Here is a 55,348-nt window from a genome sequence, read left to right on the forward strand (position 1 = left end):
ATTCTACGGATTTACTTCCCTATGTCAAGCATTTACTTCAAAAAAACCTTTTTCCTTCAAACGTTTAGCGCTTGCCCATGACCCGCAGCTTAGGCGCGGCGGGGCTTTCAGGCCGATTATCGTGGTGGGCTGTGAGCCATGGGGCTGCATGCGCTACTATCTGTATGAATTTACAGTACTGACGGTCGTCCATGTCTTTGCGAAAGATCATTCATATCGACTGCGATTGCTTCTACGCCGCCATCGAGATGCGTGACGACCCGCGTCTGGCGGGGCGGCCCATGGCTGTCGGCGGTTCGCCCGACCACCGTGGGGTGATCGCCACGTGCAACTATGAGGCCCGCGCCTACGGTGTGCGCTCGGCAATGTCATCGCGCCATGCGCTCAAGCTCTGCCCTGATCTGCTCATCGTCAAGCCGCGCTTCGAGGCCTACCGCGAAGCCTCGCGTGAGATCCACGCGATTTTCCGTGACTACACCGAGCTGATCGAACCTTTGTCGCTGGACGAAGCGTACCTGGATGTCAGTGACAGCCAGTGGTTCGCCGGCAGCGCTACGCGCATCGCCGAAGACATTCGTCGGCGCGTTGCCCGCACTTTGCATATCACGGTGTCGGCCGGCGTAGCGCCCAACAAGTTCCTGGCCAAGGTCGCCAGCGACTGGCGCAAGCCCAATGGGCTTTTCGTGATAACGCCGGACCAGGTCGAGGCGTTTGTCGCAGCCTTGCCCGTCGCCAGGCTGCACGGCGTGGGCAAGGTGACGGCAGACAAGCTCACGCGGCTGGGGATCGACACCTGCCTGGACCTGCGGGCATGGTCTCGGCTGGCGCTGGTGCGCGAGTTCGGCAGTTTTGGCGAGCGGCTATGGGGGCTGGCGCGGGGCATCGACGATCGGGCTGTGCACAATGACAGCCGGCGGCAGTCGGTCAGCGTGGAAAACACCTACGACACGGATCTGCCGGACCTGGCCAGTTGCCTGGAGCGTTTGCCGGAGCTTCTCGACAGCCTCAACCAGCGGATTGCGCGCATGGACGACAGCTACCGCCCGGAAAAACCCTTCGTCAAGGTGAAGTTCCATGATTTCAGCCAGACCACGTTGGAGCAGGCGGGGGCAGGGCGGGACTTGGAGAGTTATCGGCAGCTGATGCGCCAGGCCTTCGCCCGGGGTGGCAAACCGGTACGATTGTTGGGGGTAGGGGTGAGGCTGCGGGATTTGCGCGGTGCGCACGAGCAGCTGGAGTTGTTCTCGGATAAATGAAAAGGGCTGCCTGAGGCAGCCCTTTCATTCATTGCACGCCCGGATCGGCCACCAACCGACCCGTGGCCTTGGTCAGTGTCTGCAAAAACTCCTGTTGCAGCTCGGGGTCGTTGCGGGTCAGCTCGACCAGGCTCTGCTCCATCTCGCTGGCTTCCTCTTCCAGGCCCAGCTCCGACAGGCGCTTGACACGGTGCACCCACTGGCCGACATCGTCGTCTTCGAGATCGTCGAAGATCAGCTCGTGGGCTTCTTGCAGCTTGTTGCGCAAGGTGGCGCTTACCAGCAGGCTGGCATCGCCGCGCACCGCGTTGTCCTCATCGACCACCTGCAAGTGCAGGGTGCCGACGTGGTTGAGGTGCTGCTCCGAGAACGGGCTGTCCAACAGGTTCAGGCGCAGGATGCCGTTCCTGTCGGTGGTCAGTTCGTGGGACAGCTTGCCGGCCTTCACTTCGACCAGGCGTTCGCTCCACGGCAGGCTGGTGTATTCCTCGCGCTTGTCCTTCTGCACTTCGCTGATGCCGGCCAGGTTCTGCTGGGCGCGACCATTGGACTGCACGTTCATGAACGGGTTGAGCCCGGCCACGCCATAGCTGAACCAGTCGTGAGTCACGCTCTCGGGCAGGTTACCCAAGGCGAAGACATTGACCACGTTAGCGCCGACGCCGGCCACCACGGCAACTGCACCCAGCGGAATCTCGTAGATCTCCCGCCAGGGCTGGTATGGCGTATAGCGATCGTAGCGACGGGTGACTTCGAACTCGGTGACTTCGAAGCGCTTCTGTTCATGGATGCGCACACGTCGTTGCGGAAGCTCCATCACCTTCGGCTCGCCGACATCGATCTGCAGGGTGTGTTCGAGCAGTTTGCGCTCGACGCGCTCTTCATGCTCGCTGCGCTGGGACATCTGGTTGGCGCAGCCGCTGACGAGCAGGGTGCCGCACAGTGCGGCACCCCCCAGGGTAAAGGTACTTCGCTTGGACATGATCACTCGTGCTTTGGTTATCAGCGGCGAACGCGGGCCTGCAGGAAGCTCAGCACTTCATTGAGCGGCAGCGGTTGGGCGTCCTGCTCGGTGCGGTGCTTGTATTCAAGGTTGCCATCGGCCAGACCGCGGTCGCTGACGACGATACGGTGCGGGATGCCGATCAGCTCCATGTCGGCAAACTTGATGCCTGGGCTGGTTTTCTTGTCGCGGTCGTCCAGCAGGACTTCGAAGCCGGCGGCAGTCAGTTCGGCATACAGCTTGTCGGTTGCTTCGCGCACGATTTCGGTTTCGTAACGCAGCGGCACCAGGGCGATCTGGAACGGTGCCAGGGCGTCGTTCCAGATGATGCCTTTGTCGTCATAGCTCTGCTCGATGGCAGCGGCGACCACGCGGGACACGCCGATACCGTAGCAGCCCATGGCCAGGGTCACCGGCTTGCCGTTCTCGCCCAGTACCTGGCACTTGAGCGCCTCGCTGTACTTGGTGCCGAGCTGGAAGATGTGGCCGACCTCGATGCCGCGCTTGATCACCAGGGTGCCCTGGCCGTCCGGGCTCGGGTCGCCTTCGACGACGTTACGCAGGTCGGCGACCTGAGGTACTGGCAGGTCACGCTCCCAGTTGACGCCGAAATAGTGCTTGTCGTCGATGTTGGCGCCAATGCCGAAGTCGCTCATCAGGGCGACCGAACGGTCGATCACGCATTCCAGCGGCAGGTTCAGCGGGCCGAGCGAACCTGCGCCGGCACCGATGGCTTCGCGCAATTCGGCGTCGGTGGCCATGACCACTGGGTCGGCGACCTGTTCCAGCTTGGCTGCCTTGATTTCATTGAGCTCGTGGTCGCCACGGACCACCAGGGCTACCAGCTTGCCTTCCTCGGCGCCGCGCACGATCAGGGTCTTGACGGTCTTTTCGATCGGCAGGCCGAAGTTCTCGACCAATTGGGCGATGGTCTTGGCATCCGGGGTGTCGACCAGGCGCAGCTCTTCGGTAGGCGCCGAGCGCACGGTTTCGCGCGGGATGGCTTCGGCCTTCTCGATGTTTGCAGCGTAGTCGGAGCTGTCGCTGAAGATCACGTCGTCTTCGCCCGAATCGGCCAGTACGTGGAATTCATGCGAGTAGCTGCCACCGATGGAGCCGGTGTCGGCCTGCACTGGGCGGAAATCCAGGCCCAGGCGGGTGAAGACGTTGGAGTACGCCTGGTGCATGCGGTCGTAGGTTTCCTGCAGGGAAGCCTGGTCGGCATGGAAGGAGTAGGCGTCCTTCATGATGAATTCGCGACCACGCATCAGGCCGAAGCGCGGACGGATCTCGTCACGGAATTTGGTCTGGATCTGGTACATGTTGAGCGGCAGCTGTTTATAGCTGGACAGCTCGTTGCGGGCCAGGTCAGTGATGACTTCTTCGTGGGTCGGGCCGACGCAGAAATCACGGTTGTGGCGGTCTTTCAGGCGCAGCAGCTCGGGGCCGTACTGCTCCCAGCGGCCGGATTCCTGCCACAGTTCGGCAGGCTGAATGCTCGGCATCAGCACTTCCAGGGCGCCGGCGGCGTTCATTTCCTCGCGCACCACGGCTTCGACCTTGCGCATGACTCGCAGGCCCATCGGCAGCCAGGTGTACAGGCCGGAGGCCAGTTTGCGGATCATGCCGGCACGCAGCATGAGCTGATGGCTGATGACCACTGCGTCGGCAGGGGTTTCTTTCTGGGTGGCGAGCAGATATTGACTGGTGCGCATGGTTAGCCGTGTCGATTGCCTAAGACATTGAAATGACCCCGCATTGTACGGGGGCGAAACGAAGGCGTACAGAATGCCCCAGGCGGGGGCAGTTGTCAGCCAAGAAAAAGCCCGGCGGGTTCGCCGGGCTTTTTCAGGTGCGGGGCACGCTATAAGCCAGGCTTACAGGATGCTCAGCGGGTACTCGACGATCAGGCGCAGTTCGTCCAGCGATGGGGAGCCGTAGTAGACGCCATCGGAAGAACGGTAGGTGGCTTGACGTACGCGGAAGCTCAGGTCCTTGGCAGGGCCTTCTTGCAGCACGTACTTGACGTCGATGTCGCGTTCCCATTCCTTGCCGTTGCTGGTGCCAGTGACGTTGGCATCGGTACCGCGCACGTAACGGGTCATGAAGGTCAGGCCTGGTACGCCGAACTCGGCGAAGTTCAGGTCGTAGCGTGCTTGCCAGGATTTTTCGTCTTCGGCGTTGAAGTCGGAGCGAGCAACGGAGTTGGCCAGGAAAATGGTGCCGCCGCCGTCCACGCCGTAACCGTAGTCGCCGTCGCCGGAGACTTTCTGGTACGCCAGGGTGAAGGTGTGGGCGCCGATGTTGTAGGCGCCCGAGAAGCTGACGGCGGTGTTGTCGAGCTTGTCGCCATCGAACGCGGTGTACAGCGCGGCGCCATCGCTCTTGGTGTCATAGATGTTGAAGTCGAACACCAGGCCTTGCTTGTCGGAAATCGGCAGTGCCCAGTTGATGTTGCCGTAGTACTTGCGCCAGTAGTCTTCGACCTTGGAGTAGTAAAGGCTGGTGCTGAGGTTGTCGGTGAAGGCGTAGGTGCCACCGACAACATCGGCTTGGGTCAGGTGCAGACTGTCGTGGTCGGTTTCAGACTGGGCGTTCAGGGCGGTGAAATGACCAGCGTGCAGGGTCAGGCCCTTGATTTCGTTGCTGGTGATCAGGGCGCCTTCGACGGTTTCCGGCAGCAGTCGGCTGTCGTCGGTGGCCAGGACTGGCAGGGCAGTGAACTGGGTACCATACTTCAGCACGGTATCGGAGAAGCGCAGTTTTACCGCGCCGCCGCCTTCGGAGAACTCATCTTGAGCACTGCCGTCGGAGTCTGTCGGGAACTGGCCGGTGGAGTGGCGGCCTTTGCCGCTGTCCAGTTTGATGCCGAGCATGCCGATGGCATCTACACCGACGCCGACTACGCCTTGGGTGAAGCCCGACTCATAAGTACCCAGGAAGCCCAGGCCGGTTTCCTCGACGCGGCTCTGGCTGCCGGCCGGGTTGTTACGGAAGTCGCGGCTGAAGTACAGCATGCGAGTCTTGACGCTCAGCTGGCTGTCTTCGATGAATCCCTTGGACTCGTCCTGGGAAGAGGCCAGGGCCAATTGCGAGGTCCCTGCCGAAACGGCCAGGGCGATCATGCTCCACTTCATCACGCGCATCGTGACTTGCTCCTTTGGTTTTTAGGAAGAGTACTGCTGCGCCCAAGTCTTTTAGTTATATGGGGCAGCTCTTTCTTGTTATGTCGGCGGAAATGTATAGCACGCAGACTGTTGTTGGCGATATGGGCATTTAGATCCTTTCGGGAACTTTATGGTCATGTCGCTTTTAGGTATCTCCATGTCGCAAATCACGCTCCGGTTTCTCGGGCGTGCAACCCCAGCGCTGTTCCTGTCGCCGTTGTGCAATCGCTAAGTGTCGATTGCGGCTAGGGAAACTCTCTGGTGTGTCCAATGCAGCTGTTGTTATTTGTCGCGTACACCGCTTCATGCAGGTGTCGTGCCGACTTGGCGTGAAGAGAATGCAACAACTGTGCTCAAAATTAACAACGCTTCATGAAATTTTCACAAGCGTCACGGCGGTAGCGCGGAAAACGCCGTAAACACGGGTTATCTCTTGTCTGATGGTGTGCCAAAACAAATAGGACAGGAAAACTGAAAAGCTGTCATAAAAGTCAATGTGTTACCGGGAACTGTTGAAGTTCTGTGGGGGGAGTGAGTAGAAGCGTATTAGCGAGCACGTTTGCGGCCTCATTTTGGTGCGAAAAGTAGCGCTGTGTTACCGCCGATGGGCAGCCGTCAGTCTTTGATGAACTGAAAGCGTGCAGCCATGTATCCTTGCGCCCAAGTTCCCGCGGTCGCGGGCTGTTTCGCTTGATGGAGGTTTACCGTGTTTGTGATGGATTCGCGTCTGCAGCAAGATTCCTACGTGCTTGGCGATTTTCCGCTGTGCCGTCTGCTGGTTAGCAAAGATGCCAACTACCCCTGGTTCATTCTGGTGCCCAAGCGTGCGGGCGTGAGTGAGCTGTTCGACTTGAGCCAGGAAGATCAGGCGCAGCTCTGGAAAGAAACCACTTACCTGGCCGAGGTGCTGAAAAGCGAGTTTGCAGCAGACAAGATGAATGTTGCCACGCTAGGAAATGTGGTCAGCCAGATGCACATGCATGTGATCGTTCGCCACAAGCATGACGCTGCATGGCCGGCGCCGGTCTGGGGCAAGGTGCCCGCTGTCGAGTATGGGCCGGGGCAGGTCGAGGCTATCCGGCTGCGCTTGCGCGATTTGCTCAAATCCGGTTACGAGGAGGCCTGACATGCCGTTGGAATCGCGCGTCATCGAGCTGGAAACCCGGCTGGCGTTCCAGGATGACACCATTCAGGCACTGAATGATGTGGTGGTCGCACAGGGGCAGGTGATCGAGCGCCTGCAACTGCAAATGGCCGAGCTGATCAAGCGCTACGAAGAAATGGTCGGTCATTACGGCAATGAAGGCGAAGAGGCGCCGCCGCCGCACTACTAGATAGAAGGGATCCAGCCCTGGGAGCCCCCAGGGCTGGCAGTGGTCAGCGGCGATGTACCGCAACCACGTCCTCGGCCTGCAGGCCTTTGTCACGGTGCATCACCGAAAACTCCACACGCTGGCCTTCGACCAGAATGCGATGGCCTTCGCCGCGAATGGCGCGAAAGTGAACGAAGATATCGTCCCCTGAATCGCGCGAGATGAAACCAAAGCCCTTGGAAGTGTTGAACCACTTCACGGTGCCGGTATCGCGCTTGCCGGCGTCCACTGGGGTGGCTTGGCTGGTGCGCGATTTACGGCCGCTACGGGCGAAGCCGACCGCCAGGTGCAGGGCGACCGCCAGGGTTGCGCAGACCAGCGCGGCCAGGTTGCCCATTTCCGGGCGCGCAAGCAGGGTCAAGGTTTGCAGAACCACCGCCACGACCAGCAGGGCGCAGGCCAGGTGTTGCAGTTGTTGACGTGCGCCACGGTAATAAAGTGGCACGACCGGGGCCAGCAGCAGGTTGAGCAGGCCGAGCAGGCCCAGGTAGACCGCATCGGGTTGCTGCAGGAAGGGTGTTGCATCGGTTTTCAGGCTGGGCATGAGCGAGAGCAGCAAAGCCGCAACGCCCGTCACCAGGTGGACGATCTTGAACATGGGTTGGCTCACAGTTGATAAGGCCGATCACAGGAAGAGCTGGCGGCACGGTGCGCATGAGGTGTAGAGCGCGAACACGCAGCACGCCAGCCTATGCACCCGGCAATAACAGTCCGCACGGGTGGCACCTTGCCTATTTAACAGCAAAGGCTGGGCCTTCTCAAACGCACGAGGCGGATGGCGGTGGTTTGCCCTGGGTCATGGGCGGGTTGGTCAAAGTGTTGATACAGTGTTTCAGGCCCGCTTGATCATCAAGCCAAATGGAAAGGGGAACTTCATGGCAATCGATATCGGTATCAGTGAAGAAGATCGCAAGTCCATCGTCGAAGGGCTTTCCCGCCTGTTGTCGGATACCTACGTGCTGTATCTGAAAACCCACAACTTCCACTGGAACGTCACGGGTCCGTCGTTCCGTACCCTGCACCTGATGTTCGAGGAGCAATACAACGAGCTGGCGCTGGCGGTCGACTCGATCGCCGAGCGGATTCGTGCGTTGGGCTTTCCGGCACCTGGGTCTTATGCCTTCTATGCCCGTCATTCCTCGATCAAGGAGGAGGAGGGGGTGCCGGCTGCGAACGAGATGATTCGCCAGCTGGTACAGGGACAGGAAGCCGTGGTGCGCACCGCGCGCAGTATTTTCCCCGTGGTGGACAAGGTCAGTGACGAACCTACTGCCGACCTGCTGACCCAGCGCATGCAAGTGCACGAGAAGACGGCCTGGATGCTGCGGGTGCTGCTCGACGGCGAATAATCGAAAATTGTTGCAGGCGCTGTCCTAAAGTCCGGTCGATTACTCCTCGGCCGGGCTTTTTCGTTTGTGCAGGAAGGCTTTGCCGCTGCTTTGTGTTCGTTCGTGCGCGCTTGATTTAGCCCCAGGGCCCTGCGCGGGTTGCGCAGGGATTTCGGTGGTAGCCAGTTAGTGGGGCGCGTGATGCAAGCGAATAAGCGGCGGGAAAGCCAGGGGCGATGGCCAGGCAAGCAGTGCATCGATCCGTTCAAGGCGGATTTCGACATGTTGCAGGTTCAGCCAGTATCACGTTCGGTCCGGCTCAACGGTTTTTCTACGTGTTTGCGCCTGGAATCGATCTATTGGATGATTCTCCACCGTATCGCCGAGGCCAATGACTGCTCGGTCAGCGCCGTATTGTCGTACGTGGACCGCGAGGTGCACCTGCGCCAGGGCGGAGTGCGTAACTTCAGCGGGCTCATCCGGGTGATCTGCGTCGCCTGGTTGCTCGACCCGCCGAGTGTACGCTGATCGCCGGGCGGGCTGCGCAGTGCTTGTTAACCATATATAATCTCGCTTTTTGCTGCCCAGGCAGCCCGCGTAGTGGTTGACGAGAGACGTCCATGCCCCTTTATGACTATCAATGTGCTTCCTGCAATCACCAGATGGAGGTGCTGCAGAAGATCAGCGCCGCGCCGCTGACCGATTGCCCGGCCTGTGAAGCGCCGGCATTGAAGAAGCTGCTGTCGGTCCCTGGCTTTCGCCTGAGCGGTAGCGGCTGGTACGAAACCGACTTCAAGACCGGGGCAAAAAAGAATCTGGCAGGCGGCGACAAGGCCGACTGAGTTGAATGCAGTAGCTGGGTCTTGCAGTATTAACCCTCTGGGCAAGGCCTCCACCGAATACACGAATCACGAGAAGCGAAACCACCATCATGATGCGCAGCCATTATTGCGGCCAACTGAACGAGAGCCTGGACGGCCAGGAAGTCACCCTTTGCGGCTGGGTCCATCGTCGCCGCGACCACGGCGGGGTGATCTTCCTCGACATCCGTGACCGCGAAGGCATGGCCCAGGTCGTGTTCGACCCGGACCGCGCCGACACCTTCGCCGCCGCCGACCGCGTGCGCAGCGAATACGTCGTGCAGATCACCGGCAAGGTGCGCAAGCGCCCTGAAGGTGCGGTGAATGCCAACATGGCCTCCGGTGCCATCGAGATCCTCGGCTATCAGCTGACCGTGCTCAACGAAGCTGAAACCCCGCCGTTCCCGCTGAACGAATACTCCGACGTCGGCGAGGAAACCCGCCTGCGCTACCGCTTCATCGACCTGCGTCGTCCGGAAATGGCCGACAAGCTGCGCCTGCGTTCGCGCATCACCAGCAGCATCCGTCGCTACCTGGACGAAAACGGCTTCCTTGACGTCGAAACGCCGATCCTGACCCGTGCTACTCCGGAAGGCGCGCGCGACTACCTGGTACCGAGCCGTACCCACGCGGGCAGCTTCTTCGCCCTGCCGCAGTCGCCGCAGCTGTTCAAACAGCTGCTGATGGTCGCTGGCTTCGATCGCTACTACCAGATCGCCAAGTGCTTCCGTGACGAAGACCTGCGTGCCGATCGCCAGCCGGAATTCACCCAGATCGACATCGAGACCAGCTTCCTCGATGAGTCCGAGATCATGGGCCTGACCGAAAACATGATCCGCAAGCTGTTCAAGGAAGTGCTGGACCTGGAGTTCGGCGAATTCCCGCACATGACCTTCGAAGAAGCCATGCGCCGCTACGGTTCCGACAAGCCTGACCTGCGTATCCCGCTGGAACTGGTCGACGTCGCCGACCAGCTGAAGGATGTCGACTTCAAGGTATTCGCAGGTCCCGCCAACGATCCGAAGTGCCGCGTGACCGCCCTGCGCCTGCCAGGCGGCGCCAGCATGCCGCGCAGCAAGATCGACGAGTACACCAAGTTCGTCGGCATCTACGGTGCCAAGGGCCTGGCCTACATCAAGGTCAACGAGCGCGCCAAGGGTGTCGAAGGCCTGCAGTCGCCGATCGTCAAGAACATCCCTGAGGCCAACCTCAACAACATCCTCGACCGCGTTGGCGCTGTAGACGGCGACATCGTGTTCTTCGGTGCCGACAAGTTCAAAGTGGTCAGCGAAGCCCTGGGCGCCCTGCGTATCCGCCTGGGCCACGACTTCGAGCTGCTGACCTGCGAGTGGGCACCGATGTGGGTCGTCGACTTCCCGATGTTCGAAGAGAACGAAGACGGCAGCTTCACTGCATTGCACCACCCGTTCACCGCGCCGAAGTGCACCCCGGAAGAGCTCGAGGCCAACCCGGCCACGGCCCTGTCCCGTGCCTACGACATGGTCCTGAACGGCACCGAGCTGGGTGGCGGTTCGATCCGTATCCACCGTAAAGAGATGCAACAGGCGGTGTTCCGTCTGCTGGGTATCGAAGCGGCAGAACAGGAAGAGAAGTTCGGCTTCCTGCTCGATGCCCTGAAGTTCGGTGCACCACCTCACGGTGGCCTGGCCTTCGGTCTGGACCGCCTGGTGATGCTGATGACCGGCGCCCAGTCGATCCGTGAAGTGATCGCCTTCCCGAAAACCCAGAGCGCCGCGTGCGTCATGACCCAGGCCCCTGGCATGGTCGACGCCAAGGCCCTGCGCGAGCTGCACATCCGTCTGCGCGAACAGACCAAGGTCGAGTAAGCGGACCCCGGGCGCATCCACATGGATGCGCCTTTGCGTTACGGCGCAGGAATTTGTCGTTGCGCCCCGTTCGGGGCGTAATTGTTTGTGTTTCAAGGATTTGGAGTTGTTATGGCTGGTCATTCCAAGTGGGCGAACATCAAGCACCGCAAAGAGCGCCAGGATGCCAAGAGAGGCAAGATCTTCACCAAGTGGATCCGTGAGCTGACGGTCGCGGCCAAGCAGGGTGGCGCCGATCCGGCCTCCAACCCGCGCCTGCGCCTGGCGCTGGACAAGGCCCTGGGTGCCAACATGAGCCGCGATATCATCGATCGCGCCGTGGCCCGTGGTGCCGGCACCAATGAGAGCGACAACGTCGAAGAGCTCAGCTACGAGGGTTACGGTCCGGGCGGCGTGGCGATCATGGTCGAGGCCATGACCGACAACCGCAACCGGACTGCGGCTGCCGTGCGCCATGCCTTCACCAAGTGTGGCGGCAACCTCGGTACCGATGGCTCGGTGGCTTACCTGTTCGAGCGCAAGGGGCAGATCAGCTTCGCGCCGGGTATCGACGAAGATGCGTTGATGGAAGCGGCGATGGAAGCCGATGCCGACGACGTGGTGGTTAATGATGACGGTTCGTTCGAGGTGTTCACTTCGTTCAACAGCTTCTATGCCGTGCGCAATGCGCTGGAGGAAGCGGGCTTCAAGGCGGCTGACGCGGAAATCGTCATGCAGCCGACCACCAGCGCGGAGCTGGATCAGGAGGGTGCCGAGAAGGTGCTCAAGCTGATCGACATGCTCGAAGACCTGGATGACGTACAGAACGTCTACTCCAATGCGCAGATTTCCGACGAGATCATGGAAAAACTCGGCTAAGGTGTCGCCTGTAAGGCCGTAATTGGGGCTGCTGTGCAGCCCATCGCTGGCAAGCCAGCTCCCACAGAGACCGCGCAGTTTTCAATAGCTGCGCACTACTTGTGGGAGCCGGCTTGCCGGCGATGGGTCGCGCAGCGGCCCCAATGGCCTTGAGTCGAGCTCAGGCTTTAAAGCATCTCTCTACACGACAGGCGTTATGACTCTGATTCTTGGTATCGACCCCGGCTCGCGCATCACCGGTTATGGCGTAGTGCGCCAGAATGCCCGCGGTTGCGAGTACGTGGCGTCGGGTTGTATCCGCACCGGTAGCGGCGAACTGCACGAGCGTTTGCTGATCGTCTTTCGCGGTGTCAGCGAAATTATCCGCACCCATGAGCCCGTGACCATGGGCATCGAGCGCGTGTTCATGGCGCGCAACGCCGATTCCGCGCTCAAGCTCGGCCAGGCACGTGGCGCAGCGATCGTCGCAGCCGCCGAAGCGGGGCTGGAAATCGCCGAATACAGTGCCAGCCAGGTCAAGCAGGCTGTCGCCGGCACCGGCGGCGCCAACAAGGAACAGGTGATGCTGATGGTCATGCACCTGCTCAAGCTCACCCAGAAGCCGCAGATCGACGCCTCCGATGCCCTGGCCATCGCCCTGTGCCATGCCCATACCCGCTCCAGCCTGGTGCCCCACGGTCTGGCCACGGCACGCCGGCGTGGCGGGCGCTTGCGTCTGTAGCGCGCTTCATGCGCTGATACATTTTTTGTCCGGGTGAAACGTTCACCCGTTGCATTTGCTGATAGGGTTGACCGGTCTTTGACCGGCCCCGAGAGGAAGGATCGGAACGTGATTGGACGTTTGCGCGGCACCCTGGCGGAAAAGCAGCCACCGCACCTGGTTATCGATGTCAACGGTGTGGGCTATGAGCTCGAAGTGCCCATGACCACCCTTTATCGCTTGCCCAAGGTGGGCGAAAGCGTGACCGTGCATACCCACTTGGTGGTGCGCGAAGATGCCCACCTGTTGTACGGCTTCCATGAAAAGCGCGAGCGTGAGCTGTTCCGTGAGCTCATTCGGCTCAACGGGGTGGGCCCGAAGCTGGCGCTGGCGCTGATGTCGGGCCTTGAGGCAGACGAGTTGGTGCGCTGCGTGCAAGCCCAGGACACCTCGGCGCTGGTGCGCGTACCCGGTGTCGGCAAGAAGACTGCCGAGCGCTTGCTGGTCGAGCTCAAGGACCGCTTCAAGGCCTGGGAAACGTCCCCGGCCATGTTCACCCTGGTGTCCGACGGCCCGGTGCCGGTCAGCAGTGCCTCCACGGCCGAGGCTGACGCTGTCAGTGCCCTGGTTTCCCTGGGCTACAAGCCACAGGAAGCGAGCAAGGCGGTGTCCGCCATCAAGGACAAGGCCGGCCTGAGCAGCGAAGACCTGATCCGCCGCAGCCTTAAAGGGATGATTACCAAGTGATCGAAGCCGACCGCCTGATCGCCGCCAGTGGCCGCGACCGTGAAGAAGTCCAGGACCGTGCGATCCGCCCGTTGCGCCTGGACGAGTACATCGGCCAGCCGGTGGTGCGCGAGCAGATGGCACTGTTCATCCAGGCCGCGCGCGGTCGCAACGAGTCGCTCGACCACACCCTGATCTTCGGCCCGCCCGGGTTGGGCAAGACCACCCTGGCCAACATCATCGCCCAGGAAATGGGCGTGTCGGTCAAGAGTACGTCCGGGCCGATCCTGGAGCGCCCGGGCGACCTGGCGGCCATGCTGACCAACCTCGAACCCCACGATGTGCTGTTCATCGACGAGATCCACCGGCTCTCGCCGGTGGTGGAGGAGGTGCTGTACCCGGCCATGGAGGACTTCCAGCTCGACATCATGATCGGCGAGGGCCCGGCGGCGCGCTCGATCAAGCTGGACCTGCCACCTTTCACCCTGGTCGGCGCCACCACCCGTGCCGGCATGCTCACCAACCCGTTGCGCGACCGCTTCGGTATCGTCCAGCGCCTGGAGTTCTACAGCGACAAGGACCTGGCGACCATCGTCAGCCGCTCGGCCGGCATTCTCGGCCTGACCATCGAGGACCAGGGCGCCTACGAGATCGCTCGCCGCGCCCGTGGCACACCGCGTATCGCCAACCGCCTGCTGCGCCGTGTGCGTGACTACGCCGAGGTGCGCGGCAAAGGGCAGATCACCAAGGCCGTGGCCGACCTGGCGCTGAACCTGCTGGATGTCGACGAGCGCGGTTTCGATCATTCCGACCGGCGCCTGCTGCTGACCATGATCGAGAAGTTCGACGGTGGCCCGGTGGGGGTGGACAACCTGGCGGCGGCGATCAGCGAGGAACGTCACACCATCGAGGACGTGCTCGAACCCTACCTGATCCAGCAAGGCTATATCATGCGCACGCCACGTGGCCGTGTGGTCACCCGGCATGCCTACCTGCACTTTGGTCTGAATGTTCCCGGGCGCCTGGGCGAGGGGGGAGATTTTTCCGAAGCAGGCGATGAATGACAGATCGAAACCGGCTTTTCGTGGTCCTACCGCTGGCATGCCCTGGGTGCGCTGGCAATTCGACATTAATGAGCAAAAAACAGTTGCCGCAGCGGATTGGCAAGCTGAGGAGTAAGCACTAGAGTATGCGCGCGCAAAATGGCCTGGAACCTTTCGCACACCGCTGTCGCGTCTATTACGAAGATACCGATGCCGGTGGCGTGGTGTATTACGTCAACTACCTGAAATTCATGGAGCGCGCGCGTACCGAGCGGCTGCGACACCTGGGCTTTTCCCAGCAGCAACTGGCCGGGGACAACCTGTTGTTCGTGGTTCATTCCAGCGAAGCGCGCTATCACGCGCCGGCGCGCCTGGACGATGAGCTCCGGGTGACCGCGCAAGTACTTGAACTCAATCGCGCCAGCCTGCGTTTCGTACAGCAGGTCTGGCGAGAAAAGGATGAAACGCTGCTCTGCGAAGGGCAGTTCCTGGTGGCCGCCGTACGCGCCGACACTTTCAAACCCCGAGCCCTACCCCCGGAGCTGCGCGACGCCTTTATGGCGGACGGCTCGGGTAATCAATCGAATGCAGGAGAATAAGCGTGGAAGCTAACGTCGTCGACCATACCTCCATGTGGAGTCTGGTCAGCAATGCCAGCGTGGTGGTACAGCTGGTAATGCTGATCCTGGTGGCCGCCTCGGTCACCTCATGGATCATGATCTTCCAGCGCAGCACCATGCTGCGCGCCGGTCGTCGTGCGCTGGATGCCTTCGAGGAGCGCTTCTGGTCGGGTATCGACCTGTCCAAGCTGTACCGTCAGGCAGGCAGCAACCCAGACCCGGATTCGGGTGTGGAGCAGGTCTTCCGCGCCGGCTTCAAGGAATTCTCGCGCCTGCGCCAGCAGCCGGGCGTCGACCCTGATGCCGTGATGGAAGGTGTAGGCCGTGCCATGCGCGTGGCCATTTCGCGCGAAGAAGAAAAGCTCGAGCAAAGCCTGCCGTTCCTCGCCACCGTCGGTTCCACCAGCCCGTACATCGGCCTGTTCGGTACCGTCTGGGGCATCATGAACTCCTTCCGCGGCCTGGCCAGCGCACAGCAGGCCACCCTGGCCACTGTTGCTCCGGGTATCGCCGAAGCGCTGATCGCCACCGCCATCGGCCTGTTCGCGGCAATCCCTGCGGTAATCGCCTACAACCGTTTCGCTGCCCGCAGCGAAGTGCTGATCGGCCGTTACTACACCTTCGCCGACGAGTTCCAGGCGATCCTGCACCGCAAAGTGCACACCAGCGAAGAGTAATCAGGTAGAAACCCATGGCCCGAGTTCGCCACAAACGCAAGCCGGTCGCCGAGATGAACGTGGTGCCTTACATCGACGTGATGCTGGTGCTGCTGGTCATCTTCATGGTGACGGCCCCCATGCTCAACCAGGGGGTGAAGGTCGACCTGCCCAAGGTTTCCAGTGAAGCCTTGCCGCAGGACAACAACGTCCAGATCCTCACCATCTCCATCAAAGCCGACAAGACCTACTACTGGAACCTCGGCAGTGAAGTCGATACCGACAAACAGATGGACAAGGCCATGACCTTGCCCGACATGACCAGCGCGGTGACCAAGATCATTGCCGCCGGTCGCGACCAGGGCAAGCAGACCCAGGTCTTCATTCGTGGCGACAAGGCTGTCGACTACGGCGCGGTCATGGGTGCCATGGGCGGGTTGCAGAAGGCCGGTGTCGGTAACGTTGGCCTGATTACCGAGGCGCCCTGATGCAACAGCGAGAGCCATCCGCCTCGGAAAGCTACTTCTGGCCCAGCGTCTGGGCCATCGGCCTGCATGTGCTGGTGTTCGCGATGCTGTTCGTCAGCTTTGCCATGACGCCAGAGCTGCCGCCTTCCAAGCCGATCGTTCAGGCTACCCTGTATCAGCTCAAGTCCAAGAGCCAGGCGACTACCCAGACCAATCAGAAGATTGCCGGGGAAGCGAAGAAAACCGCCTCGCGCCAGACCGAAGTCGAGCAGTTGGAGCAGAAGAAGGTCGAGCAGGAGGCCATCAAGGCTGCGGAACAAAAGAAAGCTGACGCTGCTCAAAAGGCCGAAGAAGCTCGCGAAGCTGCCGAGGCGAAGAAAGCCGAGGCCGCCGAAGCCAAAAAAGCCGAGGCCGCGGAAGCCAAGAAAGCCGCCGAAGCCAAGAAGGCCGAGGAGGCGAAGAAGGCCGCCGAGAAGCAGCAGGCCGACATCGCCAAGAAGAAAGCTGAAGAAGAGGCCAAGAAGCAGGCCGAAGAAGAAGCCAAGAAACAAGCCGCCGAGGAGGCCAAGAAAAAGGCCGCCGAGGAAGCGAAGAAGAAAGCAGCCGAGGACGCCAAGAAGAAGACGGCGGCCGAGGACGCGAAGAAGAAGGCAGCTGAAGAGGCCAAGAAAAAGGCCGCTGCAGACGCCCAGAAGAAAAAGGCACAGGAAGCGGCCCGCAAGGCGGCGGAAGACAAGAAAGCCCAGGCCCTGGCCGAGCTGTTGTCCGACACCACCGAGCGGCAGCAGGCGCTGGCCGACGAGCAGGGTGACCAGGTGGCCGGCGACTTCGACGACCTGATCCGCTTGCGCGCGGCCGAGGGCTGGGCGCGACCACCTTCCGCGCGTAAGGGCATGACGGTGACCCTGCAGGTCAACATGTTGCCGGACGGCACTATCACCGGTGTTACCGTGATCCGCTCCAGTGGGGACGGTCCGTTTGACAGTTCGGCGGTGGCTGCGGTCAAGAACATTGGTCGTTTGACCGAGATGCAGGGTATGAAACCGAGCGATTTCAATCGTTATCGTTCGTTCAAGATGACATTTACACCTGAGGATCTAGCGTTGTGATTAAACTCCTTCGAGGAATGTTGGTCATGCTCTGCTGCGTGGCTGGCATGGCCATGGCAGAGGAAAAGAACATCCTGGTCACCAGCGGCAGCGATCGGGCCACGCCCATCGCGGTAGTGCCGTTCGGTCTGCAGGGTGGCAGCGTACTGCCGGAAGACATGGCCGACATCATCGGCAACGACCTGCGCAACTCCGGCTACTACTCGCCGATTCCGCGGCAGAACATGATCAGCCAGCCGACCCAGGCCAGCGAAGTCATCTTCCGCGACTGGAAAGCCCTGGGCGCCCAGTACGTGATGGTCGGCAGCATCGTGCCGTCGGGCGGCCGCCTGCAGGTGCAGTACGCGCTGTTCAACGTCGCCACCGAGCAGCAAGTGCTGACCGGTAGCGTCGCGGGCACCACCGACCAGCTGCGCGACATGTCGCACTACATCGCCGACCAGTCGTTCGAGAAGCTCACCGGCATCAAGGGTGCGTTCTCTACCCGCATGCTGTACGTGACTGCCGAGCGCTTCTCGACCAACAATACCCGCTACACCCTGCAGCGTTCGGACTACGACGGTGCACGTGCAGTGACGCTGCTGCAGTCGCGCGAGCCGATCCTGTCGCCGCGCTTCGCCCCGGATGGCAAGCGGATCGCCTATGTCTCGTTCGAGCAGAAGCGCCCACGCATCTTCGTCCAGCACATCGATACCGGTCGCCGCGAGCAGGTCACCAACTTCGAGGGCCTGAACGGTGCGCCGGCCTGGTCGCCTGATGGTTCGCGCCTGGCGTTCGTGCTGTCCAAGGACGGCAACCCGGACATCTATGTGATGAACGTGGCGTCTCGCCAGATCAGCCGTGTCACCGCCGGCCCGGGTATCAACACCGAGCCGTTCTGGGGCAAGGATGGCAACACCCTGTACTTCACCTCCGACCGTGGCGGCAAGCCGCAGATCTACAAACAGTCGGTCAGCGGTGGTGGTGCCGAGCGCGTGACTTTCGTGGGTAACTACAACGCCAACCCGAAACTTTCGGCGGACGAAAAGACCCTGGTAATGATTCATCGCCAGCAGGGTTTCACCAACTTCAAAGTGGCGGCACAAGACTTGCAACGCGGAAGTGTAAAGATTCTCTCCGAGACCAGTCTTGACGAGTCTCCCACTGTCGCGCCAAACGGCACCATGCTAATCTACGCCACCCGCCAGCAGGGCCGGGGAGTCTTGATGCTCGTGTCGCTTAATGGCCGCGTGAGGCTCCCACTTCCTACCGCTCAAGGCGAAGTCAGAGAACCGTCCTGGTCCCCTTACCTGAACTGATTGCGGCGTAATACTTTTGCTTAACACACTGGGGTTTCATTAGGAGTTTCACGATGGAAATGCTGAAGTTTGGTAAATTTGCTGCGCTGGCTCTGGCCATGGCCGTAGCTGTAGGTTGCTCCTCGAAAGGCGGTGACAACGCTGGTGAAGGCGCTGTTGATCCGAACGCTGGTTACGGCGCCAACACTGGTGCTGTCGACGGCTCCCTGAGCGAAGAAGCGGCCCTGCGCGCAATCACCACCTTCTACTTCGAATACGACAGCTCGGACCTGAAGCCAGAAGCCATGCGCGCTCTGGACGTTCACGCCAAGGACCTGAAGTCCAACGGCAACCGCGTTGTTCTGGAAGGCAACACCGACGAGCGCGGCACCCGCGAGTACAACATGGCTCTGGGTGAGCGTCGTGCCAAGGCCGTTCAACGTTACCTGGTTCTGCAGGGCGTTTCCCCTGCTCAGCTGGAACTGGTCTCCTACGGCGAAGAGCGTCCAGTTGCCACCGGCAACGACGAGCAGTCCTGGGCTCAGAACCGTCGCGTAGAACTGCGTAAGTAAGTTCCTATGCATAAGTGCCGTCGTGCTGTAACCGTCCTCGCACTCAGCCTTCCGCTTTCAGCGTGGGCTGCGGTTCCTGTAGTAGATGACAACGCAGGTGCTTACCCACCTTCGGGTTATGGCACGAGCGGCGCCTATGCCGGGGCAGGGGCTTCGACCCCTGCCTCGGCACAGGGCCAGCTGTTCATGCAGCTGCAACAGATGCAGGACCAGATCTCCCGCCAGCAAGGCATCATCGAAGAGTTGCAGAACGATGTGTCGCGCATGAAGCAGGAAAACCTGGAGCGTTACCAGGATCTGGACCGTCGCATCAACAGTGGTGGCGCGCCTGCCGCGACCCCCGATAATTCCTCCACCGGTGCAGCTCCCGATGCCGCCGCCGGTGCCGCAGCTGGCGCCGCAGGCGCTGCTGCACAACAACCGGCCGCCAGCAGCGAACCGGGCGATCCGGCGAAAGAAAAGCTGTACTACGACGCCGCTTTCGACCTGATCAAGCAGAAGGACTTCGACAAGGCCAGCCAGGCCTTCAATGCCTTCCTGCGCAAGTACCCAAACAGCCAGTACGCCGGCAATGCCCAGTACTGGTTGGGCGAGGTGAACCTGGCCAAGGGTGATCTTCCCGCTGCCAGCCAGGCCTTCGCCCAGGTCAGCCAGAAGTACCCCAAGCACAGCAAGGTGCCGGATTCCCTGTACAAGCTCGCTGACGTCGAGCGCCGCATGGGCCACACCGACAAGGTCAAGGGTATCCTGCAGCAAGTCATCACCCAGTATCCCGGCACCTCTGCCGCGCAGCTGGCGCAACGCGACCTGCAGAAGCTCTGAGCTGTGCCATTGGAAAGAAACCCGCGCTAGCCGCGGGTTTTTTCGTTAGAATCACAGCCCTTTTTTCGTAAACACGCTGCAGCGGATAACGCCTTGTCGAGTTCGCTGCAGTGCCTGACGGAGGCGGACAGCCTGTTTAGCTGTCACGCCCGTGGCGATCATGCAAGAAACACTACGCATCACCGAAGTCTTTTACTCGTTGCAGGGTGAAACGCGAACGGCTGGGCTGCCCACGGTATTCGTGCGCCTGACCGGTTGCCCTCTGCGCTGTCAGTATTGCGACAGTGCCTACGCCTTCAGTGGCGGCACCGTACGCACCCTCGACTCGATCATGGAGCAGGTGGCGGGCTTCAAGCCGCGCTATGTCTGCGTCACCGGTGGCGAGCCCTTGGCCCAGCCGAATGCCTTGCGGCTGCTGCAGCGCCTGTGCGATGCCGGCTATGAGGTTTCGCTGGAAACCAGCGGCGCGCTGGATATCTCGGCGACCGACGTGCGCGTCAGCCGTGTGGTCGACCTCAAGACCCCGGGCTCTGAAGAATCCCATCGCAATCTCTACGCGAACATCGAGCACCTGACCGCCAACGACCAGGTCAAGTTCGTCATCTGCTCCCGCGAGGACTATGACTGGGCAGTGTCCAAGCTGATCCAGTACAACCTCGCCGAGCGTGCCGGCGAGGTGCTGTTCTCGCCCAGCCACCACCAGGTGAACGCCAGTGAACTGGCCGACTGGATCGTTGCCGACAACCTGCCCGTGCGCTTCCAGATGCAGCTGCACAAGCTGCTGTGGAACGACGAACCCGGACGTTGAATTGAGAGTAAGAGCACATGACTGAGAAACGCGCAGTAATCCTGCTGTCTGGCGGCCTCGACTCGGCCACCGTCGTAGCCATGGCCAAGGCCGAGGGCTACAGCTGCTACACCATGAGCTTCGACTATGGCCAGCGCCACCGTGCCGAGCTGAATGCCGCTGCTCGCGTCGCCCGCGACCTGGGCGTGGTCGAGCACAAGGTGATTGGCCTGAACCTCGACGGCATCGGTGGCTCAGCCCTGACCGACAGCAGCATCGACGTGCCGGAAACCCCCGGCGAGGGCATCCCGGTCACTTACGTGCCGGCCCGCAACACGGTGTTCCTGTCCCTGGCGCTGGGCTGGGCGGAAGTGCTGCAAGCGCGCGATATCTTCATTGGTGTGAATGCCGTGGACTACTCCGGCTACCCGGACTGCCGCCCTGAGTTTGTCGAAGCGTTCGAACGCATGGCCAACCTGGCCACCAAGGCCGGTGTCGAGGGGCAGGGCTTCCGTATCCAGGCACCGCTGCAGAACCTGAGCAAGGCGCAGATCGTGCAGGCGGGCATCGCGCGTGGTGTCGACTACAGCCTGACGGTTTCCTGCTACCAGGCCGACGACGAAGGGCGCGCCTGTGGCAAGTGCGACAGCTGCCGCCTGCGCGCGGACGGCTTCAACGCAGCCGGGGTGGAGGATCCAACCCGTTATTTTTGAAAAAAGTTTTGATGGGGTGTTGATTTCCCGTTAGAAATCAGTATTATACGCGCCATCCAACGGGTCGTTAGCTCAGTTGGTAGAGCAGTTGGCTTTTAACCAATTGGTCGTAGGTTCGAATCCTACACGACCCACCATATGCAGTAAGTCAAAGCCCGCTACCGGAAACGGTGGCGGGCTTTGTCGTTTCTGGCGTTCTGTCGTGGCCTCATCGCCGGCAAGCCGGCTCCCACAGGGTGTTCACTGCCCTCAATGGCTGTGCAGATCCTGTGGGAGCCGGCTTGCCGGCGATTGGGCCGCAGAGCGGCCCCTATTCCGCCCACTCCGGATCCCCGGTGAACACCACGGTGATCCAGCGATCCGGCCCTTCGCCACCCACGGCATCGCCAATCTCGTTGCGCAGCGCGTCCCACTCGTCGATGGACTTGGCGCCCATGCTCTTGGGCACGATGAAGTACAGTTCGATTTCCCGCGAGCGCCCAACCTTGGCCACATAGGCCCGGTAGGACTGCAGCCCGTGCTTGCTGACGAACGCCCGCGACACTTCGTCCACGTGCTGCTTGAGGTCGCCTGGCGTCACCAGGAAGATTTCCGACATGGCCTGGCGCACCACCGACAGCGGCAGCGGGATGATCACCAGGCACACCAGTGCCAGCACCGCCGGGTCAATGTAAGGCGACACCCATTCCCACTGCGTGCCCTGCACCGCGTAGCCGAAGCAGAAGGCGATCAGCAAGGCTGCGGTAATGCTCGCCGACATGATCCAGCCCTTGACGTCCATACGCACGAAGTCGGATTTCAGTTTGCGGTTGGCGCGGTTCTCGACCACGGCGATGGTGGCGCAGGCGATCACGGTCAGTACCGCGTAGATCATCGCGATGCCGAACTCCAGGTGGCGACCGCCTTCGAGCAGGCTGCTGACGGCGTTGATCAGCGCGTAGATGGCCACGCCGCTGAGCAGGATGCCGTTGAGCGCCAGGACCATCGGTTCCAGGTGCCAGAAGCCCATGGTGAAGCGCTCGCGTAGCTTGCGTGACAGCTGCAGGCTGGTGGCGTGCGAAGTGATCAGCTTGACCACCACCAGGGACAGACCGCTCATGCTGGCGTCGACCAGCGAGTAGACGCCGTCGAAGACGATCGAGAACGAGCCTGAAGCCAGGCCGAAGGCGATGCCGATGGTGGCGATGAACAGGGTGACGGCGATCGAGGTGCGTAGCAGGCCCTGTTCGCTGGTGATGTCGAAGAAGGGTGGTTTGTTGGGTGATTCCATGGGTAAAACTCATTCAAAAAGGTTGTGGCCCTATCGCCGGCAAGCCGGCTCCCACAGGTGAAGCACAGTCTTCAAAACCTGTGCCGTACCTGTGGGAGCCGGCTTGCCGGCGATAGGGCCCGTACAGACTAGACGCGAAACTGTTCCATCAAAGCCTGTTGCTGATTGGCCAATCGGTTCAATGCCTGACTGATCCGCGCCGATTCATCCGCCTGGCCCGACAGCGATTCTGTCACATCGCGGATCCCGGCCACGTTGCGGTTCACTTCCTCGGCCACGGCGCTCTGTTCCTCCGCCGCCGAGGCAATCTGCAGGTTCATGTCGCTGATCACCGCCACCGCTTCGCCAATCCGTTGCAAGGCCGGCAGCGCCTGCTCCATGCGCGTTGCACTGGCCTGCGCCTGGCGCTGGCCAGCGTGCATGGCGCCGACCACATCCTGGGTGCCTTGTTGCAGGCCTTCGATCACCTGGCGGATTTCTTCCACCGACACCTGGGTGCGCCGGGCCAGGGTGCGCACCTCGTCGGCGACGACAGCGAAGCCGCGCCCGGCTTCCCCGGCGCGCGCCGCTTCGATGGCCGCGTTGAGTGCCAGCAGGTTGGTCTGCTCGGCAATGGAGCGGATCACCTCCAGTACCGAGCCGATCTGCTCGCTACGACTCTCCAGGGCGCGGGCCTCATCCACGGCCGTATTCATCCCGGCCGTCAGCTGGTCGATGGCCTCGCGGGTGCTGGCGATCAGTTGCAAGCCCTCGCGACTGGCCTGGTCGGCACCGCGTGCTGCCTGAGCTGCCTGGGCGGCGTTGTGGGCGACATCCTGGGCCGTGGCGCTCATTTCATTGGCGGCCGTCGCGACCTGCTCGATTTCGCGTTGCTGCTGCTGCATGCCACTGCTGGTCTGGCTGGCGATGGCCGCCGACTGGTCAGCGGTGCCGCGGGCTTCGAGCAGCGACCCCTTGACCTGGGCAATCACCGGTTGCAGCTTGTCGAGGAAGCGGTTGAACCAGCCGCTGAGCTGGCCCAGTTCATCCTGTCGGGCGTATTCCAGGCGGCGGGTGAGGTCGCCTTCGCCGCTGGCGATGTCTTCCAGCCGCGCGGCTACGGCCAGGATCGGCCGGGTCACGCCACGCGCGGTCAGCCAGACCAGCAGCAGACCGAGTACCGCAGCGCCAAGGCCGATCAGCAGGCCGTTCAGGTTGGCGCTCTGGTTGTGCGCGTCCAGGCGCTGGTTGAGGGCCACGGCGGGCGCCTGGAGCACGGCCTCAGGCAGCTCCAGAAACACTTGCCAAGGGGCTGCGCCGGGGATCGGCGAGAACGGCCGGGCGACCCGCAACAGGCCGCTGGCCACGGCCTGGTCCAGCGGTGCGCCCAGCTTCGAGCTGTCGCGGCTGTGGCCGGCCAGCAGGCCGCTGGCGCTGACGATACTGACCTGGCCCTGGCCGTCGAACAGGTCTTGGCGGCCTTCCAGGCTCAACTGCTGCAGGTTGTCCAGGCCGATGTCCAGGCCGACCACGCCGACCACCTTGCCATTCTCCAGCAGTGGCAGCGCGATGCTGGTCATCAGCACCTGGTGGCCATTGACCTCGTCCAGGTAGGGTTCCAGCACGCAGGCTTTGGCCGTCTCCTCAGGGCAGGTCAGCCAGCGGTTCTTGGGGGCGCCGTTGGTGCCGAGGCTGCTGTCGTTGAGCATCGATTCGGGCATGGCCTCGAGTTCCAACGTGCCTGGGCGTGGTTGCGACCAGTACAGCGAGAAGCGCCCGCTTTCGTTGCTGCCGAGCGCGTCCTGGCCGACGAATTGACTGTCCTGATGGTCCAGTGCGTTGGGCTGGTACACCAGGTACAGGCCGATCACGTCGGGGTTGCCGGCAAGGCTGGCGTGGGCCTGGCGGGTCAGCTCGGCGCGCAGGTCGCTGCCGCCACGGGCCTTGAGTACCTGTGCCAGGCGGGCGAAGCCATTGGCGTACTGGTAGCCATCCATGAAGTAGCGCTGGATACGCAGGGCCTGGGTTTCGGCGTGGGCTTGCAGGCGCAGGCGTGCGCTGAGATCGAGCATTTCGCTGTTGGCCTGGCTGACCAGGGCCGCGCTACGCCGAGCCTGGGTCAGCGAGGTGGCCACCAGCAAGGCGACGATGGCCAGCAGGCAGAGGCCGGCGAGCAGGGTGATCTTCCATTGGATGGACAGGCGGCGCAGCGGCATCTTGGCTTTCCTTATCGAAGATGAACAACGCCCGCGTTCAGGCGCGGGCGTTGTCGGTGGCAAGTGTCATTCGGCGACGTAGTTCGGCGGTGCGACCCGGAAGGCCTTGGTCAGCCAGGCCAGGTACACCAGCCCCAGCAACGCCCAGAGGCCGCCAAACACCAGCGAGTGCTCATTGAGGTCGAGCCAGAGCTTGGCAATGATGCAGAAGCCGATGGTCGGCAGCACCAGGTACTTCAACTTGTTGGCCAGCCCCTGGCGGTTGCCTTCGCGCAGGTAGCAGTGGCAGATCACCGACAGGTTGACGAAGCTGAAGGCCACCAGCGCGCCGAAGTTGATGATCGAGGTGGCGGTCACCAGGTCGAAGTAGATGGCCGACAGGGCAATCACGCCGACCACGGCAATGTTCACCACCGGGGTCTTGTAACGCGAGTGCAGGCGAGCGAACACGCTGCTGGGGATCACGTTGTCACGGCCCATGACGTACAGCAGGCGCGACACGCTGGTCTGCGAGGCCAGGCCCGAGGCGATGGTATTGATCACGGTGCAGGCAATGAAGATCGACTGGAACAGCTTGCCACCGACGTACAGGGCGATTTCCGGCAAGGCCGCTTCCGGGTCGTGGAAGCGGGCGTTGTTGGGGAAGTACGCCTGCATGAAGTACGACACCGCGATGAACACCACGCCGCCGATCAGGGCGGTGAGGAAGATTGCCCGCGGGATGATCTTGCCCGGGTCCTTGGTTTCTTCCGACAGGCAGGTGACCGCGTCGAAGCCCAGGAACGAGAAGCACAGGATGGTCGCGCCGGCAGCCAGGGCACTGAACTGCGTCTGCGAGTCGGTAAAGGGTGTCAGGCTCCAGGTGGTGCCCAGCCCTTCGCCTTGGCCCAGGCCGCGCACGCAGAGGTAGATGAACACCGACATGATCACCAGCTGCACGACCACGAACAGCAGGTTGAAGTGCGCCACCAGGTTGATGCTGCGCATGTTGATCAGGCTGATCAGGGTGACGAAGCCGGCCACCCACATCCACTCCGGCACCTCAGGGAACATGGCCGAGAGGTAAAGCTTGGCCAGCAGCGCGTTGACCATGGGCAGCAACAGGTAGTCGAGCAGCGACGACCAACCGACCAGGAAGCCTACGTGAGGGTTGATGGCGCGTTGGGTATAGGTGTAGGCCGAACCCGACTGTGGGAAGCGACGCACCAGGGTTCCGTAACTCACGGCAGTGAACAGGACGCCGGCCAAGGCCAGCAGGTAGGCGCTGGGAACGTGACCGGAAGTAATGCCGGAAACGATGCCGAAAGTGTCGAACACGGTCATTGGCGTGAGGTATGCCAAGCCGATGATGACCACGTGCCAGAGGCGCAGGGATTTACGGAATTGGCCGTTGCCGGTGGCGTTGTGGTCAGTCTGCATGCTGGTGTGGCTCCATGTTGTTCACCTTTTTTGTTTGGAGCAGAGGTAGGCGCGGGCTAGGCGCCGATGTCAGGCTGGCAGTGCCTTGACGAGGAGAGTGAAGCGTGCGGGCAGGGGCATCCGAGCATCATGACGGCGCGACTTTTTCTTCTTCGTGGATCGGGCGCTGGGCGAGGTGGTGAAAATAAAAAACGATGGGCCCATGGGTGTCAAGTTAAATATGACAAGATGTTACGAAATTGAAATTTTTATCGATTAAAAGGCCGAAATGTTCACTTTGCGCGCGGTTTTTTGCGGATTTGAATCGACTTTGATGTTCGTAAAAATGAACGACTGGGAGGTTTTCCCGTCCTGCGTAGGGCATTTCTTAAAGCGCGAATTTGCTTCAGCTGCGAGCACCGGATCGAAGCTGCAGTGATATTCTTTTGCCCTCTGCACGACCATCGGGTCGCGTGCAAGCCATACGGACATCGAACGGTTCTATTCATGAAGAAATCAGTAGGCATCCTTTCCGGCCTGGCCATCGCCATTGCCGTCGCAACCACCGCTGGCGCCTGGTACACCGGCAAGCAGCTGCCCACGGAACTGGAACGCTCCGTCAACCTTGCCAATGCCGAGCTGAAGAAGGTCCTGGTGGGTACTGGCGGCAGCATGATCATCGAGCGGGTCGGGTTGGAGCAGCACTTCTTCTCCAGCACTGCGCAATACCGGCTCAAGGCCAAGGACATCAACCTTGGCGATGGCAGTGGCGATGCGGTCAACTTCGAAGTCGGCTTCACCGACCAGATCGAGCATGGCCCATTCCCCTGGTCGCGGGTCAAGGCGCTGAAGCTCATGCCGGTCATGGCCACCAGCAACACTGTGCTGCAGAAAGACGACTTCACGGCCCCTTGGTTCGCCGCCACCGGTGAACAGCCGCCGATCACCACGCATGTCAGCCTGGGCTACGGCGGCAGTGCTGACAGCACCATCCAGCTGGCGCCGTTCAAAATCAACCAGGCCAACGGCAGCAGCATCGATTTTTCGGGGTTGAAGCTGGAGGCCACGGGTGACAAGGATGGCAAGGCATCCAAGTTCCAGGGTGCCGCCGAGCGCCTGGACATCAAGCTGGTGGGCGAAGACCACCCGCCGGCGACCTTCGAGCTCCAGGGCTTGAAGATCGACGGCAAGCTGGCGGCTACCGAGCATGAAATGATTTACGTCGGCAATATCGACCTGCACCTGGCGCAGGCCAAAGCCACCCTGGGGCCGAAGCAGCAAGTGCTGTTGCTCAAAAACCTCGAGCAGAATGTCGTGCAGACCCTCGACGGCCCCAACACCCTCGGTGGGCGAGTGGATTACAAGGTGTCGGACATTACCTGGGACGGCCGCGCGGTCGGCAGCGGGCAGATGGCGGTGACCATCAAGTCGCTCAATGCCCCGGCCTTCCAGGCGCTGTCGCTGTGGTACCAGGCACATTTGCCGGAGTTCGAGGCGGCGGCTGCGGCAGGCCAGCCGGTGCCGGAAATCCGCATGAACGAGGCGGAAAAGGCCAAGTTCCAGGGCAACCTGCAGCAGTTGCTGGCGTCCAAGCCGCAGCTGGCGGTGGAGAACCTGTCGTTCAAGACCGCCAATGGCGAGAGCCGCTTCAACCTGTCGATGGATTTCGCCAGCCCGACTTCCTTCGATTTGCCGCCTGACCAACTGAGCAAGCAGCTGATCACCCAGGTCAAGAGCAAGCTCTCGCTGTCCAAGCCGATGATCGGTGACCTGGCGACCCTGCAGGCCTTGCTGGAAGGGCAGACCGACGCTCAGGCGATTGCCATGCAGTCCAGCCAGGCCGGTGAAATGGTCGGCATGATGGCGCTGCAGAGCGGCATGGCCACCGTGCAGGGCAATGAGGTGGTGTCGAGCCTGCACTATGCCGACGGCATGGTCGACTTCAACGGCAAGAAGATGACCGTCGAGGCGTTTGCCATGATCCTGGCGGCGCACTTTGCGGCGATGCAGCCTCAGGGCTGATCTGTAGGGCCTATCGCCGGCAAGCCGGCTCCCACAGGTACAACACTGCCCGATGGCTCGGTGCGATCCCTGTGGGAGCTGGCTTGCCGGCGATAGGGCCCCTGCAGGCAACACAAAAACCCCTTTAGAAATCCCTTGTTTGTCTGTAGCCTTCGGCGTCCGATAATAATCCGCGCCCGCAGAGGGCCGTGGCGGCGTGCTAGCCGTCCGGCACCCTTAGCCGATCTGTCAGGGCCGGGTGGTACACTCGATTTGACGCGCACGCGCGCCTGCAGGTCCAGCGATCATGACCCAGATTTCCGAACGCCTGTTGGTTCAGGCCCACCTTGATGCCAAGCAGCCCAATCCGCTGACCGCCGAGCAGGAGGCCGAATACCGTGCGGCCATCGCTGCCGAGCTGAAGGCGCAGAATGCCGTATTGGTCGCCCATTACTACTGCGATCCGGTCATCCAGGCGCTGGCCGAAGAAACCGGTGGTTGCGTATCCGACTCATTGGAAATGGCCCGCTTCGGCAAGAATCACCCGGCTGACACCGTGATCGTCGCCGGCGTGCGCTTCATGGGCGAAACGGCCAAGATCCTCACCCCGGAAAAACGCGTGCTCATGCCGACCCTGGAGGCTACCTGCTCGCTCGACCTGGGCTGCCCGGTCGAAGAGTTCTCGGCCTTCTGCGACCAGCACCCCGAGCGTACCGTGGTGGTCTATGCCAATACCTCGGCTGCCGTCAAAGCGCGGGCTGACTGGGTGGTGACCTCGAGCTGCGCGCTCGAAATCGTCGAAAGCCTGATGGATAACGGCGAAACCATCATCTGGGGGCCGGACCAGCACCTGGGCCGCTATATCCAGAAGCAGACCGGTGCCGACATGCTGCTGTGGGACGGTGCCTGCATCGTCCACGAAGAGTTCAAGTCGCGCCAGCTGGCCGACATGAAGGCGCTGTACCCGGATGCTGCGATTCTGGTGCACCCCGAGTCGCCGGAGTCGGTGATCGAACTGGCCGACGCGGTTGGCTCCACCAGCCAGTTGATCAAGGCCGCGCAGACGCTGCCGAACAAGACCTTCATCGTCGCCACCGATCGCGGCATCTTCTACAAGATGAAGCAGTTGTGCCCGGACAAGGAGTTCGTCGAGGCGCCGACTGCCGGTAACGGCGCGGCCTGCCGCAGCTGCGCGCATTGTCCGTGGATGGCGATGAATACCCTGGAGCGGGTGCTGGATTGCTTGCGCACGGGTAGTAACGAGATCTTTGTTGATCCGGCGCTGGTGCCGAAGGCGATCAAGCCTTTGAACCGGATGCTCGACTTTACCCAGGCGGCGCGGCTGAAGCTTTCCGGTAACGCTTGATATTGTTGGGGCCGCTTTGCGGCCCTTTCGCGACACAAGGCCGCTCCTACACAGACGCTGCAACCCTTGTAGGAGCGGCCTTGTGTCGCGAAAGGGGCGCAAAGCGCCCCCAAAATGCTCAACGCCCCATCATCTCCTGAACCATACGCCGCTGTTCCATGATCTCCCGCTGACGCTGGTCGATCTGCGAGGCCAACGGGAAGTTGTTGCCCGCGCGGCGCTTGGCGTAATCCAGCTGCTGGATCGCCTGGTCGAAATCCCCCACCAAGGTGAAGTACTCGGCCCGCGCCCGGTGCAGCCCAATGGTATTGCCCGACAAACCGCGCACCTCGGCCATGTCGTACCACACGTCCGGATCGTCCGGGCGGCTCTTGATCAGGTCGTTCAGTACCTTCTCCGCCTCGTCTGGCTTGTTCTGCTTGACCAGCAGGTCGGCGCGCACCTGCTTCAGCGGGTAGTTGCCCGGATACAAGCCTTGCAGGCGCTGGGCCCGCTGCTGGGCATCGGCCAGGCGGTTGTTGGTGATGTCCAGGTCGATCTGCGCCAGGTTGTAGGTGATGTCGTTGGGCGCCTTGGCCAGCAGCGGCTTGAGGTTCTCGCGCGCTTCATTGAGCTGGCCGCCCTTGATCTGGGCCAGGGCCAACCCGTAGCGGGCAGCATCGAGCTTGGGGTCATCATCGAGCTGGGTGCGGAAACGCTTGGCCGCAAGGCCTGGCGTTTCTTCGTAGATGAGGGCCACGCGAGCGCGAATCAGCTGGTAACGCTGGCTGTCCTCTACGCCGCCCTTGGGCGCCTGCTCGGCGCGGTTGCGGGTATCGGCGATACGCGATTCGGTCACCGGGTGAGTCAGCAGAAATTCCGGCGGCTTGGCGCCATAACGGTACTGCTGCGCCAGGCGTTCGAACATGGTCGGCATGTTGCGCGGGTCGTAACCTGCCTTTTCCAGGTTCTGGATGCCGATACGGTCTGCTTCCTGTTCGTTCTGCCGCGAGAAGCGCCGCTGTTCCTGGATCGCCGCCGCCTGGGTACCGGCAATCATGCCGATACCGGCATCGCCAGCGCCACCTGCAGCCATCACGATACCGGCGAGCAACGCCGCCATCATCGGCAACTGCATGCGTTGCTGGGCTTCGACGCCGCGGGCGAAATGGCGTTGCGACAAGTGCGCCAGTTCGTGCGCCAGTACCGAGGCGTACTCACCTTCGGTACGGGCATTGAGGAACAGGCCACCGTTGACCCCGACGATTCCGCCGGGGGCGGCGAAGGCGTTGAGTTCACGGCTGTCGATGAGGATGAACTCAAGGCGCCGGTCCTGCAGCTGGCTGGTTTCGGCCAGGCGGTACACGGTGGTCTCGACGTAGTCCTTGAGCTGCGGATCGTTCAACTGGTTGACGTTACCGCGCAACAGGCTCAGCCAGGCGCGGCCGAGCTGATGTTCCTGTTGCGGCGAGACGATTGCGGAACTGGCGTCGCCCAATGACGGCAGGTCGTCAGCATGGCCGGGGAGGGCCATCAGGCAGGCCAGCGTCAGCAGGGTAGGGCGCAGTAGATTCATGCATGAAGCTCGCGTCGGATAAAGGCTCTACTGTAGCCGGCTCACACGTTGACGACCAGTGGCGGTATCCTAGCCAACCTGTCTGCCCCGCTTGTGGAGAACACCCCGATGACTGACACCCTGACCTGCGACGCCGAACTCGACGCCAGCGGGCTGAACTGCCCATTGCCTTTGCTCAAGGCGAAGATGGAGCTCAATCGCCTGGCCAGCGGTGCGGTGCTCAAGGTGATCGCCACCGACGCCGGTTCCCAGCGCGACTTCCGCACTTTCGCCCAGTTGGCCGGTCATACGCTGCTACGTGAAACGGCCGAGGCCGGCACCTATACCTACTGGCTGCGCAAGGCCTGAGTCTCAATCAAGGATCGTCAATGTTCAAAGTGCTTCGCGACTGGCTGCATCGCTACTTCTCCGACGAGGAGGCAGTGGTGCTGGCGGTGCTGCTGTTCCTGGCCTTTACCACGGTCCTGACCCTCGGTGGCATGCTCGCGCCGGTATTGGCGGGCATGGTGCTCGCGTTTCTGATGCAGGGGCTGGTCAATGCGCTGGAGCGCGTCCGGGTGCCGACACGCTTGGCGGTCATGCTGGTGTTTACCCTGTTCATGGGGGCGCTGGCGGTGTTCCTGCTGGTGCTGGTGCCGCTGCTGTGGCATCAGTTGATCACCTTGTTCAACGAGTTGCCGGGCATGCTCGGCAAGTGGCAGTCGCTGCTGTTGCTGTTGCCGGAGCGTTACCCGCACCTGGTATCGGACGAACAGGTGCTGCGCGCCATCGAGTCGGTGCGAGGCGAGATCGGCAAGTTCGGCCAGTGGGCGCTGTCTTTCTCGTTGTCGAGCCTGCCGCTGCTGGTGAGCGCCATGATCTACCTGGTGCTGGTGCCGATCCTGGTGTTCTTCTTCCTCAAGGACCGTGAGCTGATCGGGCGCTGGGTCAGCGGCTACCTGCCACGTCAGCGTACCTTGCTCAACCGGGTGGGCAGCGAGATGAACCGGCAGATCGCCAATTACATCCGAGGCAAGGGGATCGAGATCCTGATCTGCGGGATTGCCACTTACATTGCGTTCATCAGCCTCGGGCTCAACTACGCTGCCTTGCTGGCGCTGCTGGTGGGGTTGTCGGTGGTGGTGCCGTATGTGGGGGCGGTGGTGGTCACCGTGCCGGTCACGCTGATTGCGTTGTTCCAGTGGGGCTGGGGCGACCAGTTCATCTATCTGATGACGGTGTACGCGATCATCCAGGCGCTGGACGGCAACGTGCTGGTGCCGCTGCTGTTCTCCGAGGCGGTGAGCCTGCACCCAGTGGCGATCATTTGCGCGGTGTTGCTGTTTGGCGGGCTGTGGGGGTTCTGGGGGATTTTCTTCGCCATTCCGCTGGCGACGCTGATCAAGGCTGTGCTGGATGCCTGGCCGCGGCAGGAGCCTAGTGTTTCACCGATACTCTGAATGTTATCGGGGCCGCTTCGCGACCCTTTCGCGACACAAGGCCGCTCCTACAGGTACAGCGCAATCCTTGTAGGAGCGGCCTTGCGTCGCGAAAGGGCTGCGAAGCGGCCCCGCCCGATCTCAAGCCTTGTCCAGCGCCTGAGCCGCCGCCAACACAGCATCCACATGCCCGGGCACCTTCACCCCACGCCATTCCTGGCGCAGTACACCGTCCTTGTCGATGAGGAAGGTGCTGCGGTCCACGCCCATGTATTCCTTGCCATACAGCTTCTTCAGCTTGATCACGTCGAACAGCTGGCACAGGGCCTCGTCCTTGTCGCTGATCAGCTCGAACGGGAAGCCCTGCTTGGCCTTGAAGTTCTCATGCGACTTGATGCCATCGCGCGATACGCCGAACACCACGGTGTTGGCCGCTTCAAAGGCTGCGTGCTGGTCACGGAAACCTTGACCTTCAGTAGTGCAGCCCGGGGTGCTGTCCTTCGGATAGAAGTACACCACTACCTGGCGGCCCTTGAGCTCGCTCAGGCTGAAGGTCTGGCCGCTGGTGGCCTGGGCCTGGAAGTCGGCGACGGGTTGGTCGAGTGTTACAGCCATGACGGGGTTCCTTACACGGGGTTCTGTGGGCGCCAAGGCTCGATCAGGGCGTCCAGGTTCAGGGCGTCGGCAAAATCGAGGAACTGGTCGCGCAGCCAGCTGATCTGGGTGCCGGCCGGCAGGATCACGGTGAACTGGGCATTGAGCATGCTGCTACCGGTCTGCGGCGCCAGGTAGGTGTCGCAGGTCATGGCTTCGAGCTCGACACGGTGGTCGAGGAAGAACTGGCACAGTTCGTTGATGATGTCCGGGCGATAGGCGGCGCTGACGTAGGCCACATAAGGCAGGGCCTGCGGGCGCACCTCCTGGTCGGCGCTGCGCACCACGTCGAGGGTCAGGCCGTGTTTCTTGCCCAGGCCCGGCAGGGTGGATTCGAGACGCGCCAGGGCGTCCCAGCTGCCGCCCACCTGCAAGACCAGGGCGCTGGTCTCGCCATGCCGGCTCAGGCGCGAGGTGACGACCGCGCAGCGGTTTTCGAAGGCAGCGCGGCTGAGGACATTGGCCAGCTCCATAGGGTTGGGGCCCAAGGCGCTGATGACGAGGAATTGTTCGCGGACGGTGGGGGTGGACATGCAGCATTCCTAAAGCGATGAGCGGTCGGCACAGGACGGGCAAAAGCCTCCTGTCGGCAGGGCCCGGGGCTCGCAAGCGAGGACGTGGACGCAGGCCGGGGAGCAAGGTCGACGGCCCGGCGGGCCGCGCTGCACCGATCAAAGGATCAAGGGTAGCGAAATAAGGCGCCGAGGGGAATGCTCCGCCCGCCTGCTTCGCTTGTGCAAGGTCGATGCCCCCAGTACCATTACCGCTCTCTTTTTCCGGCAGGAGCAGTTACATGATTGCGGGCAGTATGGTGGCATTGGTCACACCCATGGATGCACAAGGGCGTCTTGACTGGGGCAGCCTCGACAAACTTGTAGACTTCCACCTGGAAAACGGCACCCACGCGATCGTCGCAGTCGGCACCACCGGTGAGTCCGCCACGCTGGATGTCGAAGAACACATCCTGGTCATCAAGCATGTGGTCGAGCGCGTCAAGCACAGCAAGAACCCCATTCCGGTCATCGCCGGTACCGGTGCCAACTCCACTGCCGAAGCCGTGCACCTGACCCAGAACGCCAAGAACGCTGGCGCCGACGCCTGCCTGCTGGTCGTGCCGTACTACAACAAGCCGACCCAGGAAGGCCTGTACCAGCACTTCAAGCACATCGCCGAAGCCGTCGACATCCCGCAGATCCTCTACAACGTACCCGGCCGCACCTCCTGCGACATGCAGGCCGAGACCGTGATCCGCCTGTCGACCGTGCCGAACATCATCGGCATCAAGGAAGCCACCGGCGACCTGGTCCGTGCCAAGGCCATCCTCGAGGGCGTCAGCGAAGATTTCCTCGTGCTGTCCGGCGATGATCCGACTGCCGTCGAGCTGATCCTGATGGGCGGCAAGGGCAACATCTCCGTCACTGCCAACGTCGCCCCGCGCGAAATGGCCGATCTGTGCGAGGCCGCCCTTGAGGGCAATGCCGAGAAGGCCCGCGCGATCAACGAAAAACTCATGCCGCTGCACAAAGACCTGTTCTGCGAAGCCAACCCGATTCCGGTGAAGTGGGCACTCGTTGAAATGGGCCTGATGCACAAAGGCATTCGCCTGCCGCTGACCTGGCTGAGCGAAGGCTGCCACGAAAAAGTCCGTACTGCCTTGCGCCAGTCCGGCGTACTGGTTTAAGAGGAAGTACACCGCATGAAGCGACTGGCTGGTCTTTCCGCACTCGCCCTGATCATCTCCAGCACCAGTGGGTGTGGCTGGTTGTGGGGCGAGGATGGCTATTTCCGCGACCGCGGTAGTGATTACCTGCAGGCCCATCCCACCGCGCCGATGCAATTGCCGCCGGATGCCAGCAGCGCCAAGCGCCTTGATCCGCTGCTGCCAATCCCGCGCAACGTGGCCGACGACAGCGTCGCTGGCGAGTTCGAAGTGCCGCGTCCGCAACCGTTGGTAGGCGGTGCCGAAGTCAGCGATTTCAGCCTGCAGCGCAGCGGCAACAGCCGTTGGGTGCTGGCCCAGCGTTCGCCTGCCGAAGTCTGGCCGGTGGCGCGTCAGTTCTTCGAGGACAACGGTTTCCGAGTGGCTGAAGAGCGCCCGCAAACCGGCGAATTCACCACCACCTGGCAGCGCTTCGACGAACTGTCGGCATCGCTCGGCCAGCGCCTGGCCAGCACTGCCAGCAGCGCTGACAGCGAAGTGCGCGTTCGCGTGCGCATGGAGCCTGGCGTACAACGCAACACCTCCGAGGTGTACATCGTCAGCGTCGAGCGCCCGGCGGGCAGCACTGCCGATACTGCGTTCCCGTCCACTTCCAGCAACACCGGCGCCGATGCGCTGCTGGTCGACGAAATGCTCGCCAGCATGAACCGTAGCGCCGAGAAGGGCGGTTCGGTGTCGCTGCTGGCCGCGCGCGACTTCGACGCGCCGAGCCGCGTCAGCCTGAGTGAGGACGGCAGCGGCAACCCGGTGCTGTACCTGGGTGCTGACCTTGACCGTGCCTGGTCGAGCGTAGGCCGTGCATTGGAGCAGGGCGGCGAATGGCGCGTCGAGGACATCAACCGCAGCCTGGGCCTGTACTACATCAACCTGTCGGAAAAACCAGACGACAAGCAGAACCAGCCGGGCTTCTTCAGCCGGATGTTCGGCAGCGAGCCGTCCAAGGAAGAGCGTGAAGCCCGTGCCGAGCGCTACCAGGTCCGCCTGAGCAAGGTTGGCGAGAGCGTGCAGGTTACCGTCGAGAAGAACATCAACACCGTGGCCCCGGCCGATGTCGCCCGCCGCGTGCTGAGCGCCATTCAGGACCACCTGGGCTAAGTGCGCTTCGCGGTACTCGGAAGCGGCAGCCAGGGAAATGGCACGCTGATCGCCAGTGGTGACACGTTCATCCTGGTCGATTGCGGTTTTTCCCTGCGCGAAACCGAGCGGCGCCTGGCGCTGCTCGGGGTGTCGGCGGCGCAGTTGAGCGCGGTGCTGGTGACCCATGAACATGCCGATCATGTGCATGGGGTGGGGTTGCTGTCACGGCGCTACAATGTACCGGTCTACCTCAGCCAAGGGACCTTGCGCGGCATGCGCAAACCGGTGGAGGTGGCCGGTTTTCTCGCGTGTGGCGACACCCTGCGCATCGGCTGCCTGGACGTGAGTGCGGCGCGGGTCGAGCACGACGCCTACGAGCCGCTGCAGTATGTGCTCAGCGACGGTCGCCGGCGCTTTGGCATGCTCACCGACCTGGGCTCCTACGATGCCCGGTTGCTGGAGCGCTACCAAGGCCTGGATGCCCTGCTGATCGAAGCCAACCACTGCCGCGACCTGCTGGCGCGCGGGCACTACCCGTACTTCCTCAAGCAGCGCGTGGGCGGCATGCAAGGTCATTTGAACAACCACCAGGCCGCGCGCCTGGTGGAGGAGTTGGGCTGGAGCAACCTGCAACACCTGGTGCTGGCCCACCTCAGCAGCAAGAACAACCTGCCACATCTGGCCCGCCAGTGCTTTGTCGACACCCTCGGGTGCGATCCGGACTGGCTCCAGGTGGCGAATCAGGAACATGGGCTCGACTGGCGCGAAATCGCCTAGCCCAACACTCAAGCAAGCGGAGCCCTCCATCATGGAAAAACGCGAAGAACTCTACCGCGGCAAAGCCAAATCGGTTTACAAGACCGACGACGCCGACCGCTTGATCCTGCTGTTCCGTAACGACACTTCGGCGTTCGACGGCAAGCGCATCGAACAGCTCGACCGCAAAGGCATGGTGAACAACAAGTTCAACGCCTTCATCATGCAAAAGCTCGAAGAAGCCGGCGTGCCGACTCAGTTCGACAAGCTGCTGGGCGACAACGAGTGCCTGGTGAAGAAGCTGGACATGATCCCGGTCGAGTGCGTGGTGCGTAACTATGCCGCCGGCAGCCTGGTCAAGCGCCTGGGCGTGGAGGAGGGCATCAAGCTGGAGCCGTCCACCTTCGAGCTGTTCCTGAAGAACGACGAGAAGGGCGATCCCTTCATCAACGAATCCCACGTTGTTGCTTTCGGCTGGGGCACCGCCGAGCAGCTGGTCGAGATGAAGAAGCTGTCGCTGAAGGTCAACGAAGTGCTGAACAAGCTGTTCGACGACGCCGGCCTGCTGCTGGTCGACTTCAAGTTGGAGTTCGGTGTCTTCCACGGCCAGATCGTCCTCGGTGACGAGTTCAGCCCGGACGGCTGCCGCCTGTGGGACAAAGAGACCCGCAAGAAGATGGACAAGGACCGGTTCCGCCAGGGTCTGGGCGACGTGATCGAAGCCTACGAAGAAGTTGCCAAGCGCCTGGGCGTGCCGCTGTAAGGCGCGCGTTCACGCAAGCGCCTGATACCACGCGATTTTTTTGAAAATAAAGGTTTGCGTTTTCAGAATTCGCTGGTATGATGCGCGGCATTGGAGAGATGCCGGAGTGGTCGAACGGGACGGATTCGAAATCCGTTGTACTGGCAACAGTACCTAGGGTTCAAATCCCTATCTCTCCGCCATACGCGAAGTAGTCGAAGCCCCCGAAAACCTTGAGTTTTCGGGGGCTTCGTCGTTTCAGTATTCGGTTTTCCGGGCACGCTTTGCATCCCTTGCTCGTCGTGCTTTCAAACCATCGTCCCGTGGTGATGGCTAAGGGCTGGTTCATCTTCTCTGACGATTCTGCCCCATAGCAGCTAAGCTCCTCGCGGTAGGTGTAAAGCCGGCATGACGATGTGGCAGATAACGCTGATGAACTCGCTGCACATGGAGCACCTTGGATGGGCTATGTGTTAATTGGTCACGATGCCGGGTTGGCAAATTTCCGGGTGAGGTACTCAGTGTTTCCGGCTCCCGCTGCCGGAAATGCGTACTAGCAGACCCTGCTGCCATGAATGAGCAAGGACGTAGCATCTCGCTACAACTGCTGGTGACCCTGGCCATCTTGCTGGGCATGCTGCTGCTCGGCATGGGCTTGGCCTGGCAAGGTTATCGCGGCACCCAGCAGGCACTGGTGGCTGCAGCCGGCGATTCCGCCCAGCAACTGGGCAAGACCATCGACGAACGCGCCCGGCGCTTGCTCGACCCGGCGCAGAGCAGCATCCGGCTGCTCGCGTTCAACCCGGCCGCCAGTACCTTGGCTCAGCGCCTGGAGCGGCTGCCGCAACTGGTCGAGAGCCTGAACGCCAACAAGATGCTCAGCGCCGCTTATGTCGGCTACCCCAATGGCGAATTCCTGCTGGTCCGTCAGTTGCACGACCCGCAATCGCTTCAGCGCTACGCGGCGCCAGCCGGCACCCGCTTTCTGGTTCAGAGCATCAGCAAGGGCGATGACGGTACTAGCCTTGGCGAGTGGCGTTTCTACGATCCGCAGCTGACCTTGCTGCAAACCCAGGTCAAGCCGGAGTATCACTACGATCCGCGCCAGCGCCCCTGGTTCATCGAAGCCTCAGGGCGCTCGACCACCGTGCTTACCAACCCTTACGCCTTCTTCACCACCCGTGAAGTCGGCATGACCATGGCCCAGCGCAGCGTCGATGGCGCGGCGGTGATCGGCATGGATGTTTCGGTCAATGATCTGGCCAGCGAGAGCCAGGACCTGCGCATGACCCCCGGCACCGAGACCGCCGTGATCGATGAGCGGGGGAATGTGGTGGCGTACCCGGACCTGAAGCGGGTCATCCTGCAGGAGGGAGAGGCGGTCCGCCTGTCGCGTATCGACGAACTGGGGATTCCCAGCCTGGCGCGCATCCACGCCAACCCGCTTCAGGACAACCGGCCGCAACCTTATCAGGTGCAAGGGAAGACCTGGTATGGCATGCGCATACCGCTCACCACGCTGGTCGGCGAGGACTTCCAGGTGCTGATCGCCGTGCCGGGCGACGAGTTGCTGGCCGGTGCACGCCAGGTGCTGTTCGAGCAGCTGCTCTGGGCGGCGGCGCTGATGGCCTTGCTACTGCTGCTGGGCGCAGTGCTCGGCCAGCGCATCGGCCGCCCGTTGCGCCTGCTGGCCGAGCAGGTGCACGGCCTTGCCAACTTCGACTTCAGCCGCGAGGTGGGGGTGACGTCACAGGTTTCCGAGGTGCGTGAACTGAGCCAGGTGCTCAGCCGCATGTCCGGCACCATCCGCAATTTCCAGGCGATCACCCTCACGCTCAGCCGGGAAAGCCAGCTGGAGCGCATGCTCGAGGGTGTGCTCAGACATCTGGTGGACGCCGCCGGGGTAAAGGCGGGTGCGGTTTACCTGTTCGATGACGACCAATCCCTGCTGCGTCTGGCCGCTTCATGCCGGGGCGAGGACTACCCGGACGAACTGGCGGTCGCCGAGCATGAGCACGAGCACCTGGTGGCTGTCGTGAAACACGCGCTGGAGCTGCGTGGGCGCAGCCTTGCGGTGGTGCTCCGGGACCGTGGCCAGGTGCTGCTGGGTATCCTGGTATTGCAGCTGGATGAGGGGCAGGCCGGTGATGAAGCGGGCCAGCCGTTCCGGCAATTCGTCGAGGAGCTGTCCGGTGCTGCGGCGGTGGCCATCGAGACGCGGCAACTGGCCGAAGCCCAGCAACGGCTGCTGGACGCCATGATCAAGCTGCTGGCCGATGCCATCGATGCCAAGAGCCCGTATACCGGCGGCCACTGCGAGCGGGTACCGCAACTGGCGCAGATGCTGCTGGACCAGGCCGTGCAGGCCGACAGCGGCCCCTACGCCAGCTTCAGCATGACCGATCTCGAGCGTTACGAGTTCCGGGTGGCCGCCTGGCTGCACGACTGCGGCAAGATCACCAGCCCCGAGTATGTGGTGGACAAAGCGACCAAGCTGGAGGGCCTGTACAACCGCATCCACGAAATCCGTATGCGCTTCGAGGTGCTCTGGCGCGATGCCGAGCTGGCTTATTGGCAAGGGCTGGCAGGTGGCGCAGAGCAGCAGGTGCTGCAGGCGTCCCTGACGCGTTGCCAGGCCCAGTTGCAGGAGGATTTCGCGTTCGTTGCCAGGGCCAATATTGGTAGCGAGCTCATGGACGAGGGCGATATCGAACGCTTGCAGCAGATCGGCCAGCGCCGCTGGCGGCGGCATTTCGACAACCGCTTGGGCATTTCCCGCGACGAAGAGGAACGCTTCAAGGGCGTACCCGCGCTGCCATTGCCGGTGGATGAGCCGCTCCTGGCCGACCGCCCCGAGCATCGGTTGCACTGGGGCGCGCGCAAGCCGCCGGTGGTCAAGGGCGATCCGCGCAATGCCTGGGGCTTCGACATGAGCCTGCCGGCCAATGCCAGCGATCAGGGCGAGTTGTACAACCTGTCGATCCGCCGCGGCACCTTGAACGACGAGGAGCGCTTCAAGATCAACGAACATATCGTGCAGACCATCATCATGCTTTCCAGCTTGCCGTTCCCGCGTCATCTGCGGCGGGTGCCGGACATCGCCGGCAACCACCACGAGAAGATGGATGGCAGCGGGTATCCGAGGCGATTGGGCAAAGCTGACCTGAGCATCGCCGAGCGGGTGATGGCGATCGCCGATATCTTCGAAGCACTGACGGCTGCCGACCGACCGTACAAGGCGCCGAAGACCTTGTCCGAATCGGTGAAGATCATGGTGTCCATGGCGCGGGGCAATCACATCGACGGGCAGCTACTGCGGCTATTTCTGAGTAGCGGTGTGTATCGGCAGTATGCCGAGCGGTTTTTGCAGGAGGAGCAGATCGACGAGGTGGATGTGGCGTACTGGTTGGCGCAGCTATAAGGCGTGCCGCGCCTTCCCTCTGTACACCCGCAAAACGTCCGCCATCACCGCCAGTGCGATCTCTGCCGGTGACTTGCTGCCCAGGTCCAGGCCGATGGGCATGTGCAACCGCTCGATCTGCGCCTGCGACAGCCCGCCAATCCGTCGCAGGCGCTCGGCGCGCTTGGCTGACGTGGCTGCCGAGCCCATGGCGCCGATGTAAAACGCCGGGGTGTTCACCGCCTCCATCAATGCCAGGTCATCGATCTTCGGATCGTGGGTCAGCGCCACCACCGCAGTGGCTGCATGGCAACCCCCCTCGGCGATGAACAGCGAGGGCAGCACGCGATGCATCCGCACACCCTCGAGATTCACATGCGCCATCTCCTCGCGCGGGTCGCAGGCAACGACCTCGCAGCCCAGCGTGCGGGCGATGGCGGCGCACGCTTCAGCCACCGGTGACAGCCCGGCCAGCACCACGCGCAAGGCTGGGCCGATGCCGATATGCACGGCATCTTCACTCATTTGCACGGCAACCCTGCTGTCACCCTGGGCTTCAAAGTCACCCGTTGCCAATCCGACCTTGCGCGTCACGCGTTGCTGGCCCAGCAGCGCAGCACGCAATACCTGCAAATGCGCCAGCCACAGGTCGTTCGGCTCGCGTCGCTCAACCAGCACGACCAGCACGCCGCCGCACGGCAAACGCAAGCGACGGCTTTGCGCCTGCCCGTCGCCATACCGCACCACCTGCGCCACCTGCCTGAATTCTCCGCGCCAGAGGCTTTGCAGAAACTCCTCTTCAACACACCCGCCCGACAACGATCCGACGTACGCCACGCCGCCATTGCTGACCAGCATCGCCCCGGGCGAGCGCGGTGCCGAGCCATAGGTGGAGAGCACCGTGCAGAGCCAGATCGTCTGGCCGGCTTGTGCCCATTGCAGGGCCTGGTCGATCACCTGCAGGTCAAGATGCTGCATGTTCCGCTACCTCGTTCCAAGGGTTGAGAGCACACCTGAAAAAGCCGCGCAAAGGCCCAACGTCTGTGGCAGTGTTAGCGTTCTGGCTAGCTCCACAGTGATTGCCCATGCAAACTCGCAAAACCGGTGTTCGCGCCCAGCAGGCCGACCGCACCAAGCAAAACATCCTCCAGGCTGCCGTGAAGGTCTTCAGCAAGGAAGGCTTCACCGGCGGGCGCATCGAGCAGATCTCCTCATTGGCCAAGTCCAATGACCGCATGATCTATTACTACTTCGGCAGCAAGGAGAAACTGTTCATCTGCGTGCTGGAGCACATCTACGCAAGCTTCAACCAGGCCGAAGCCAAGCTGCGCCTGGACCTCTCCGACCCCGAGGGCGCGCTGCGCGAGCTGGTCGCATTCATCTGGCACTACTACGTGCGCCATCCCGAGTTCGTCACCATCCTGGCCACCGAGAACCTCCATCAGGGCAAACACGCCAGGAAGTCGCCGAACCTCAAGGAACTGTCCGGCGAGGCGTTCGGTGTGCTGCGGCCGATCATCGAGGCCGGCCAGGCCAAGGGCCTGTTTCGCGCGGATATCGACATCAAGCACACTTACCTGATGATCGCTTCGCTCTGCTATTTCTATAACTCCAACCTCTACACGCTGAGTTCGTTCCTGGCCGTGGACCTGGCCGAAAAGCAGGCCAAGTCCGACTGGCTGGACTTCATCAGCGATCTCGCCCTGCGCGGGCTGCGCTGCTGAGATTCAATGGCTGCCAGGGTTGGCGCGCACTTGAGCGCTTTTGGTCATCAGCCCCGCCCAGGCCGGTTTGTCGGGCGCAAAGCGCTGGCGCAGGTAAGCGGCAAGGTCCGCTACCTGACGGTCCGACAAGCTGCCCTTGAACCCTGGCATATAACCCAGGTCGCGTGTCGCCGGCGTTGGAATGCCGTGCAAGACGATGCGCAGCAGATTGTCCGGCAGGTCGCCATGGACGTTGCTGTTGACCGCCATGGACGGGCTGACCCCGAACAGCTTCGGTCCAAGTCCGTCGCTGTGGCAGGCCATGCACGCGCCCTTGAACACCCGCTCGCCATTGCTCAGCGAAACCTGCGGATCGACTTGCGGCGCTGGCTTGGCTGCAAGCGTCTGCGGTGTGCCGTCGAGCGACGCCAGGTAGTGCGCGATAGCGCGTACATCACTCTGCGGCAGTGTCGCCAATTCGCTGACCACCGGCCCCATGGGGCCGGCAGCGACGCCGTGTTTGTCGGAGAAACCCGTGCTCAGATAAGTGAACAATTCGTTCTCGCTCCACGGTATCGATCCCTTGCCCAAGGCATTGAGCGCAGGCGCTTCCCAGCCATCGACCATACCGCCGGCCAGGTAGCTTTTGCCACTTTTCTCCGCGCCCATCAGGTTGCGCGGCGAATGGCACGCCGTGCAGTGGCCCAGGCCATCGACCAGATAGGCGCCACGGTTCCATTGTTCGCTGCGCTGCGGGTCGGGCTGGTATTCACCGCGCGAGAGAAACAGCGCGTTCCAGCCAGCCATCAGCGGGCGTTGGTTGAAAGGGAAGCGCATCTGGTTGGCGGGCGCCTCCTGCTGGACTGGCGTCTGTGACATCAGGTAGGCGTACAGCGCCTGCATGTCGGCATCGGTGATGTTGCGAAACGAGGTATAGGGAAAGGCCGGGTACAGGTGGCGACCGTCGCGGCTGATGCCCTCGCGCATGGCCCGCTCGAACGCGGCGAAAGACCAGCGACCAATGCCGGTTTCCGGGTCGGGGGTGATGTTGGTGCTGTAGAGCGTGCCGAACGGTGTATCCATCGCCAGCCCACCGGCATTGACCTTGCCGCCGCTGACCGTATGGCACACTGCGCAGTCGCCGGCAGCCGCCACTTGGCGTCCGCGTTCGAGCATCGAGGCCGACCAGCTACCGGCGGCGGGCGGCGTTACCGGGGCGATTTCGGCGCGCCAGGGCAGGGCGGTGGCCGCCATGCCCAACGCGGCGCCGAACACGCCGGCAAGCGAGCCGAACCACCATTTCGAGCGTTTCGGCGCGGGCGGCGCTGGCGCCGGCCCGTCAGCGCGGGGGGCTTCTGCGCCCAGTGCTGCGCGCACCCGCTCGGCAGTGATCGGCAACTCGCGAAAGCGTATCCCGGTGGCATCGAAGATGGCGTTGGCGATGGCCGCCGCGCTCGGCACCGAGGCCGACTCGCCACTGCCCATCGGCGGTTCATGTTGGCGCGGCAGCATCATCACATCGATGGCCGGCACCTCGGGGAAGGTCAGGATCGGGTAGCCACCCCATTCCTTGCTCGCCACCTTTGAATCCTCGAAGCTCACCTGTTCCTTGAGCACGCGGCTGGTGGACTGAATCACGTTGCCATGGATCTGGTGCCGCACCCCTTCGGGGTTGACCATCATGCCGGCGTCATGGCCAATCACCACGCGCGTCACGGCGACCTCACCGGTGCGCCGGTCCACCGCGACATCCGCGACCCAGGCCGCCCAGGCGGCGCCGAAGCCGGGGAACTTGCTGTGGATATAGCGCGCGTAGGCGAAACCGCGACCGCGCAATACATCACCTTCGGCGGGCACCTGCATGGGCTCGGTGCGTGGCTGCCAGCCGGCGCGTTCGGCGGTGGCCTGGACCAGGTCGATGGCACGCGGATCGGAAAGGTGCTTGAGGCGGTACTCGACCGGGTCGACACCGGCGGCGAAGGCCAGCTCGTCGATGTACGACTCATGGGCGAAGCTGTTGGGCATGGCCGACACACCCCGCATCCACGAGGCGCGCACCAGCGGCGTCATGTCATTGATGGTGACGCGCATGTGCTCATAGTCATAGGGCGGGATCGAGGTGCGGTCGCCCATCTCGAACAAGGCCGGTACCGGCTCCACCGCGCCTGTCAGCAGCAGGGCGAGGGTGGGGGCGCCATTGGAGGGGTAGCTGGTCTGGAAGTCGTAGGCGGCGACCGTGCCATCGGCGTTCAGGCCGCCATCGATTTCCATCAGCTGTGCAGTGCCCTTGGGCTCCCAGGCATGCTCTTGCTCGCGGGTCAGTTGCACCCGCACAGGGCGACCTACCGCGCGTGACAGCAGCACCGCGTCGGCACAGACATCATCGGCGCAGTTGCGGCCATAACAGCCGGCCGCTTCCATGCGAATGATGTCGATGCGTTGTTCGTCACACGCCAGCAACCAGGCCAGGTCAGCGCGCAGCAGGTGCGGGTTCTGGGTGCCGGACCAGACGCGGATCTGGCCTTCGGTAAAGTCGGCGAGGGCGCAGGACGGGCCGATCGAGCCATGCAGCTGATACGGCCAGAGGTAGCTGCGGCTCAGGCGCTGGCTGGCATTGGCGATGCCGGCATCGACGTCGCCCTTGTCCAGCACGGTGCGCTGCACCCGGGGGTTGTCGCGGATCGCCTGGGCCACATCGCTGAGGTCGGGCAGTTTGCCGGTAAACGGCTTCCAGCTGATTTTCAAATCCTCGGCGGCGCGGATCGCCTGCTCTTCGCGCTCGGCGACCACGCCGACGAAGTCGCGGATGACCACCACCGCGATCACGCCAGGCACATGGGCAATGGAGGATTCGTCCACCGCCAGCAGGCTCTTGCCGACGAAATCGCCGCTGTCATGGCCGGCGTAGGGCGGCCGGATCACGCGGCCGTGGAGCATGTCGGGCAGGCGCATGTCATGGACGTAGGTCAGCTCGCCGGTGGCTTTGCCGGGGATATCCACCCGCGCAGCACTGCGACCGACCAGGCGGTAGTCCTCGATGGCCTTGAGCGGCGCATCGTCGGCAATGCGCAGTTGATGATTCTCCCCCTGCACCAGTTCGGCAAAGCTCAGGGTGCGGCCATCGCTGGCGATCAGCGTGCCTTCTTCCAGGCGCAGCGTATCGGCCTGGCAGCCCAGGCGCAGCGCCGCCTGTTGCAGCAGGAAGCGCCGCGCGGTGGCCGCCGCCTTGCGCAGCGGCACGGCGGAAATCTGCAGGGTGGCGCTGGCGATGGTGGCGCCCTGGTTCGGCGCGCGCTCGGTGTCACCGAGCACCATGTGCACCTGGTCCATGCGCAGGTCGAGTTCTTCGGCAACGATCTGCGCCAGTGACGTGCGGATGCCGGTGCCCAGGTCGACGTGGCCGTTGAAGGCGTAGACCCTGCCGTCATCGCTGATCGCCAGGAACAACGCCAGTTCGCGCGCCTTGACCGTGGGCGTCACGCCCTTGGCCACAGGGCCCGAGGGCGGGGTGATCTCATCGACGATCAGCAGGACGCCGGTTTTGCCCAGCAACTGGTCGCGGGTGGGAACGTGTTGCGAGTGGTTCATGCTCTTCTCCGGTTCTCAGGCCTGGCGGCCGGCAGCGCGGCGCACGGCGCGCAGGATTTCGACGTGGGTGCCGCAACGGCAGAGGTTGCCGGACAGCTCGTTGCGGATCTGTTCGTCGCTGGCGTCCGGGATGCGGTCGAGCAGGGCCTTGGCGGTCATGATCATGCCGTTCATGCAGTAGCCGCATTGGGCGGCTTGCTCATCGATGAACGCTTGCTGTACGGGGTGCGGCGCGGCCTTGCTGCCCAGCCCTTCGAGGGTGGTGATGTCGCGGTTGGCGGCGCCGGACAGGGGGATCACGCAGGAGCGTGCGGCGACGCCGTCGATGATCACCGTGCAGGCGCCGCATTCGCCCAGGCCGCAGCCGTACTTGGGGCCGTTCAGGCGCAGGTCGTTGCGCAGGATCAGCAGCAGGGGCGTGTCGGCCATGGCGCTGACTTCGATGCTCTGGCCGTTGATCCGCAGGGAGATGGTTGTTTGCATTGTTGGATCATCTCTGGAAGTTGCTTGCCATTCGAAAGCGAGTACCAGCGCGCTACCAAACCACTCAACGGGGGCGCTTGTTTCGGTAAGTACTCACTACATGAAAGGGTCAGGCAAGAAGCAGGCCAGGGATGATTTTTGGGGGGGAGGGGTGTATCGCGAAGTGCAGGGTTTGAGATTTTTAGTGCCGTTGAAATCGAGCGCCGCGCGGGCGGCGCTCGATTTACGCATCACCACAAATTCAAAGCGAGGCGCCGCGATCACCCCGCCATCTCATCCCCGTCGATCATCTTGCGCAGCAAAAACAGAATCGCCACCCGCTCCGCAGCATTCAGGCAGCCCATGCTCAGTTCACTGATCTGCCGGGCGCAGGGAATCATCGCATCCAGCAATGCCGCGCCACTGTCGGTGAGCTCGACGATCACCTTGCGTCGATCATCAGGGTCCGGCGACAGCTTCACCAGTTCCCGCGCCTTGAGCCGTTCGACGATGCCTCGAATGGTCGCCTGGTCGACGGCGGTCGCCTTGATCAACTCGGCCTGGGAGCTGGGCCCGTGGTCGCGCAAGGCGCACAGGGTGACGAACTGGATCGAGGTCAGCTGCGGGTCGCACGCCTGCTGCTGGAAAATCGCGGTGTGCCGCTGATACGCCTTGCGCAGCAGGTGGCCGACCTGTTCGGTGACGTCATAGGGGGCGGTGTCAGGTGCAGCGGGCGCTTCAGTGGTTTTCTTCGACATGGGAGGGCTTGGGCTGTATGGGTTGGGCTGGCCGGGCCCCGAAGTGGAGCGCCGGGCCAGTATAACCACTATCGTGCCTTGGACTCCTCAGGTGCGACCACATCGCCGGCCAGGACCACGGCCTTGTCGTCCAGGTAGATATCGCAGTTGCGCAGCGGAATATCCAGGTGGCAGGGGGTTTTGCGCTTGCCACCGACTTCGGTGTTGGGGCCGGTGGAGAACAGGAAGTTGCCATAGAACGCGCGGGCATCCATGCACATGCCGTCGTTGCGGTCGTGCAGGCCCATGGCGGTCCACTGGGCGCGTGGCTGCAGGCCCCAGCCGATGTGGGAAATGCCGTACACCTCGGGGTCGTTGAAATACTTCATGTAGTCACGCAGGTACTCGGCCTCGAAGCCGCCATGAATGCCGGTGATGAAGCCTTTCTCGATCTCCAGCGTGATGCGCTCGCGGCAGTAGTTCTTGAACGGCAGGATGATGTCGCCGACATCCAGCACCAGCGTGCCTTCGGCGCTGTCCTCGTTCGGCCAGGTGAACAGGAAGCCGCTGGGCCAGTGGTCCCAGCGGCCGGGCTCGTCGGCGTAACCGTATTCGGTGACGGCCGGGTATTGGCCGAGCGGGGCGCGAAAATCACTGCCGGCCTTGGAGCGCACATGCATGCTGCGCGCCTGCTTGAGCAGGGTTTCGGCGGCCAGCACGCGGCGCTTGTCGTCCTCGGTGGGCAGCATGCGCGCCAGCACTTCCGGGGGTTCGACGGCCAGCAGGATGCGCGTGCCCGTCTTGAGGATCTGCTCCTGTTCAGGTGAATGCAGCAGCATCATGGTGTCGACGATCAGGTCGGCGGCCTCCAGCGCCCGCTGCGCCGCCAGGTTGCCGGTCAGGGCCGTGTCGCCGCAGTAGGCGGTCATGTCGTTGCCCATGGCAGTGGGGTGGTTGAACGACGGCAGTTCCACCGCGTAGACCTTTGCCTTGAGCCGCTGCGCGGCTTCCATCGCGGCGTTCACCGTACGTGGATCGGAATAGTGGCTCTTGAGCACGGCGACGCTCTGCGTCTCATCCACGCGGGACAGTTTCAGCACGTGTTCGAACATCTGGGTCAGTTCTGCGTTGCTAACGGGCATCGGCTTTCTCCTGGGCAGGCCTTGGTGGGCTCGAGATGCTGCACTGCGGCGGTGCATGGCGCGTCATCTCGGTGCGAATTAATAGTGTATACGCCATATTCTTGTAGATGTAATCGCATCCGTTCGACAAGCGCAAGCCGTACTTCCAAACGTTACTATTTCACACAATCCCTAGATAAATCGGTTACACGAGGCCGTTTGTTACATTCGATCAGCCGTTTGAAAATATTTGAGTCATGCCCTTCCAATTAAAAAAATACAGCGTATACACTCTAAATCGTCAGGTGATCGAACCACTGACCACATCACAGAACAAGAGGGGATATACCTATGCGGGGCAGGCAGAAAATCGCAATCGTCGGTGCAGGTCTTGGTGGTGCAGCAGCCGCCACGCTGTTGCAACAGGCCGGCTTCGAGGTCGACGTGTACGAGCAGGCACCGGAATTCACCCGCCTCGGCGCGGGTATCCATATCGGCCCCAACGTGATGAAGATCTTCCGCCGCATGGGGCTGGAGCAGAAGCTGGAGCTGATGAGCTCGCACCCGGACTTCTGGTTCAGCCGCGACGGCAACACGGGCGACTACCTGTCGCGCATCCCGCTCGGTGAGTTCGCCCGCCGTGAGTACGGCGCCTCGTACATCACCATTCACCGCGGCGACCTGCACGCACTGCAGATCGATGCGATCAAGCCGGGCACCGTGCACTTCGGCAAGCGCCTGGAAAAGATTGTCGATGAGGGCGACCAGGTGCGCCTGGACTTCGCCGACGGTACCCACACCGTGGCCGATATCGTCATTGGCGCGGACGGCATCCACTCCAAGATCCGTGAAGAGCTGCTGGGTGTCGAAGCGCCGATCTACAGCGGCTGGGTCGCCCACCGCGCGCTGATCCGCGGCGAACACCTGGCCCAGCATGCCGACGTGTTCGAGGACTGCGTGAAGTGGTGGACCGAAGACCGCCACATGATGGTCTACTACACCACCGGCAAGCGCGACGAGTACTACTTCGTCACCGGCGTACCGCACGAAGCCTGGGACTTCCAGGGCGCCTTCGTCGACAGCAGCCAGGAAGAAATGCGCGCGGCCTTCGAGGGTTACCACCCCACCGTGCAGAAGCTGATCGGCGCCACCGAATCGATTACCAAGTGGCCGCTGCGCAACCGCAACCCGCTGCCGCTGTGGAGCCGTGGCCGCCTGGTGCTGCTGGGCGACGCCTGCCACCCGATGAAACCGCACATGGCGCAAGGCGCGTGCATGGCGATCGAAGATGCGGCGATGCTGACCCGCTGCCTGCAAGAGACCGGACTGTCCGACCACCGCACCGCCTTCGCGCTGTACGAGGCCAACCGCAAGGAACGCGCATCGCGGGTGCAGTCGGTATCCAACGCCAACACCTTCCTCTACAACCAGGAAGACCCGGCCTGGGTATATGGCTATGACCTCTACGGCCAGGAACTGAAAAGCGGGGAGGCGGCATGAGCACCTTCGTCGCCGGCGGCAACGTCAGCGCCAACGGCATCCGCCAGCATTACCTGCGCTACGGCGGCAAGGGGCATGCGCTGATCCTGGTGCCGGGCATCACCAGCCCGGCGATCACCTGGGGGTTCGTCGCCGAGCGCCTTGGTCAGCACTTCGACACCTATGTGCTGGATGTGCGTGGCCGCGGCCTGTCTTCGAGCGGCCCTGAGCTGGACTACGGCACCGACGCCTGCGCGGCGGACATTCCGGCCTTCGCGGCGGCGCTGGGCCTGGAGCGCTATCACCTGGTCGGCCACTCGATGGGGGCACGTTTCGCCATCCGCGCCGCTGCCAAAGGCGCGCCAGGGCTGCAGCGCCTGGTGCTGGTCGATCCACCGGTGTCCGGGCCTGGTCGGCGCGAGTACCCGAGCAAGCTGCCGTGGTACGTCGACTCGATCCGCCAGGCCACCGTTGGCATGAGCGGCGATGACATGCGCGCCTTCTGCGCGACCTGGACCGATGAGCAACTGGCCCTGCGCGCCGAGTGGCTGCACACCTGCCATGAGCCGGCGATCGTGCGTGCCTTCAACGATTTCCACCAGGTGGACATCCATCAGGACCTGCCCCGCGTGCGCCAGCCCGCACTGCTGATGGTGGCCGGGCGGGGCGGCGTGATCCAGCCCCAGGACATCGCGGAGATCCGCGAGCTCAAGCCGGACATCCAGGTCGTTCAGGTCGACAACGCCGGCCACATGATCCCTTGGGATGACCTCGAAGGCTTCTTCGCCGCCTTCGGTGATTTCCTCGACCACACCTTCGACTGACGGAGCACAAGACATGAGCAAGATTTACCGGATCGGCCAGATCGTGCCGAGCTCGAACACCACCATGGAAACCGAAATCCCGGCGATGCTCCTGGCGCGCCAGGCGATCCGCCCGGAACGCTTCACCTTCCACTCCAGCCGCATGCGCATGAAGCAGGTGAAGAAGGAAGAACTGGCAGCGATGGACGGCGAGTCCGACCGCTGCGCGGTGGAGTTGTCCGACGCCAAGGTCGACGTGCTCGGCTATGCCTGCCTGGTGGCGATCATGGCCATGGGGCTGGGCTATCACCGCCAGTCGGAGAAACGACTGCAGAAAGCCACCGCTGACAACGACGCGCTGGCCCCGGTGATCACCAGTGCGGGTGCGCTGGTGGAGGCCCTGCATGTGATGAAGGCCAAGCGCATCGCCATCGTCGCGCCCTACATGAAGCCGTTGACCGAACTGGTGGTCAACTACATCCGCGAGGAAGGCTTCGAAGTGCAGGACTGGCGCGCGCTGGAAATCCCCGACAACCTCGCCGTGGCCCGCCACGACCCGGCCAATCTGCCGGGCATCGTCGCCGGCATGAACCTTGAAGGCGTCGATGTGGTGGTGCTTTCGGCTTGCGTGCAGATGCAATCGCTGCCGGCGGTCGCCAAGGTCGAGGCGCAAACCGGCAAGCCGGTGGTCACCGCTGCCATCGCCACCACCTACGCCATGCTCAAGGCGCTGGACCTGGAACCGGTGGTTCCAGGTGCTGGCGCATTGCTGTCGGGCGCTTACTGAATCGGGAGACGAACATGAGCGACGCACAAAGCGCCAGCGACAACTACCAGGGCGTATGGGGCCAGCGCATCGGCTTCGGCCGCAAGGCGGCCCTGCTGATGATCGACTTCATGCAGGGCTACACCACCCCTGGTGCGCCGCTCTACGCTCCCGGCGTGGTGACGGCCGTCGAGCAGGCCGCCGGCCTGCTGGCCCTGGCCCGCGACTGCGGTACGCTGGTGGTCCATACCAACATCCGCTACCAGGCCCCGCACTTCGCCGACGGCGGCGTGTGGGTGCGCAAGGCGCCGGTGATGAAGGACATGGTCGAAGGCAACCCGCTGGCGGCATTCTGCGAGGCCGTGGTGCCACGGGCGGATGAGGTGGTGCTCAGCAAGCAGTACGCCAGCGCCTTCTTCGGTACCAGCCTGGCCTCGCTGCTGCATGCGCAAGGCGTCGATACCGTGGTGCTGGCCGGCTGCTCCACCAGTGGCTGCATCCGCGCCAGTGCGGTGGATGCCCTGCAGCACGGCTTTCGAACCATCGTGGTGCGAGAATGTGTCGGTGATCGCCACAACGATCCCCATGAAGCCAACCTGTTCGACATCGACAGCAAGTACGGCGATGTCGTCAGCCGGCAGGAGGCCATGGAGCAGCTTCAACGCCTGGAGAACTGAATCAACCCGTCACCTTGCACCCATAACAATCAAGTAACGGCGCGGGAAGCCCGTTCCATGACCGTCCGCTGTCCAGGCGGTCGCCCCGCAGGAGCACTCGGGGTCTTGTGACGCCTCCTTGGCGTGCCGCGTATAGTGCGCGGCGCGCCCAGAGCGTCGAAAACTGCTGGCCTTAAAACAACCACAAAGTCGCCCGCCAGGAGACAGGAAATGCCAATTGCGAATGCAACCGCGGTCCACGTTGAAGTCGACCGGGGTACTCAAGCGCTTTACCGCAGGATCACCTGGAAGCTCATCCCCTTCCTGTGTTTCTGCTACCTCGCAGCCTATCTGGACCGCATCAATGTCGGCTTCGCCAAGCTGCAGATGCTCGAAGACCTGCAATTCAGCACCGCGGCCTATGGCCTGGGGGCCGGGCTGTTCTTCGTCGGTTACATCATCTTCGAGGTCCCGAGCAACCTGATCCTGCAGCGTGTCGGCGCCAAGCTGTGGATCGCCCGCATCATGATCACCTGGGGCCTGCTCTCGGCCTGCACCATGTTCGTCACCAGCACCACGCAGTTCTACATCCTGCGCTTTCTGCTCGGCGCGGCCGAAGCGGGCTTCCTGCCGGGTGTGCTGTTCTACCTGACCATGTGGTACCCGACCTACCGACGCGGGCGCATCATCGCCCTGTTCATGATCGGGCTGCCGCTGTCGAGCGTGATTGGCGGGCCGATCTCTGGCTGGATCATGGGCCACTTCGACCAGGTCCACGGCCTGCATGGCTGGCAGTGGCTGTTCCTGCTGGAGGCGATCCCCAGCGTGCTGCTGGGCATCCTGACGTTCTGGGCGCTGCCGAACACTTTCCAGCAGGCGAAATGGCTGTCGGATGACGACAAGGCGCAGCTGGCAGCGGACCTTGCCGCCGACGATGCCGAGGGCAAGGACAGCAAGCACAGCTTCCGCGATGGCTTCTTCAACCTCAAGGTGTGGATGCTCGGTGGCATCGACTTCTCGATCCTGCTCAGCGCCTATGCCATGGGCTTCTGGATGCCGACCTTCATTCGCGACGCGGGTGTCAGCGATACCTTCCACATCGGCCTGCTCACGGCGATTCCGAGCCTGGCGGCGTTGGCTGGCATGCTGATGATCGGCGCCAGTTCCGACCGGCATCGCGAACGCCGCTGGCACATCATCGTGCCGTTCATCATCGGCGCGATCGCCATGGCCAGCAGCACCCTGTTCAGCCAGAACCTGGTGATGACGGTGGTGCTGTTTGCGATCGCCTCGGCGGCGATCATCGGTGCGGTGCCGGTGTTCTTCAGCCTGCCGGCGACCTTCCTCAAGGGCACCGCGGCCGCTACCGGTTTTGCCCTGGCGTGCTCGGTGGCCAATATCGCGGGGTTGGTGAGCAACTCGCTGATGGGCATGGTCACTGATCTGACCGGCACCTCCCACGCGGCCTTGTGGGTGTTTGCCCTGTGCCTGCTGCTCAGCTGTTTCCTGGTCATCGCCTTGCCGGCAAAGCTGGTCAACCGTTAACGGTCCAGCGCTTCTTTTGACGGCAGCGCAGGCGGGCACCTAGCTCGTCTGCCGATCCCTTTCAACGCAACCCGACGTGGATGGCCCCTGGGCCGCCGCGGCGGGCTGCTGTTGCCCGCATCCAGGAGTTGCTTTCATGCTCGGTTACATGCCACAGCGTTATTCCCCGACCGCTCGCCTGGCCGGTGGTTGCATCGCCGCCGCCCTGTGCGCCGAGGCGACGGCCGAAGAGCCAGGTTTCATCGCGGACGCCAGCGCTACGCTGCAAGCGCGCAATTACTTTTTCAGTCGTGACTATGCCGATATCAAAGGCCCGAGTACCCAGTCGCGTACCCAGGAATGGGCCCAGGGCTTCATCTTCAATGCCACCTCCGGCTATACCCCGGGCATGATCGGCATGGGTGTCGACGTCATTGGCCTGCTCGGTTTCAAGCTCGACAGCAGCCCGGAGCACGCCAAGTCGGGGTTGTTGCCCAGCCTCGAAAGCGGCAAGTCGGCAGACGAATACAGCCGCATGGGCGCAGCGGCCAAGTTCAAGGTTTCCCGCACCGAACTGAAAGTGGGCGAGTTGATGCCTAACCTGCCTGTGCTGTTGTTCAGTGACCTGCGCCTGCTGCCGCCGACCTACCAGGGCGCGATGCTCGAGTCCCGCGAGTTCCCCGGGCTGACCCTGAGCGCGGGGCAGTTCAGGTCAACCAGCCTGCGTGACTCGTCCAACAGCCAGAAGATGTATGCGCTGGTCAACGACCCGATCAATCCGGCGCGGCTGGCGCGGTTCACCAGTGACCGCTTCAACTATGTCGGCGCCGACTATGCCTTCAACGACAACCGCACCAGTGTCGGCGTGTGGCAGGCGCAACTGGAAGATATCTACCAGCAGCGCTTTTACAGCCTCAAGCACGCCCAGCCCGTGGGTGACTGGACGCTGGGGGTGAATGCCGGTTACTTCGATGCCCAGGAGGATGGTCGGCAGATCGCTGGCAAATACGACAACCATGCGCTGTTCAGTTTGTTCTCGGCCAAGACCGGTGGGCACACCTTCTATGTGGGGTATCAGCAGATCGGCGGGGACGACGGGTTCATCCAGGTCGGTGCCAACACCAACCCGATGGGCAATACGCTGCCAACCTATGAATTCTCGGCGACGGGGGAGCGCTCGTGGCAGGTGCGGCACGACTACAACTTCGTCGCGCAGGGGATCCCGGGGCTGACCTCGACCTTGCGCTATGTAAAGGGGCGCGACGTCGAGACTGGCCTGGGTTTCGAAGGGCGTGACCGGGAGCGCGATCTGGACCTGGCCTACGTGGTGCAGAGCGGCCCCCTGGCAGGGTTGGGGGTGCGGGTGCGCAATGTGATGGCCCGCTCGAACTATCGGACCGACATCGACGAGAACCGCTTGATCCTGAGTTATACGGTCAAGTTGTTCTGATGAGGGCTGGCTGACTCGCAGGTGAGCGCGGCTATTTGGTCGCAGGCGAAAGAACCGGGTCAGCCAGCGGTTTTACGGTCAGCTCTACACCCAAGGCCAGCATAAGCTTCTGGATGGTATCAAAGCGTGTCTTGCTGCCACCCTTGAAGGTCTTGTAGAGAGACTCGCGATTGACGCCTGCGTCCTGAGCGAGCTTGTTCACGCCTCTCGCCTTTGCCACTTCGCCCATTGCATGCATCAGGACGTGTGTGTCGTTGGTTTTCAGTGCTTCTGCCAAGAATGCTGCAATGGTTTCAGGGCTATCGAGAAAGCGGGAAGCTTCA

54 protein-coding genes, 2 tRNA genes and 1 pseudogene (1 of these 57 cut by a window edge) are annotated in these 55,348 nt (G+C 62.6%); 39 read left to right on the forward strand and 18 right to left on the reverse strand.

Going from position 1 to position 55,348, the window contains the following annotated elements:
* Both ACIPZB_RS05575 and dinB read left to right on the forward strand, forming a co-directional pair.
* Nucleotides 1-256: hypothetical protein (locus ACIPZB_RS05575; RefSeq protein ID WP_400639299.1), on the forward strand; the 256-nt coding region annotated here is incomplete at its 5' end.
* Nucleotides 198-1,256, forward strand: a complete 1,059-nt coding sequence (gene dinB, locus ACIPZB_RS05580; protein ID WP_162130456.1) for a DNA polymerase IV — start codon at nucleotides 198-200, stop codon at nucleotides 1,254-1,256. The genes ACIPZB_RS05575 and dinB, both read left to right, overlap by 59 nt.
* A gap of 28 nt (nucleotides 1,257-1,284) precedes the next feature.
* On the opposite strand, the gene ACIPZB_RS05585 is transcribed toward dinB, so the two are convergent.
* From ACIPZB_RS05585 to ACIPZB_RS05595, 3 genes are all read right to left on the reverse strand, one after another.
* Nucleotides 1,285-2,238, reverse strand: a complete 954-nt coding sequence (locus ACIPZB_RS05585) for a hypothetical protein (protein ID WP_400639300.1) — start codon at nucleotides 2,236-2,238, stop codon at nucleotides 1,285-1,287.
* Between the two features lie 20 nt (nucleotides 2,239-2,258).
* On the reverse strand, nucleotides 2,259-3,974 hold the full coding sequence (locus ACIPZB_RS05590) for a proline--tRNA ligase (RefSeq protein WP_008090191.1): 1,716 nt from the start codon (nucleotides 3,972-3,974) through the stop codon (nucleotides 2,259-2,261).
* 162 nt (nucleotides 3,975-4,136) lie between these two features.
* A complete protein-coding gene (locus tag ACIPZB_RS05595) occupies nucleotides 4,137-5,405 on the reverse strand; it encodes an OprD family porin (RefSeq protein WP_400639301.1) in 1,269 nt (422 codons plus the stop codon).
* Between the two features lie 727 nt (nucleotides 5,406-6,132).
* Between ACIPZB_RS05595 and ACIPZB_RS05600 the strand changes: the two genes are divergently transcribed.
* The gene (locus ACIPZB_RS05600) at nucleotides 6,133-6,552 is read left to right on the forward strand and encodes an HIT family protein (protein WP_400639303.1); all 420 of its coding nucleotides are present in this window, start codon (nucleotides 6,133-6,135) and stop codon (nucleotides 6,550-6,552) included.
* A 1-nt stretch (nucleotide 6,553) separates the two neighbouring features.
* The gene (locus ACIPZB_RS05605) at nucleotides 6,554-6,760 is read left to right on the forward strand and encodes a SlyX family protein (RefSeq protein WP_400639304.1); all 207 of its coding nucleotides are present in this window, start codon (nucleotides 6,554-6,556) and stop codon (nucleotides 6,758-6,760) included.
* A gap of 43 nt (nucleotides 6,761-6,803) precedes the next feature.
* Here ACIPZB_RS05605 and ACIPZB_RS05610 read toward each other — a convergent pair whose 3' ends face one another.
* Nucleotides 6,804-7,397: a cold shock domain-containing protein membrane protein gene (locus ACIPZB_RS05610; protein WP_400639305.1), complete on the reverse strand. Its 594-nt coding sequence runs from the start codon at nucleotides 7,395-7,397 to the stop codon at nucleotides 6,804-6,806.
* A gap of 277 nt (nucleotides 7,398-7,674) precedes the next feature.
* Here ACIPZB_RS05610 and ACIPZB_RS05615 point away from each other — a divergent pair, with 277 nt between their 5' ends.
* The 18 genes from ACIPZB_RS05615 to ACIPZB_RS05700 all read left to right on the forward strand — a co-directional run bounded on the left by ACIPZB_RS05615 (nucleotide 7,675) and on the right by ACIPZB_RS05700 (nucleotide 21,321).
* Nucleotides 7,675-8,148, forward strand: coding sequence for a Dps family protein (locus tag ACIPZB_RS05615; RefSeq protein WP_400639306.1), 474 nt, complete (start codon nucleotides 7,675-7,677; stop codon nucleotides 8,146-8,148).
* 177 nt (nucleotides 8,149-8,325) lie between these two features.
* Entirely contained in the window at nucleotides 8,326-8,655 is a 330-nt protein-coding gene (locus ACIPZB_RS05620) for a ribbon-helix-helix domain-containing protein (RefSeq protein ID WP_400639307.1), read from the forward strand.
* Nucleotides 8,656-8,747: 92 nt separating this feature from the next.
* A complete protein-coding gene (locus ACIPZB_RS05625) occupies nucleotides 8,748-8,969 on the forward strand; it encodes an FmdB family zinc ribbon protein (RefSeq protein WP_008090206.1) in 222 nt (73 codons plus the stop codon).
* Nucleotides 8,970-9,058: 89 nt separating this feature from the next.
* Complete coding sequence (aspS, locus tag ACIPZB_RS05630) at nucleotides 9,059-10,834, forward strand: aspartate--tRNA ligase (protein ID WP_008090208.1); 1,776 nt, start codon at nucleotides 9,059-9,061, stop codon at nucleotides 10,832-10,834.
* A 111-nt stretch (nucleotides 10,835-10,945) separates the two neighbouring features.
* Nucleotides 10,946-11,692 (forward strand): YebC/PmpR family DNA-binding transcriptional regulator, encoded by a 747-nt coding sequence (locus ACIPZB_RS05635; protein WP_400639309.1) that lies wholly within the window; start codon nucleotides 10,946-10,948, stop codon nucleotides 11,690-11,692.
* A 196-nt stretch (nucleotides 11,693-11,888) separates the two neighbouring features.
* On the forward strand, nucleotides 11,889-12,413 hold the full coding sequence (gene ruvC, locus ACIPZB_RS05640; protein ID WP_008090211.1) for a crossover junction endodeoxyribonuclease RuvC: 525 nt from the start codon (nucleotides 11,889-11,891) through the stop codon (nucleotides 12,411-12,413).
* A 108-nt stretch (nucleotides 12,414-12,521) separates the two neighbouring features.
* Complete coding sequence (gene ruvA, locus ACIPZB_RS05645) at nucleotides 12,522-13,139, forward strand: Holliday junction branch migration protein RuvA (RefSeq protein WP_400639310.1); 618 nt, start codon at nucleotides 12,522-12,524, stop codon at nucleotides 13,137-13,139.
* Entirely contained in the window at nucleotides 13,136-14,182 is a 1,047-nt protein-coding gene (gene ruvB, locus ACIPZB_RS05650; protein WP_008090215.1) for a Holliday junction branch migration DNA helicase RuvB, read from the forward strand. Before ruvA ends, ruvB begins: the two co-directional genes overlap by 4 nt.
* Before the next feature lie 125 nt (nucleotides 14,183-14,307).
* Complete coding sequence (gene ybgC, locus ACIPZB_RS05655) at nucleotides 14,308-14,760, forward strand: tol-pal system-associated acyl-CoA thioesterase (RefSeq protein WP_008090217.1); 453 nt, start codon at nucleotides 14,308-14,310, stop codon at nucleotides 14,758-14,760.
* A gap of 2 nt (nucleotides 14,761-14,762) precedes the next feature.
* Entirely contained in the window at nucleotides 14,763-15,458 is a 696-nt protein-coding gene (gene tolQ / locus ACIPZB_RS05660; protein WP_008090219.1) for a protein TolQ, read from the forward strand.
* 14 nt (nucleotides 15,459-15,472) lie between these two features.
* On the forward strand, nucleotides 15,473-15,925 hold the full coding sequence (tolR, locus tag ACIPZB_RS05665) for a protein TolR (protein ID WP_008090221.1): 453 nt from the start codon (nucleotides 15,473-15,475) through the stop codon (nucleotides 15,923-15,925).
* On the forward strand, nucleotides 15,925-17,013 hold the full coding sequence (gene tolA / locus ACIPZB_RS05670) for a cell envelope integrity protein TolA (protein ID WP_400639312.1): 1,089 nt from the start codon (nucleotides 15,925-15,927) through the stop codon (nucleotides 17,011-17,013). Before tolR ends, tolA begins: the two co-directional genes overlap by 1 nt.
* Nucleotides 17,014-17,039: 26 nt before the next feature.
* On the forward strand, nucleotides 17,040-18,311 hold the full coding sequence (gene tolB, locus ACIPZB_RS05675; RefSeq protein WP_008090225.1) for a Tol-Pal system beta propeller repeat protein TolB: 1,272 nt from the start codon (nucleotides 17,040-17,042) through the stop codon (nucleotides 18,309-18,311).
* Between the two features lie 53 nt (nucleotides 18,312-18,364).
* The gene (gene pal / locus ACIPZB_RS05680) at nucleotides 18,365-18,862 is read left to right on the forward strand and encodes a peptidoglycan-associated lipoprotein Pal (protein ID WP_008090230.1); all 498 of its coding nucleotides are present in this window, start codon (nucleotides 18,365-18,367) and stop codon (nucleotides 18,860-18,862) included.
* A 6-nt stretch (nucleotides 18,863-18,868) separates the two neighbouring features.
* Nucleotides 18,869-19,684, forward strand: coding sequence for a tol-pal system protein YbgF (ybgF, locus tag ACIPZB_RS05685; RefSeq protein ID WP_400639314.1), 816 nt, complete (start codon nucleotides 18,869-18,871; stop codon nucleotides 19,682-19,684).
* A gap of 160 nt (nucleotides 19,685-19,844) precedes the next feature.
* Nucleotides 19,845-20,492, forward strand: a complete 648-nt coding sequence (gene queE / locus ACIPZB_RS05690) for a 7-carboxy-7-deazaguanine synthase QueE (RefSeq protein ID WP_400639315.1) — start codon at nucleotides 19,845-19,847, stop codon at nucleotides 20,490-20,492.
* Nucleotides 20,493-20,509: 17 nt separating this feature from the next.
* Nucleotides 20,510-21,184, forward strand: coding sequence for a 7-cyano-7-deazaguanine synthase QueC (queC, locus tag ACIPZB_RS05695; protein ID WP_400639316.1), 675 nt, complete (start codon nucleotides 20,510-20,512; stop codon nucleotides 21,182-21,184).
* 61 nt (nucleotides 21,185-21,245) lie between these two features.
* Nucleotides 21,246-21,321 (forward strand) — tRNA-Lys (locus tag ACIPZB_RS05700).
* A 173-nt stretch (nucleotides 21,322-21,494) separates the two neighbouring features.
* Here ACIPZB_RS05700 and ACIPZB_RS05705 read toward each other — a convergent pair.
* The 5 genes and pseudogenes from ACIPZB_RS05705 to ACIPZB_RS05725 form a co-directional block, all read right to left on the reverse strand.
* Nucleotides 21,495-22,454, reverse strand: a complete 960-nt coding sequence (locus ACIPZB_RS05705) for a cation diffusion facilitator family transporter (protein ID WP_400639317.1) — start codon at nucleotides 22,452-22,454, stop codon at nucleotides 21,495-21,497.
* Nucleotides 22,455-22,582: 128 nt separating this feature from the next.
* Nucleotides 22,583-23,338 carry a methyl-accepting chemotaxis protein gene (locus ACIPZB_RS05710; RefSeq protein WP_400639369.1) on the reverse strand — a complete coding sequence of 252 codons (756 nt, stop codon included), beginning with the start codon at nucleotides 23,336-23,338 and terminating at the stop codon, nucleotides 22,583-22,585.
* Between the two features lie 102 nt (nucleotides 23,339-23,440).
* A pseudogene (locus ACIPZB_RS05715) lies at nucleotides 23,441-24,649 on the reverse strand (HAMP domain-containing protein); the annotation flags it as partial.
* 66 nt (nucleotides 24,650-24,715) lie between these two features.
* The gene (locus tag ACIPZB_RS05720) at nucleotides 24,716-26,068 is read right to left on the reverse strand and encodes an APC family permease (protein WP_400639319.1); all 1,353 of its coding nucleotides are present in this window, start codon (nucleotides 26,066-26,068) and stop codon (nucleotides 24,716-24,718) included.
* 255 nt (nucleotides 26,069-26,323) lie between these two features.
* Nucleotides 26,324-26,539: a hypothetical protein gene (locus tag ACIPZB_RS05725; protein ID WP_400639320.1), complete on the reverse strand. Its 216-nt coding sequence runs from the start codon at nucleotides 26,537-26,539 to the stop codon at nucleotides 26,324-26,326.
* Between the two features lie 15 nt (nucleotides 26,540-26,554).
* Here ACIPZB_RS05725 and ACIPZB_RS05730 point away from each other — a divergent pair, with 15 nt between their 5' ends.
* Nucleotides 26,555-28,069, forward strand: a complete 1,515-nt coding sequence (locus ACIPZB_RS05730) for a YdgA family protein (RefSeq protein WP_400639321.1) — start codon at nucleotides 26,555-26,557, stop codon at nucleotides 28,067-28,069.
* A 286-nt stretch (nucleotides 28,070-28,355) separates the two neighbouring features.
* Complete coding sequence (gene nadA, locus ACIPZB_RS05735) at nucleotides 28,356-29,414, forward strand: quinolinate synthase NadA (RefSeq protein ID WP_008093460.1); 1,059 nt, start codon at nucleotides 28,356-28,358, stop codon at nucleotides 29,412-29,414.
* A 118-nt stretch (nucleotides 29,415-29,532) separates the two neighbouring features.
* Here nadA and ACIPZB_RS05740 read toward each other — a convergent pair whose 3' ends face one another.
* Complete coding sequence (locus tag ACIPZB_RS05740; protein WP_400639322.1) at nucleotides 29,533-30,969, reverse strand: M48 family metalloprotease; 1,437 nt, start codon at nucleotides 30,967-30,969, stop codon at nucleotides 29,533-29,535.
* 108 nt (nucleotides 30,970-31,077) lie between these two features.
* On the opposite strand from ACIPZB_RS05740, the gene ACIPZB_RS05745 reads away from it, so the two are divergent.
* Both ACIPZB_RS05745 and ACIPZB_RS05750 read left to right on the forward strand, forming a co-directional pair.
* A complete protein-coding gene (locus ACIPZB_RS05745; protein ID WP_051099694.1) occupies nucleotides 31,078-31,317 on the forward strand; it encodes a sulfurtransferase TusA family protein in 240 nt (79 codons plus the stop codon).
* A 20-nt stretch (nucleotides 31,318-31,337) separates the two neighbouring features.
* A complete protein-coding gene (locus tag ACIPZB_RS05750) occupies nucleotides 31,338-32,408 on the forward strand; it encodes an AI-2E family transporter (RefSeq protein WP_400639323.1) in 1,071 nt (356 codons plus the stop codon).
* A gap of 120 nt (nucleotides 32,409-32,528) precedes the next feature.
* On the opposite strand, the gene ACIPZB_RS05755 is transcribed toward ACIPZB_RS05750, so the two are convergent.
* Both ACIPZB_RS05755 and ACIPZB_RS05760 read right to left on the reverse strand, forming a co-directional pair.
* Entirely contained in the window at nucleotides 32,529-33,002 is a 474-nt protein-coding gene (locus ACIPZB_RS05755; RefSeq protein WP_400639324.1) for a peroxiredoxin, read from the reverse strand.
* Between the two features lie 11 nt (nucleotides 33,003-33,013).
* Entirely contained in the window at nucleotides 33,014-33,574 is a 561-nt protein-coding gene (locus ACIPZB_RS05760) for a glycine cleavage system protein R (RefSeq protein WP_008097509.1), read from the reverse strand.
* A 260-nt stretch (nucleotides 33,575-33,834) separates the two neighbouring features.
* Here ACIPZB_RS05760 and dapA point away from each other — a divergent pair, with 260 nt between their 5' ends.
* The 6 genes from dapA to ACIPZB_RS05790 all read left to right on the forward strand — a co-directional run bounded on the left by dapA (nucleotide 33,835) and on the right by ACIPZB_RS05790 (nucleotide 40,757).
* Nucleotides 33,835-34,722, forward strand: a complete 888-nt coding sequence (dapA, locus tag ACIPZB_RS05765) for a 4-hydroxy-tetrahydrodipicolinate synthase (RefSeq protein WP_008097511.1) — start codon at nucleotides 33,835-33,837, stop codon at nucleotides 34,720-34,722.
* A 15-nt stretch (nucleotides 34,723-34,737) separates the two neighbouring features.
* Nucleotides 34,738-35,856, forward strand: coding sequence for an outer membrane protein assembly factor BamC (bamC, locus tag ACIPZB_RS05770; RefSeq protein WP_008097513.1), 1,119 nt, complete (start codon nucleotides 34,738-34,740; stop codon nucleotides 35,854-35,856).
* Complete coding sequence (locus tag ACIPZB_RS05775) at nucleotides 35,857-36,615, forward strand: MBL fold metallo-hydrolase (protein WP_400639325.1); 759 nt, start codon at nucleotides 35,857-35,859, stop codon at nucleotides 36,613-36,615.
* A gap of 31 nt (nucleotides 36,616-36,646) precedes the next feature.
* Complete coding sequence (purC, locus tag ACIPZB_RS05780; protein ID WP_008097517.1) at nucleotides 36,647-37,357, forward strand: phosphoribosylaminoimidazolesuccinocarboxamide synthase; 711 nt, start codon at nucleotides 36,647-36,649, stop codon at nucleotides 37,355-37,357.
* Nucleotides 37,358-37,449: 92 nt separating this feature from the next.
* Nucleotides 37,450-37,539: transfer RNA gene (locus tag ACIPZB_RS05785), tRNA-Ser, on the forward strand.
* A 368-nt stretch (nucleotides 37,540-37,907) separates the two neighbouring features.
* Nucleotides 37,908-40,757: an HD domain-containing phosphohydrolase gene (locus ACIPZB_RS05790; protein ID WP_400639326.1), complete on the forward strand. Its 2,850-nt coding sequence runs from the start codon at nucleotides 37,908-37,910 to the stop codon at nucleotides 40,755-40,757.
* Here the strand turns inward: ACIPZB_RS05790 and ACIPZB_RS05795 are convergent.
* Complete coding sequence (locus tag ACIPZB_RS05795; protein ID WP_400639327.1) at nucleotides 40,752-41,714, reverse strand: XdhC family protein; 963 nt, start codon at nucleotides 41,712-41,714, stop codon at nucleotides 40,752-40,754. The genes ACIPZB_RS05790 and ACIPZB_RS05795 overlap by 6 nt on opposite strands.
* Before the next feature lie 107 nt (nucleotides 41,715-41,821).
* Here ACIPZB_RS05795 and ACIPZB_RS05800 point away from each other — a divergent pair, with 107 nt between their 5' ends.
* Nucleotides 41,822-42,460: a TetR family transcriptional regulator gene (locus ACIPZB_RS05800; protein WP_008097523.1), complete on the forward strand. Its 639-nt coding sequence runs from the start codon at nucleotides 41,822-41,824 to the stop codon at nucleotides 42,458-42,460.
* A gap of 3 nt (nucleotides 42,461-42,463) precedes the next feature.
* Here ACIPZB_RS05800 and ACIPZB_RS05805 read toward each other — a convergent pair whose 3' ends face one another.
* From ACIPZB_RS05805 to ACIPZB_RS05820, 4 genes are all read right to left on the reverse strand, one after another.
* A complete protein-coding gene (locus ACIPZB_RS05805; protein ID WP_400639328.1) occupies nucleotides 42,464-46,027 on the reverse strand; it encodes a molybdopterin cofactor-binding domain-containing protein in 3,564 nt (1,187 codons plus the stop codon).
* Between the two features lie 15 nt (nucleotides 46,028-46,042).
* Nucleotides 46,043-46,510 carry a (2Fe-2S)-binding protein gene (locus ACIPZB_RS05810; RefSeq protein ID WP_008097527.1) on the reverse strand — a complete coding sequence of 156 codons (468 nt, stop codon included), beginning with the start codon at nucleotides 46,508-46,510 and terminating at the stop codon, nucleotides 46,043-46,045.
* Nucleotides 46,511-46,770: 260 nt separating this feature from the next.
* Complete coding sequence (locus ACIPZB_RS05815) at nucleotides 46,771-47,247, reverse strand: MarR family winged helix-turn-helix transcriptional regulator (protein WP_008097349.1); 477 nt, start codon at nucleotides 47,245-47,247, stop codon at nucleotides 46,771-46,773.
* A 68-nt stretch (nucleotides 47,248-47,315) separates the two neighbouring features.
* On the reverse strand, nucleotides 47,316-48,368 hold the full coding sequence (locus ACIPZB_RS05820; RefSeq protein WP_400639330.1) for a 2,5-dihydroxypyridine 5,6-dioxygenase: 1,053 nt from the start codon (nucleotides 48,366-48,368) through the stop codon (nucleotides 47,316-47,318).
* Nucleotides 48,369-48,698: 330 nt separating this feature from the next.
* Between ACIPZB_RS05820 and nicC the strand changes: the two genes are divergently transcribed.
* The 6 genes from nicC (at nucleotide 48,699) to ACIPZB_RS05850 (ending at nucleotide 55,025) form a co-directional block, all read left to right on the forward strand.
* Nucleotides 48,699-49,847, forward strand: a complete 1,149-nt coding sequence (nicC, locus tag ACIPZB_RS05825; protein ID WP_008097347.1) for a 6-hydroxynicotinate 3-monooxygenase — start codon at nucleotides 48,699-48,701, stop codon at nucleotides 49,845-49,847.
* A complete protein-coding gene (nicD, locus tag ACIPZB_RS05830; protein WP_400639331.1) occupies nucleotides 49,844-50,650 on the forward strand; it encodes an N-formylmaleamate deformylase in 807 nt (268 codons plus the stop codon). The genes nicC and nicD overlap by 4 nt, the downstream gene beginning before the upstream one ends.
* A 13-nt stretch (nucleotides 50,651-50,663) precedes the next feature.
* A complete protein-coding gene (locus tag ACIPZB_RS05835; protein WP_008097345.1) occupies nucleotides 50,664-51,416 on the forward strand; it encodes a hypothetical protein in 753 nt (250 codons plus the stop codon).
* A gap of 14 nt (nucleotides 51,417-51,430) precedes the next feature.
* The gene (locus tag ACIPZB_RS05840; RefSeq protein WP_400639332.1) at nucleotides 51,431-52,072 is read left to right on the forward strand and encodes an N-carbamoylsarcosine amidohydrolase; all 642 of its coding nucleotides are present in this window, start codon (nucleotides 51,431-51,433) and stop codon (nucleotides 52,070-52,072) included.
* Between the two features lie 210 nt (nucleotides 52,073-52,282).
* Nucleotides 52,283-53,596 carry an MFS transporter gene (locus tag ACIPZB_RS05845; protein ID WP_400639333.1) on the forward strand — a complete coding sequence of 438 codons (1,314 nt, stop codon included), beginning with the start codon at nucleotides 52,283-52,285 and terminating at the stop codon, nucleotides 53,594-53,596.
* A 136-nt stretch (nucleotides 53,597-53,732) separates the two neighbouring features.
* A complete protein-coding gene (locus ACIPZB_RS05850; RefSeq protein WP_400639334.1) occupies nucleotides 53,733-55,025 on the forward strand; it encodes an OprD family porin in 1,293 nt (430 codons plus the stop codon).
* Between the two features lie 31 nt (nucleotides 55,026-55,056).
* Here ACIPZB_RS05850 and ACIPZB_RS05855 read toward each other — a convergent pair whose 3' ends face one another.
* On the reverse strand, nucleotides 55,057-55,348 hold the 3' portion of the coding sequence (locus ACIPZB_RS05855; RefSeq protein ID WP_400639335.1) for an addiction module antidote protein. Its footprint extends 68 nt past the window's final position; 292 of the gene's 360 nt are visible here — the last part of the coding sequence; its start codon lies off the right edge, out of view — the gene reads right to left on this strand; it ends in the stop codon at nucleotides 55,057-55,059.

This window comes from Pseudomonas sp. NPDC089396 (assembly GCF_044749545.1).
Classification (GTDB): Bacteria; Pseudomonadota; Gammaproteobacteria; order Pseudomonadales; family Pseudomonadaceae; genus Aquipseudomonas.

What these genes read in the sequence shown, in the direction of transcription:
- ACIPZB_RS05705 (WP_400639317.1), bottom strand. Translation starts at nt 22,454, where the DNA reads ATGGAATCACCCAACAAACCACCCTTCTTCGACATCACCAGCGAACAG.
- ACIPZB_RS05840 (WP_400639332.1), top strand. Translation starts at nt 51,431, where the DNA reads ATGAGCGACGCACAAAGCGCCAGCGACAACTACCAGGGCGTATGGGGC.
- ACIPZB_RS05845 (WP_400639333.1), top strand. Translation starts at nt 52,283, where the DNA reads ATGCCAATTGCGAATGCAACCGCGGTCCACGTTGAAGTCGACCGGGGT.
- ACIPZB_RS05615 (WP_400639306.1), top strand. Translation starts at nt 7,675, where the DNA reads ATGGCAATCGATATCGGTATCAGTGAAGAAGATCGCAAGTCCATCGTC.
- nadA (WP_008093460.1), top strand. Translation starts at nt 28,356, where the DNA reads ATGACCCAGATTTCCGAACGCCTGTTGGTTCAGGCCCACCTTGATGCC.
- ybgC (WP_008090217.1), top strand. Translation starts at nt 14,308, where the DNA reads ATGCGCGCGCAAAATGGCCTGGAACCTTTCGCACACCGCTGTCGCGTC.
- ACIPZB_RS05720 (WP_400639319.1), bottom strand. Translation starts at nt 26,068, where the DNA reads ATGCAGACTGACCACAACGCCACCGGCAACGGCCAATTCCGTAAATCC.
- ACIPZB_RS05610 (WP_400639305.1), bottom strand. Translation starts at nt 7,397, where the DNA reads ATGTTCAAGATCGTCCACCTGGTGACGGGCGTTGCGGCTTTGCTGCTC.
- ACIPZB_RS05725 (WP_400639320.1), bottom strand. Translation starts at nt 26,539, where the DNA reads ATGTCCGTATGGCTTGCACGCGACCCGATGGTCGTGCAGAGGGCAAAA.
- purC (WP_008097517.1), top strand. Translation starts at nt 36,647, where the DNA reads ATGGAAAAACGCGAAGAACTCTACCGCGGCAAAGCCAAATCGGTTTAC.
- ACIPZB_RS05835 (WP_008097345.1), top strand. Translation starts at nt 50,664, where the DNA reads ATGAGCAAGATTTACCGGATCGGCCAGATCGTGCCGAGCTCGAACACC.
- ACIPZB_RS05590 (WP_008090191.1), bottom strand. Translation starts at nt 3,974, where the DNA reads ATGCGCACCAGTCAATATCTGCTCGCCACCCAGAAAGAAACCCCTGCC.
- queC (WP_400639316.1), top strand. Translation starts at nt 20,510, where the DNA reads ATGACTGAGAAACGCGCAGTAATCCTGCTGTCTGGCGGCCTCGACTCG.
- ACIPZB_RS05625 (WP_008090206.1), top strand. Translation starts at nt 8,748, where the DNA reads ATGCCCCTTTATGACTATCAATGTGCTTCCTGCAATCACCAGATGGAG.
- ACIPZB_RS05795 (WP_400639327.1), bottom strand. Translation starts at nt 41,714, where the DNA reads ATGCAGCATCTTGACCTGCAGGTGATCGACCAGGCCCTGCAATGGGCA.
- tolR (WP_008090221.1), top strand. Translation starts at nt 15,473, where the DNA reads ATGGCCCGAGTTCGCCACAAACGCAAGCCGGTCGCCGAGATGAACGTG.
- ACIPZB_RS05750 (WP_400639323.1), top strand. Translation starts at nt 31,338, where the DNA reads ATGTTCAAAGTGCTTCGCGACTGGCTGCATCGCTACTTCTCCGACGAG.
- pal (WP_008090230.1), top strand. Translation starts at nt 18,365, where the DNA reads ATGGAAATGCTGAAGTTTGGTAAATTTGCTGCGCTGGCTCTGGCCATG.
- ACIPZB_RS05850 (WP_400639334.1), top strand. Translation starts at nt 53,733, where the DNA reads ATGCTCGGTTACATGCCACAGCGTTATTCCCCGACCGCTCGCCTGGCC.
- ACIPZB_RS05760 (WP_008097509.1), bottom strand. Translation starts at nt 33,574, where the DNA reads ATGTCCACCCCCACCGTCCGCGAACAATTCCTCGTCATCAGCGCCTTG.
- ACIPZB_RS05730 (WP_400639321.1), top strand. Translation starts at nt 26,555, where the DNA reads ATGAAGAAATCAGTAGGCATCCTTTCCGGCCTGGCCATCGCCATTGCC.
- ACIPZB_RS05710 (WP_400639369.1), bottom strand. Translation starts at nt 23,338, where the DNA reads ATGCAGCAGCAGCAACGCGAAATCGAGCAGGTCGCGACGGCCGCCAAT.
- queE (WP_400639315.1), top strand. Translation starts at nt 19,845, where the DNA reads ATGCAAGAAACACTACGCATCACCGAAGTCTTTTACTCGTTGCAGGGT.
- ACIPZB_RS05810 (WP_008097527.1), bottom strand. Translation starts at nt 46,510, where the DNA reads ATGCAAACAACCATCTCCCTGCGGATCAACGGCCAGAGCATCGAAGTC.
- ACIPZB_RS05755 (WP_400639324.1), bottom strand. Translation starts at nt 33,002, where the DNA reads ATGGCTGTAACACTCGACCAACCCGTCGCCGACTTCCAGGCCCAGGCC.
- tolB (WP_008090225.1), top strand. Translation starts at nt 17,040, where the DNA reads ATGCTCTGCTGCGTGGCTGGCATGGCCATGGCAGAGGAAAAGAACATC.
- aspS (WP_008090208.1), top strand. Translation starts at nt 9,059, where the DNA reads ATGATGCGCAGCCATTATTGCGGCCAACTGAACGAGAGCCTGGACGGC.
- nicC (WP_008097347.1), top strand. Translation starts at nt 48,699, where the DNA reads ATGCGGGGCAGGCAGAAAATCGCAATCGTCGGTGCAGGTCTTGGTGGT.
- ACIPZB_RS05740 (WP_400639322.1), bottom strand. Translation starts at nt 30,969, where the DNA reads ATGAATCTACTGCGCCCTACCCTGCTGACGCTGGCCTGCCTGATGGCC.
- ACIPZB_RS05745 (WP_051099694.1), top strand. Translation starts at nt 31,078, where the DNA reads ATGACTGACACCCTGACCTGCGACGCCGAACTCGACGCCAGCGGGCTG.
- ACIPZB_RS05595 (WP_400639301.1), bottom strand. Translation starts at nt 5,405, where the DNA reads ATGCGCGTGATGAAGTGGAGCATGATCGCCCTGGCCGTTTCGGCAGGG.
- dapA (WP_008097511.1), top strand. Translation starts at nt 33,835, where the DNA reads ATGATTGCGGGCAGTATGGTGGCATTGGTCACACCCATGGATGCACAA.
- ACIPZB_RS05635 (WP_400639309.1), top strand. Translation starts at nt 10,946, where the DNA reads ATGGCTGGTCATTCCAAGTGGGCGAACATCAAGCACCGCAAAGAGCGC.
- ruvC (WP_008090211.1), top strand. Translation starts at nt 11,889, where the DNA reads ATGACTCTGATTCTTGGTATCGACCCCGGCTCGCGCATCACCGGTTAT.
- nicD (WP_400639331.1), top strand. Translation starts at nt 49,844, where the DNA reads ATGAGCACCTTCGTCGCCGGCGGCAACGTCAGCGCCAACGGCATCCGC.
- ACIPZB_RS05820 (WP_400639330.1), bottom strand. Translation starts at nt 48,368, where the DNA reads ATGCCCGTTAGCAACGCAGAACTGACCCAGATGTTCGAACACGTGCTG.
- ACIPZB_RS05800 (WP_008097523.1), top strand. Translation starts at nt 41,822, where the DNA reads ATGCAAACTCGCAAAACCGGTGTTCGCGCCCAGCAGGCCGACCGCACC.
- ACIPZB_RS05605 (WP_400639304.1), top strand. Translation starts at nt 6,554, where the DNA reads ATGCCGTTGGAATCGCGCGTCATCGAGCTGGAAACCCGGCTGGCGTTC.
- ACIPZB_RS05815 (WP_008097349.1), bottom strand. Translation starts at nt 47,247, where the DNA reads ATGTCGAAGAAAACCACTGAAGCGCCCGCTGCACCTGACACCGCCCCC.
- ybgF (WP_400639314.1), top strand. Translation starts at nt 18,869, where the DNA reads ATGCATAAGTGCCGTCGTGCTGTAACCGTCCTCGCACTCAGCCTTCCG.
- tolA (WP_400639312.1), top strand. Translation starts at nt 15,925, where the DNA reads ATGCAACAGCGAGAGCCATCCGCCTCGGAAAGCTACTTCTGGCCCAGC.
- ACIPZB_RS05585 (WP_400639300.1), bottom strand. Translation starts at nt 2,238, where the DNA reads ATGTCCAAGCGAAGTACCTTTACCCTGGGGGGTGCCGCACTGTGCGGC.
- bamC (WP_008097513.1), top strand. Translation starts at nt 34,738, where the DNA reads ATGAAGCGACTGGCTGGTCTTTCCGCACTCGCCCTGATCATCTCCAGC.
- ACIPZB_RS05805 (WP_400639328.1), bottom strand. Translation starts at nt 46,027, where the DNA reads ATGAACCACTCGCAACACGTTCCCACCCGCGACCAGTTGCTGGGCAAA.
- ACIPZB_RS05790 (WP_400639326.1), top strand. Translation starts at nt 37,908, where the DNA reads ATGAATGAGCAAGGACGTAGCATCTCGCTACAACTGCTGGTGACCCTG.